62 protein-coding genes, 1 tRNA gene and 3 pseudogenes (2 of these 66 running past the window's edge) are annotated in these 57,671 nt (G+C 33.3%); 38 read left to right on the forward strand and 28 right to left on the reverse strand.

The window, feature by feature from the left end; translation table 11 throughout:
- The 10 genes and pseudogenes from DZ60_RS0104345 to DZ60_RS25550 form a co-directional block, all read left to right on the forward strand.
- On the forward strand, positions 1-892 hold the 3' portion of the coding sequence (locus tag DZ60_RS0104345) for a thymidine phosphorylase family protein (protein ID WP_025740782.1). Its footprint begins 611 nt before the window's first position; 892 of the gene's 1,503 nt are visible here — the last part of the coding sequence; its start codon lies off the left edge, out of view; its stop codon occupies positions 890-892.
- A gap of 6 nt (positions 893-898) precedes the next feature.
- Positions 899-1,792, forward strand: coding sequence for a ribose-phosphate pyrophosphokinase (locus DZ60_RS0104350; RefSeq protein ID WP_025740783.1), 894 nt, complete (start codon positions 899-901; stop codon positions 1,790-1,792).
- A gap of 44 nt (positions 1,793-1,836) precedes the next feature.
- Positions 1,837-2,433 (forward strand): hypothetical protein, encoded by a 597-nt coding sequence (locus tag DZ60_RS0104355; protein ID WP_241448713.1) that lies wholly within the window; start codon positions 1,837-1,839, stop codon positions 2,431-2,433.
- Positions 2,434-2,440: 7 nt separating this feature from the next.
- The gene (locus DZ60_RS0104360) at positions 2,441-2,734 is read left to right on the forward strand and encodes a hypothetical protein (protein WP_025740786.1); all 294 of its coding nucleotides are present in this window, start codon (positions 2,441-2,443) and stop codon (positions 2,732-2,734) included.
- An 18-nt stretch (positions 2,735-2,752) separates the two neighbouring features.
- Positions 2,753-4,855: a copper-translocating P-type ATPase gene (locus DZ60_RS0104365; protein ID WP_025740788.1), complete on the forward strand. Its 2,103-nt coding sequence runs from the start codon at positions 2,753-2,755 to the stop codon at positions 4,853-4,855.
- Positions 4,855-6,078, forward strand: a complete 1,224-nt coding sequence (locus DZ60_RS0104370) for an MFS transporter (RefSeq protein ID WP_025740790.1) — start codon at positions 4,855-4,857, stop codon at positions 6,076-6,078. Before DZ60_RS0104365 ends, DZ60_RS0104370 begins: the two co-directional genes overlap by 1 nt.
- A 56-nt stretch (positions 6,079-6,134) precedes the next feature.
- Positions 6,135-7,325 carry a cardiolipin synthase ClsB gene (gene clsB / locus DZ60_RS0104375; RefSeq protein ID WP_025740791.1) on the forward strand — a complete coding sequence of 397 codons (1,191 nt, stop codon included), beginning with the start codon at positions 6,135-6,137 and terminating at the stop codon, positions 7,323-7,325.
- A 188-nt stretch (positions 7,326-7,513) separates the two neighbouring features.
- Positions 7,514-7,999: pseudogene (locus DZ60_RS22475) on the forward strand (asparaginase domain-containing protein).
- A gap of 515 nt (positions 8,000-8,514) precedes the next feature.
- Positions 8,515-8,694 carry a hypothetical protein gene (locus DZ60_RS25545; RefSeq protein ID WP_241448714.1) on the forward strand — a complete coding sequence of 60 codons (180 nt, stop codon included), beginning with the start codon at positions 8,515-8,517 and terminating at the stop codon, positions 8,692-8,694.
- A gap of 95 nt (positions 8,695-8,789) precedes the next feature.
- Positions 8,790-8,945 (forward strand): response regulator transcription factor, encoded by a 156-nt coding sequence (locus DZ60_RS25550; RefSeq protein WP_241448715.1) that lies wholly within the window; start codon positions 8,790-8,792, stop codon positions 8,943-8,945.
- A 482-nt stretch (positions 8,946-9,427) separates the two neighbouring features.
- Here DZ60_RS25550 and DZ60_RS0104390 read toward each other — a convergent pair whose 3' ends face one another.
- The gene (locus tag DZ60_RS0104390; protein ID WP_025740795.1) at positions 9,428-10,270 is read right to left on the reverse strand and encodes a hypothetical protein; all 843 of its coding nucleotides are present in this window, start codon (positions 10,268-10,270) and stop codon (positions 9,428-9,430) included.
- Between the two features lie 250 nt (positions 10,271-10,520).
- Here DZ60_RS0104390 and DZ60_RS0104395 point away from each other — a divergent pair, with 250 nt between their 5' ends.
- The 3 genes from DZ60_RS0104395 to DZ60_RS0104405 all read left to right on the forward strand — a co-directional run bounded on the left by DZ60_RS0104395 (position 10,521) and on the right by DZ60_RS0104405 (position 13,799).
- On the forward strand, positions 10,521-10,802 hold the full coding sequence (locus DZ60_RS0104395; protein ID WP_025740796.1) for a hypothetical protein: 282 nt from the start codon (positions 10,521-10,523) through the stop codon (positions 10,800-10,802).
- A 248-nt stretch (positions 10,803-11,050) separates the two neighbouring features.
- The gene (locus DZ60_RS24010; RefSeq protein ID WP_051336292.1) at positions 11,051-12,001 is read left to right on the forward strand and encodes a BT4734/BF3469 family protein; all 951 of its coding nucleotides are present in this window, start codon (positions 11,051-11,053) and stop codon (positions 11,999-12,001) included.
- Complete coding sequence (locus DZ60_RS0104405) at positions 11,988-13,799, forward strand: DUF3987 domain-containing protein (RefSeq protein ID WP_025740799.1); 1,812 nt, start codon at positions 11,988-11,990, stop codon at positions 13,797-13,799. The genes DZ60_RS24010 and DZ60_RS0104405 overlap by 14 nt, the downstream gene beginning before the upstream one ends.
- Positions 13,800-15,906: 2,107 nt before the next feature.
- Here DZ60_RS0104405 and DZ60_RS25725 read toward each other — a convergent pair.
- From DZ60_RS25725 to DZ60_RS0104480, 15 genes are all read right to left on the reverse strand, one after another.
- The gene (locus DZ60_RS25725) at positions 15,907-16,119 is read right to left on the reverse strand and encodes a hypothetical protein (RefSeq protein WP_394332003.1); all 213 of its coding nucleotides are present in this window, start codon (positions 16,117-16,119) and stop codon (positions 15,907-15,909) included.
- Between the two features lie 12 nt (positions 16,120-16,131).
- Positions 16,132-16,446 carry a hypothetical protein gene (locus DZ60_RS22485; protein ID WP_025740801.1) on the reverse strand — a complete coding sequence of 105 codons (315 nt, stop codon included), beginning with the start codon at positions 16,444-16,446 and terminating at the stop codon, positions 16,132-16,134.
- A 51-nt stretch (positions 16,447-16,497) separates the two neighbouring features.
- On the reverse strand, positions 16,498-17,265 hold the full coding sequence (locus tag DZ60_RS0104420; RefSeq protein ID WP_025740802.1) for a hypothetical protein: 768 nt from the start codon (positions 17,263-17,265) through the stop codon (positions 16,498-16,500).
- A 48-nt stretch (positions 17,266-17,313) separates the two neighbouring features.
- Positions 17,314-17,943, reverse strand: a complete 630-nt coding sequence (locus tag DZ60_RS0104425) for a hypothetical protein (protein ID WP_152537362.1) — start codon at positions 17,941-17,943, stop codon at positions 17,314-17,316.
- 14 nt (positions 17,944-17,957) lie between these two features.
- Entirely contained in the window at positions 17,958-20,546 is a 2,589-nt protein-coding gene (locus DZ60_RS0104430) for a LysM peptidoglycan-binding domain-containing protein (RefSeq protein WP_025740805.1), read from the reverse strand.
- Positions 20,547-20,577: 31 nt separating this feature from the next.
- Positions 20,578-21,168, reverse strand: coding sequence for a CHAP domain-containing protein (locus DZ60_RS0104435; protein ID WP_025740806.1), 591 nt, complete (start codon positions 21,166-21,168; stop codon positions 20,578-20,580).
- Positions 21,165-21,695 (reverse strand): hypothetical protein, encoded by a 531-nt coding sequence (locus DZ60_RS0104440; RefSeq protein WP_025740808.1) that lies wholly within the window; start codon positions 21,693-21,695, stop codon positions 21,165-21,167. Before DZ60_RS0104440 ends, DZ60_RS0104435 begins: the two co-directional genes overlap by 4 nt.
- Positions 21,692-23,011, reverse strand: coding sequence for a hypothetical protein (locus DZ60_RS0104445; RefSeq protein WP_025740810.1), 1,320 nt, complete (start codon positions 23,009-23,011; stop codon positions 21,692-21,694). The genes DZ60_RS0104440 and DZ60_RS0104445 overlap by 4 nt, the downstream gene beginning before the upstream one ends.
- On the reverse strand, positions 23,008-23,448 hold the full coding sequence (locus tag DZ60_RS22490) for a DUF4280 domain-containing protein (protein ID WP_025740811.1): 441 nt from the start codon (positions 23,446-23,448) through the stop codon (positions 23,008-23,010). The genes DZ60_RS0104445 and DZ60_RS22490 overlap by 4 nt, the downstream gene beginning before the upstream one ends.
- Positions 23,449-23,450: 2 nt before the next feature.
- Entirely contained in the window at positions 23,451-24,239 is a 789-nt protein-coding gene (locus DZ60_RS0104455) for a hypothetical protein (RefSeq protein WP_025740813.1), read from the reverse strand.
- Between the two features lie 6 nt (positions 24,240-24,245).
- Positions 24,246-26,021, reverse strand: a complete 1,776-nt coding sequence (locus DZ60_RS0104460; protein WP_025740814.1) for a type VI secretion system Vgr family protein — start codon at positions 26,019-26,021, stop codon at positions 24,246-24,248.
- A gap of 213 nt (positions 26,022-26,234) precedes the next feature.
- Entirely contained in the window at positions 26,235-26,714 is a 480-nt protein-coding gene (locus DZ60_RS0104465) for a hypothetical protein (RefSeq protein WP_025740815.1), read from the reverse strand.
- 156 nt (positions 26,715-26,870) lie between these two features.
- The gene (locus tag DZ60_RS0104470) at positions 26,871-27,407 is read right to left on the reverse strand and encodes a hypothetical protein (protein WP_025740817.1); all 537 of its coding nucleotides are present in this window, start codon (positions 27,405-27,407) and stop codon (positions 26,871-26,873) included.
- Positions 27,404-27,691 (reverse strand): hypothetical protein, encoded by a 288-nt coding sequence (locus DZ60_RS0104475; RefSeq protein ID WP_025740819.1) that lies wholly within the window; start codon positions 27,689-27,691, stop codon positions 27,404-27,406. Before DZ60_RS0104475 ends, DZ60_RS0104470 begins: the two co-directional genes overlap by 4 nt.
- Before the next feature lie 65 nt (positions 27,692-27,756).
- Positions 27,757-27,951: a hypothetical protein gene (locus DZ60_RS0104480; protein ID WP_025740821.1), complete on the reverse strand. Its 195-nt coding sequence runs from the start codon at positions 27,949-27,951 to the stop codon at positions 27,757-27,759.
- Between the two features lie 109 nt (positions 27,952-28,060).
- Here DZ60_RS0104480 and DZ60_RS0104485 point away from each other — a divergent pair, with 109 nt between their 5' ends.
- Entirely contained in the window at positions 28,061-28,411 is a 351-nt protein-coding gene (locus tag DZ60_RS0104485; protein ID WP_025740822.1) for a hypothetical protein, read from the forward strand.
- On the opposite strand, the gene DZ60_RS0104490 is transcribed toward DZ60_RS0104485, so the two are convergent.
- Genes DZ60_RS0104490 through DZ60_RS0104500 form a run of 3 tightly spaced genes read right to left on the reverse strand, consistent with a single transcriptional unit; the run spans position 28,408 to position 29,406 of the window.
- Positions 28,408-28,635 carry a hypothetical protein gene (locus DZ60_RS0104490; protein WP_025740823.1) on the reverse strand — a complete coding sequence of 76 codons (228 nt, stop codon included), beginning with the start codon at positions 28,633-28,635 and terminating at the stop codon, positions 28,408-28,410. The two genes, DZ60_RS0104485 and DZ60_RS0104490, sit on opposite strands and share 4 nt — an antisense overlap.
- A complete protein-coding gene (locus tag DZ60_RS0104495; RefSeq protein ID WP_025740825.1) occupies positions 28,635-29,243 on the reverse strand; it encodes a hypothetical protein in 609 nt (202 codons plus the stop codon). Before DZ60_RS0104495 ends, DZ60_RS0104490 begins: the two co-directional genes overlap by 1 nt.
- Positions 29,227-29,406 (reverse strand): hypothetical protein, encoded by a 180-nt coding sequence (locus DZ60_RS0104500; protein WP_025740827.1) that lies wholly within the window; start codon positions 29,404-29,406, stop codon positions 29,227-29,229. The genes DZ60_RS0104495 and DZ60_RS0104500 overlap by 17 nt, the downstream gene beginning before the upstream one ends.
- 561 nt (positions 29,407-29,967) lie before the next feature.
- Between DZ60_RS0104500 and DZ60_RS25070 the strand changes: the two genes are divergently transcribed.
- The gene (locus DZ60_RS25070; protein WP_155839760.1) at positions 29,968-30,132 is read left to right on the forward strand and encodes a hypothetical protein; all 165 of its coding nucleotides are present in this window, start codon (positions 29,968-29,970) and stop codon (positions 30,130-30,132) included.
- A complete protein-coding gene (locus DZ60_RS0104510; protein WP_025740828.1) occupies positions 30,129-31,772 on the forward strand; it encodes a recombinase family protein in 1,644 nt (547 codons plus the stop codon). The genes DZ60_RS25070 and DZ60_RS0104510 overlap by 4 nt, the downstream gene beginning before the upstream one ends.
- A gap of 264 nt (positions 31,773-32,036) precedes the next feature.
- Here DZ60_RS0104510 and DZ60_RS0104515 read toward each other — a convergent pair whose 3' ends face one another.
- Positions 32,037-32,462: a tellurite resistance TerB family protein gene (locus DZ60_RS0104515; RefSeq protein ID WP_025740829.1), complete on the reverse strand. Its 426-nt coding sequence runs from the start codon at positions 32,460-32,462 to the stop codon at positions 32,037-32,039.
- A 93-nt stretch (positions 32,463-32,555) separates the two neighbouring features.
- On the opposite strand from DZ60_RS0104515, the gene DZ60_RS0104520 reads away from it, so the two are divergent.
- Positions 32,556-33,182, forward strand: coding sequence for an RNA polymerase sigma factor (locus DZ60_RS0104520; RefSeq protein ID WP_025740831.1), 627 nt, complete (start codon positions 32,556-32,558; stop codon positions 33,180-33,182).
- A gap of 111 nt (positions 33,183-33,293) precedes the next feature.
- Complete coding sequence (locus tag DZ60_RS0104525; protein ID WP_241448716.1) at positions 33,294-34,118, forward strand: bestrophin family protein; 825 nt, start codon at positions 33,294-33,296, stop codon at positions 34,116-34,118.
- Here DZ60_RS0104525 and DZ60_RS0104530 read toward each other — a convergent pair.
- Together DZ60_RS0104530 and DZ60_RS0104535 are read right to left on the reverse strand one after the other, a co-directional pair.
- On the reverse strand, positions 34,115-34,672 hold the full coding sequence (locus DZ60_RS0104530; protein ID WP_025740834.1) for a mechanosensitive ion channel domain-containing protein: 558 nt from the start codon (positions 34,670-34,672) through the stop codon (positions 34,115-34,117). The two genes, DZ60_RS0104525 and DZ60_RS0104530, sit on opposite strands and share 4 nt — an antisense overlap.
- Positions 34,673-34,704: 32 nt before the next feature.
- Positions 34,705-35,544: a universal stress protein gene (locus DZ60_RS0104535; protein ID WP_025740836.1), complete on the reverse strand. Its 840-nt coding sequence runs from the start codon at positions 35,542-35,544 to the stop codon at positions 34,705-34,707.
- A 271-nt stretch (positions 35,545-35,815) separates the two neighbouring features.
- Between DZ60_RS0104535 and DZ60_RS0104540 the strand changes: the two genes are divergently transcribed.
- From DZ60_RS0104540 to DZ60_RS0104610, 15 genes and pseudogenes are all read left to right on the forward strand, one after another.
- Positions 35,816-36,067: a hypothetical protein gene (locus DZ60_RS0104540; protein ID WP_152537363.1), complete on the forward strand. Its 252-nt coding sequence runs from the start codon at positions 35,816-35,818 to the stop codon at positions 36,065-36,067.
- Between the two features lie 108 nt (positions 36,068-36,175).
- Positions 36,176-37,339, forward strand: a complete 1,164-nt coding sequence (locus tag DZ60_RS0104545) for a cation:proton antiporter (RefSeq protein WP_051477570.1) — start codon at positions 36,176-36,178, stop codon at positions 37,337-37,339.
- Positions 37,340-37,920: 581 nt separating this feature from the next.
- A pseudogene (locus DZ60_RS24645) lies at positions 37,921-38,158 on the forward strand (deoxyhypusine synthase family protein); the annotation flags it as partial.
- Positions 38,159-38,163: 5 nt separating this feature from the next.
- Positions 38,164-38,469 carry a hypothetical protein gene (locus DZ60_RS0104555; RefSeq protein ID WP_025740841.1) on the forward strand — a complete coding sequence of 102 codons (306 nt, stop codon included), beginning with the start codon at positions 38,164-38,166 and terminating at the stop codon, positions 38,467-38,469.
- A 12-nt stretch (positions 38,470-38,481) separates the two neighbouring features.
- Positions 38,482-38,898 (forward strand): VOC family protein, encoded by a 417-nt coding sequence (locus tag DZ60_RS0104560; protein ID WP_025740842.1) that lies wholly within the window; start codon positions 38,482-38,484, stop codon positions 38,896-38,898.
- A 5-nt stretch (positions 38,899-38,903) separates the two neighbouring features.
- Positions 38,904-39,683, forward strand: a complete 780-nt coding sequence (locus DZ60_RS0104565; RefSeq protein ID WP_025740845.1) for an RMD1 family protein — start codon at positions 38,904-38,906, stop codon at positions 39,681-39,683.
- Positions 39,620-41,074, forward strand: coding sequence for a 30S ribosomal protein S6--L-glutamate ligase (gene rimK / locus DZ60_RS0104570; RefSeq protein WP_025740847.1), 1,455 nt, complete (start codon positions 39,620-39,622; stop codon positions 41,072-41,074). The genes DZ60_RS0104565 and rimK overlap by 64 nt, the downstream gene beginning before the upstream one ends.
- Entirely contained in the window at positions 41,071-41,658 is a 588-nt protein-coding gene (locus DZ60_RS0104575; protein ID WP_025740849.1) for an SET domain-containing protein, read from the forward strand. Before rimK ends, DZ60_RS0104575 begins: the two co-directional genes overlap by 4 nt.
- Before the next feature lie 49 nt (positions 41,659-41,707).
- Positions 41,708-42,124, forward strand: coding sequence for an NUDIX hydrolase (locus DZ60_RS0104580; RefSeq protein WP_025740851.1), 417 nt, complete (start codon positions 41,708-41,710; stop codon positions 42,122-42,124).
- A gap of 11 nt (positions 42,125-42,135) precedes the next feature.
- Positions 42,136-42,390, forward strand: a complete 255-nt coding sequence (locus DZ60_RS0104585; RefSeq protein WP_025740853.1) for a hypothetical protein — start codon at positions 42,136-42,138, stop codon at positions 42,388-42,390.
- A gap of 195 nt (positions 42,391-42,585) precedes the next feature.
- Entirely contained in the window at positions 42,586-42,939 is a 354-nt protein-coding gene (locus tag DZ60_RS0104590) for a hypothetical protein (protein ID WP_025740855.1), read from the forward strand.
- Between the two features lie 19 nt (positions 42,940-42,958).
- Entirely contained in the window at positions 42,959-43,204 is a 246-nt protein-coding gene (locus tag DZ60_RS0104595; protein WP_034228653.1) for a hypothetical protein, read from the forward strand.
- Positions 43,205-43,314: 110 nt separating this feature from the next.
- On the forward strand, positions 43,315-44,658 hold the full coding sequence (gene gdhA, locus DZ60_RS0104600; protein WP_025740859.1) for an NADP-specific glutamate dehydrogenase: 1,344 nt from the start codon (positions 43,315-43,317) through the stop codon (positions 44,656-44,658).
- Positions 44,659-44,781: 123 nt separating this feature from the next.
- On the forward strand, positions 44,782-45,174 hold the full coding sequence (locus DZ60_RS0104605) for a hypothetical protein (protein WP_025740861.1): 393 nt from the start codon (positions 44,782-44,784) through the stop codon (positions 45,172-45,174).
- Positions 45,175-45,200: 26 nt separating this feature from the next.
- Entirely contained in the window at positions 45,201-45,791 is a 591-nt protein-coding gene (locus DZ60_RS0104610; protein WP_152537364.1) for a DUF6134 family protein, read from the forward strand.
- An 18-nt stretch (positions 45,792-45,809) separates the two neighbouring features.
- Here DZ60_RS0104610 and corA read toward each other — a convergent pair.
- From corA to DZ60_RS0104625, 3 genes and pseudogenes are all read right to left on the reverse strand, one after another.
- A pseudogene (gene corA / locus DZ60_RS22495) lies at positions 45,810-46,869 on the reverse strand (magnesium/cobalt transporter CorA).
- 309 nt (positions 46,870-47,178) lie between these two features.
- Positions 47,179-47,451, reverse strand: coding sequence for a hypothetical protein (locus tag DZ60_RS0104620; RefSeq protein WP_025740866.1), 273 nt, complete (start codon positions 47,449-47,451; stop codon positions 47,179-47,181).
- 594 nt (positions 47,452-48,045) lie between these two features.
- Positions 48,046-48,118 (reverse strand) — tRNA-Met (locus DZ60_RS0104625).
- 387 nt (positions 48,119-48,505) lie between these two features.
- Here DZ60_RS0104625 and leuC point away from each other — a divergent pair.
- From leuC to leuB, 4 genes are all read left to right on the forward strand, one after another.
- Positions 48,506-49,903 carry a 3-isopropylmalate dehydratase large subunit gene (gene leuC, locus DZ60_RS0104630; protein WP_025740868.1) on the forward strand — a complete coding sequence of 466 codons (1,398 nt, stop codon included), beginning with the start codon at positions 48,506-48,508 and terminating at the stop codon, positions 49,901-49,903.
- A 39-nt stretch (positions 49,904-49,942) separates the two neighbouring features.
- Positions 49,943-50,539 (forward strand): 3-isopropylmalate dehydratase small subunit, encoded by a 597-nt coding sequence (leuD, locus tag DZ60_RS0104635; protein WP_025740870.1) that lies wholly within the window; start codon positions 49,943-49,945, stop codon positions 50,537-50,539.
- A gap of 166 nt (positions 50,540-50,705) precedes the next feature.
- The gene (locus tag DZ60_RS0104640) at positions 50,706-52,229 is read left to right on the forward strand and encodes an alpha-isopropylmalate synthase regulatory domain-containing protein (RefSeq protein ID WP_025740872.1); all 1,524 of its coding nucleotides are present in this window, start codon (positions 50,706-50,708) and stop codon (positions 52,227-52,229) included.
- A gap of 115 nt (positions 52,230-52,344) precedes the next feature.
- A complete protein-coding gene (leuB, locus tag DZ60_RS0104645; RefSeq protein ID WP_025740874.1) occupies positions 52,345-53,403 on the forward strand; it encodes a 3-isopropylmalate dehydrogenase in 1,059 nt (352 codons plus the stop codon).
- A gap of 898 nt (positions 53,404-54,301) precedes the next feature.
- Here the strand turns inward: leuB and DZ60_RS0104650 are convergent.
- From DZ60_RS0104650 to DZ60_RS0104660, 3 genes are all read right to left on the reverse strand, one after another.
- On the reverse strand, positions 54,302-55,450 hold the full coding sequence (locus DZ60_RS0104650; protein WP_025740876.1) for a site-specific integrase: 1,149 nt from the start codon (positions 55,448-55,450) through the stop codon (positions 54,302-54,304).
- Positions 55,451-55,657: 207 nt separating this feature from the next.
- Complete coding sequence (locus DZ60_RS0104655; RefSeq protein WP_025740878.1) at positions 55,658-55,882, reverse strand: hypothetical protein; 225 nt, start codon at positions 55,880-55,882, stop codon at positions 55,658-55,660.
- A gap of 215 nt (positions 55,883-56,097) precedes the next feature.
- Positions 56,098-56,490: a response regulator gene (locus DZ60_RS0104660; RefSeq protein WP_025740879.1), complete on the reverse strand. Its 393-nt coding sequence runs from the start codon at positions 56,488-56,490 to the stop codon at positions 56,098-56,100.
- Positions 56,491-56,957: 467 nt separating this feature from the next.
- Between DZ60_RS0104660 and DZ60_RS0104665 the strand changes: the two genes are divergently transcribed.
- Positions 56,958-57,671, forward strand: part of the annotated coding region (locus DZ60_RS0104665; protein ID WP_025740880.1) for a DUF11 domain-containing protein (this coding region is incomplete at its 3' end). The annotated region continues 4,485 nt past the right edge of the window; 714 of its 5,199 annotated nt are in view.

A 57,671-nucleotide genomic window follows, 5' to 3' on the forward strand; every position in this document is an offset into this window, starting at 1 on the left:
GCGTGCTATCACTTCCCCAGCAGGTACAGCAGATACAATGGAAGTACTGACCAATGTGACGCTCTCTTCCGAAGAAATAAAGACCGTAGTAGAAAAGGAAGGTGGATGTTTTGTTTGGGGTGGTACCGCGCAATTAAGTCCTGCGGATGATGTGCTCATCAAAATTGAAAAAGCCTTGGATATCGATAGTGAAGGCCAGCTCATCGCTTCAGTACTTTCAAAGAAAGCTGCGGCAGGTTCCACTCACGTGGTAATTGATATTCCCGTGGGCGAAACCGCGAAGGTTCGTAGTACCGAAATGGCAGAAAAACTAAAAAATCATATGGAAACCGTTGGAACTGCCGTTGGGTTGAATGTAAAAGTTGTAGTTACGGATGGCACGCAGCCTGTTGGAAGGGGTATTGGTCCAACTTTAGAAGCCATTGATATATTAAAAGTTTTGAAAAATGAGGAAGATGCACCCAAAGACTTAACAGAAAGAGCATTGTTTTTAGCTGCTGAACTAATAGAACTTTCTGGAAAAGTAGAAAAAGGAAAAGGATTGGAAACCGCACATAGAATTCTCAAATCTGGAAAAGCATATGAAAAATTCATAGCCATTTGTAAAGCACAAGGTCAGTTTTCAAAACCAGTTTTAGCACCTTATAAAATTGAAATTACGGCCGAAAAGTCAGGGGTTTTAAACAGAATTGATAACCGAAAAATTGCAAAACTTGCCAAGCTTTCGGGAGCACCTCAATCTAAATCAGCAGGGATTCTTTTAAATACCCATTTAGGAGAACAAATCAAAGAAAACCAACTGCTATATACTATATATGCTGAATCCAAAGGTGAACTTAACTATGCCTTGGAATATAAAAACAATCATAACGACATCATAACTATAATTTAAAAAACTATGAAAACAATATTATTCAGTCTTCCCGGAAATGAAGAACTCACAGAACTAATGGCTACAAAAATGGATGCTGAAGTGGGCAAAGCCACTTTGCGTAATTTTCCCGATGGGGAATCGTACACGCGCATATTATCTGATGTTAAAGATAAATGTGTGGTGCTGGTATGCACCTTGCACGAACCAGACGAGAAACTGTTGCCACTATATTTTTTAAGCCACACAGCCAAATCATTAGGAGCTATGTGTACCTGTTTGGTAGCACCCTATTTGGCATATATGCGACAGGACAAAGTTTTTAACGAAGGCGAAGGAGTAACTTCTGGTTTTTTCGGAAAATTGATTTCAGGTTTTGCCGATAGCATTACCACGGTTGACCCACACCTACATAGAATTAGTGCTTTAGGAGAAGTATATCAAATTCCAAATAAAGTGATTCACGCTGCCGATGCCATTTCAGAATGGATAAAAGAAAACATTGAAAACCCGGTACTTATTGGACCCGATTCGGAAAGTGAACAATGGGTTTCCGAAGTCGCCAAAAATGCCGGAGCACCTTTTACGGTATTACAAAAGGTACGTCACGGTGACCGTGATGTAGAAGTCTCTGTTCCCGATGTGGATAAATATAAAGATGCTACACCCATTTTGGTAGATGATATTATTTCCACAGCGCGGACAATGATTGAAACCGTACAACATTTGAATAAAGCAGGAATGAAACCACCTATCTGCGTAGGTATTCACGCCGTTTTTTCAGGAAACGCTTATCAAGATTTGTTGGATTCTGGGGCAGAAAAAATAGTGACTTGTAATACCATCCCGCACTCTTCAAACGGAATAGATTTAAGTGATATTATGGCAAAAGAGGTGAAAAAATTGATGCATCACATATGAGAAAACAAAGTTTCATAGTACTATTTATCTTATTCAGCATTATAATGAATGGACAAACTGAAATGCTCATTGGGCAGATTTCAGGTAGAGTTGTCATTCGAGAAAATTTTGACGAAAAAGGCTCTTTTCTAAACAAACAAACTTTTGAAGCCGGTGAAACAATAAAGAAGAATGAATATTATGAAATTAAGGTGGTTACAGAATTGTTTGATGAGGACAAAAAGTCTACGGATAAATATACAACAACATATCGCTGTAGGCCTAATGAAGCAAGTGTAATGGTAATGGCTTTTCCGTTTTCTAATCCAAAATCAAAAGAGACCGAAATTAATACCACCTCTGAAAAATTTAAAGAGCTCTATGATTTGAATAACCTTGAAGATATAGAATTGGAAATGACTTTTGACTCGGGCTTATTGAATTTTTTTGGTTCAAAAAGCGTCATAAAGATTTACGACCGAACATTAGATGGCAACAAAAATAATATTAATTCAAAAATCAATATTAAGGCCTATGCCTGGGGAATTCGCATTAAGCAACTCAACTATACTGTCAATGAAAAAATAAATGGTAAAGGCTTATTGACCTTTCAGAAATTTACAGAGGAAGATAATAGTTATTTTACAATGACTTATAAATAGAAAGAAAATGAACAACTACGACACACTTTCAGAAGCAATTAACGATTTGCAGGCAAATGGTTATACATACGATTTTAACCTAAAACCTGAATGTTTGGAGTGTGCCTCACTAAAAATTGAATTACACCCAGAAGACTTTGAAGTGGATAAAACCTATCGCTTTGAAGGCATGAGCAGTACCGACGATAACAGTGTGCTTTATGCTATTTCATCAAAAAATGGGATTAAAGGACTTTTGGTGGATGCCTATGGCGTCTATGCCGAAAACATTTCGGAAGCTATGAGAAAAAAATTACGATAACACTTAAACAAGACAATAATGGAAAATCACGAACATCACAATCACGAAGAAATGGACCATTCAAAAATGGACCATTCTAAGAAAAAACAAAAAAAAGAAGACCATTCTAAAATGAATCACGGAGGTGGAGACCATTCAGGTCATAATCCGGGACACGGTCAAATGGGTCACGACCATCATAAAATGATGATAGCAGACTTTAGAAAACGGTTTTGGGTAACACTTGTGCTTACCATTCCCATATTGTTTTTCTCGCCAATGATTCAGGAATTTTTTGGTTATGAATTTTTACTTCCAGGAAATCCATATATCCTTTTTGCACTTTCCACTGTTGTATATTTTTATGGTGGTTGGCCATTTTTAAAAGGGTTTTGGTCTGAAGTCAAAAAAGGTGCACCAGGAATGATGACCTTGATTTCTATGGCAATTTCTGTAGCTTATTTTTATAGTACTGCTACCGTTTTTGGCTTAAGAGGTGAAGACTTTTTCTGGGAACTATCAACACTTATAGCCATAATGTTGCTTGGCCATTGGATAGAAATGAAAAGTGTGCTAGGTGCTTCAAAAGCCTTACAGTTACTGGTAAGTATGATGCCTGCGGAAGCGCACAGGGTAAAAGGTGACACCATAGAGGACATCCCTCTCGAAGATTTACTGAAGGATGATGTGATATTGGTAAAACCTGGGGAGAAAGTTCCAGCAGATGGAATAATAGTAGACGGTTCCAGTTACCTGAATGAATCTATGCTTACAGGCGAATCCAAACCTGTAAAAAAGGATGAAAACGATAAGGTTATTGGTGGTTCGGTAAATGGCAATAGTACCTTAAAAGTAAAGGTTGAACATACTGGAAAAGATAGCTACCTCAACAAAGTCATCAAGATGGTAGAGGAAGCGCAAAAAACCAAATCCAAGATGCAAAATCTTTCAGATAGGGCTGCAAAATGGCTAACCTACATCGCTTTGGCAATTGGTTTTGGTACGTTGGCAGTTTGGTTGATTTTAGGCTTTCCATTTGTTTACGCTTTAGAAAGAATGGTTACCGTTATGGTAATTGCTTGTCCACACGCATTGGGTCTTGCCATTCCACTTGTGGTTGCTATTTCTACCGCTGTATCTGCCCAAAATGGATTGCTTATCCGAAATAGGACTGCGTTTGAAGAGTCGAGGAAAATTTCAGCTTTGCTTTTTGATAAAACAGGAACATTAACCAAAGGTGATTTTGGTGTTACTCGAATCGAGTCTGTTAACAAGGCTTATTCATCAAAAGAAATTTTAAGACTTTCAAGTGCATTGGAACAAAGTTCTGAACACCCAATAGCTGTTGGGATTATCAAAAAAGTAAAAGAAGATAATATTACTATCCCTAGCCCAGAAAACTTCAATGCAATTACTGGTAAAGGTGTAGAGGCCATTGTAGAAGGTAAGCAAGTTAAGGTAGTAAGTCCTGGTTTTTTAAGAGATGAGAAAATTACCATTCCTGAAGATGCATACAGCGATGCAGCGGAAACTGTAGTATTTGTTTTAATTGATGGTGAATTGGCAGGTTATATTGCGCTTGCTGACGAAATAAGACCAGAATCTGCTGAAGCCATCAAAATATTCAAAAAAAATAATATTAAAGTCTTAATGGCAACAGGTGACAATGAAAAAACAGCTAAAGCCGTAAGTGAGAAACTTGGTTTAGATGGTTACTACGCTGAAGTATTACCACACCAAAAAGTAGAAATAGTTGAAGAACTACAAATAAAAGGAGAGTTTGTAGCTATGACGGGTGATGGTGTAAATGATGCACCAGCCCTTGCAAAAGCTAATGTAGGAATTGCCGTAGGCTCTGGTACTGATGTAGCTGCTGAAACTGCCGATATTATTCTGGTAAACAGCAATCCACAGGACATTGCCAACTTAATTTTATTTGGAAAGGCTACCTACAATAAAATGATTCAGAATTTAATATGGGCTACAGGTTATAATGTCGTAGCCATTCCTTTAGCAGCTGGTGTACTATATTCCTCGGGCTTTGTTTTAGGACCTGCGGTAGGTGCGGTATTTATGAGTTTAAGTACGATTATAGTAGCCATTAATGCACAATTATTAAAACGAAAACTCGGTAAAAAATAATGAATAGGAAAGAAAAACTCAACAGGATATCTTTAATCCTGTTGAGTTTATTTGTAGTAATGTTGGGCTATGGTATTTTATTACCAACCCTTCCCTACTACACCGAAAGATTAGCACTAAAAGACAATCTCGACACCGACCTTATTAACTTTCACATTGGTCTGCTCACGAGCATTTATCCCTTTTTCCAACTGCTATTCGTAGTGATATGGGGAAAGTTATCTGACAAATATGGTCGTAAACCCATAATCATTATTGGTTTGATTGGATTTGTAATCATGCAATTACTAACAGGTCTTGCTACATCCTTGACCATGCTATATACTGCACGTATTTTTGGAGGAATATTTACTTCTTCTGTTATCCCAGTTAGCAATGCATATTTAAGTGATATTACATCCGAGAAACGAAGAACTAAAGTTATGGCATGGTCCGGAGTTGCGATAAGCACTGGTGTTATCTTTGGTCCCGTCATAGGAGGTTTACTATCTCAAACAGATATACATTTAGAATATTCCCTTGGACTACTGCATCTAGACCGATTTTCAGTACCATTCCTTTTTGCTTCGCTGTTAGGATTCATAGTTTTACTAATTACATCAAAATGGTTAAAAAATACAGCAAAAGTAATTAAGTTTAATACAGAGAAACGAAGCTTACGGTTTTCATTTAGTAAATACTTCATCATTATTTTAATGATTTCTTTTGTCATGCAGTTTGTCGTCACACTATTTGAAACTGTGTTTTCCATTTATGGTAAAGACGAATTGGCATTTAATAGTAACCAAGTTGGTATCGGCTTCATGATTTGTGGTTCAGTAATGGCAATTTTACAGCCTGTCTTTGCCAGTTATGGGGAAAAGGTCTTAGCTGCTAAAAAGCAAATCGTTTTAGGATTACTCATTTCAGGAATTTCATTAATTGCCTTTCCTTTTTTCAAAAACGAGTTTTTAGTGTACGGATTAATTGTTGTCTTCGCAGCAGGTGGTGCGATGGTAACACCAAACCTACTTTCAGCGGTCTCATTAATATCCCAAGAGAATACTGGTAGAAATATTTCCATACAAAGTTCTACCAATAGTATTGGCCAGATTTTGGGTCCAATTATAGGAACCTGGTTAGTTGCTGCTGGTTTTTATTATCCTTTTATTATTGCTGGGTCGGTTATTTTAATCTCAATAGGATTTGTTTTACCCTCAATGAAATTGAAAGATGAAATGTGATACATACCTTAACGTGAAATATAAATTTCAAAAAAATAAATCATAATAAACATTTGATGATTCATAAATCAACAACTGAAGAACAAAAAAAACAATTACACGATAGTAAAAGTGATAATGCGTATATTCAATTGCTGCATTCTGGCGAAGCGTATTTTATCCGACTAAAAAATATAATCCGAGATGCACAAAAAGAAATACATCTGCAAACCTATATTTATGAGAACGACGAAACGGGAAATGATATAGCCACCTGCCTCAAAGAAGCTGCTCAACGAGATGTAAAAGTTTATGTTTTACTGGATGCATATGGAAGTGTGGCTCTTCCTGATAGTTTTATACAGAATTTGATTCAGCACGGTGTTTTAATTCGTTTCTTTTCCCCTTTGTTTTCCGTGAATAATTTTTATCTAGGTAGGCGTATGCACCATAAAGTACTAGTTGCTGATGGAAAAATGGCACTGATAGGTGGTATCAATATTGCTAATAAGTACCATGGAACTTTGAAATCTGAACCTTGGCTTGATTATGCCGTACAACTAGATTGCCCTGCAGCCGAGGATTTGCAGAAACTGTGCAGAGATTATTTTTTTAGAAAAGGAAGCTCAAAAAAAATAAAGCCAGTCTTACATTCGGCCGGTAAAGCACTTGTTGGAATTACACAAAACGACTGGTTAAAAAGTAAAACAGAAGTATGTGACGCATATACAAATGCAATATTTAGGGCAAAAAAAGAAATAGTCATATTGGGTTCATATTTTTTACCTGGAAGAAAGATGTCTAAGGCATTGAAAAAAGCTAGTGAAAGAGGTGTGAAAATAACGGTAATTTTGGCGGGTATAAGTGATGTTCCATTGGTGCGTAGGGCGACCGAACATTTATATGCAAACTTTCTACATAATCAAATTCAAATATATGAATGGGAAAAGTCTGTACTACACGGCAAAGCTGCTCTTGTAGATAATCAGTGGTCAACAATAGGTTCTTTTAATCTAAACAGCCTTAGCTGCTATGGTAGTATAGAAATGAACGTGGAAATATATTCGTCTGCTTTTGCCGAAACATTACGTTCGGATTTTAACCGGGTTATAAGTGAGTGTAGGGAAGTCACCAAGACTAACTTTAAACAAAAAACGACTATCCTTAATAAGCTTGCAGATTGGTTATCTTATCACATGATAACATTTACGATGCATCTTTTGACCTTTTTGCCACACTTAAGGGCTTTGAAAAAATTTAGATTATGATAGATTATCAATAAGATTTAAATAGCATAATAAATATAAAATTGTCTATTTTATATTTAAAAATTCAATTACGGAGTGTCATTCGATGTGTAACCATGAAGTTAAATTTATAAACTAATAATCAAAAACTTCTGCTAACTTTATGGAGGGAAAATTCTAACTTTTGGAAATGCTTAAAAACCTTTTTAATGATTAAAATATTAACTACAGGTGGAACTATTGAAGGGTTAGATTATGTAGGTGATAAGGGAATCAAAAAAACGAATATATCTATAGGGGATTTTCTCGATAGGGCAAATGTAGATTTTGAATACGATATTGAGAGTATATTTAAAAAATATAGTCGGGCTATAGATGAAAATGACCTTAAACTACTAGTAAGTAAAGTTAGGGAAGCCAATGCGAAGAAAATATTAATAACACACGGGACTTTCACAATGTAAAACACCGCAAAATATATAGGAAAACTCAACCTTGGTAAAACCATTATTTTAGTTGGGTCATTTATTTTAGGGTCTTCTGAAAATACAGACGCCCCATTTAATTTAGGGTATGCAATCAGCTCATTGCAATTTCTAAAACCGGATGTTTATATTGCTATGAACGGACAAGTATTTCACTGGAACAATGTTTCCAAAAATTTTGAAACTAACAAATTTGAGCGTAATGAATAGTTATATATTAAATGTTTGGAACATCAATACATTGGACAACGTTTTTCTATCTATTAATAGATACATTCATTGTATTGTTTACGCTTTACTTTTCAAGAAAGAGAACACGCAGTAGTCTTAAACATTTTCTATTTCTTGGATTGTTATTTGTTACTTACAATGCCTCTGGTGGATTCCTTCCAACTGATAATTTCCCTGGGCCTTTAATACTTCAATACATTATAACTTACGGCGTAGCTATAACATTATGCGTTTTTACTGTCTATTACCTTTATAAAGAATATGATATCGTTGTTTTGAAATTTAATTCGTCCATACGTAATCTAGCTATATTTACAATAGCCAGCTACATCATTTTATTTTTAGTTCCTTAATTTATTAAAAAATCTTTGGAATCAGCTAGATTATTATTCACTGTACCAATATCGATGGCTGCCATTGTTTTTCTCTTCATATTTTATCGACGAATTTCCAATCCAACCAATCCAAACGCTTTTATATTAAGACTAAGTAAATTGTCAACCATAAGTGTAACAAGCATAGCATTACTACCTATTTGTACCGTAATTGGTGATTATCAATGGATTACTTTTACTGTAATGAATATGGCATTTTTTGCCATAACTGTAATAGAAACAGATAGATATTTATTTTTTCAGAAAACAATACTAGAATTTTTGAGGTATTCGCTCTGAAGAAAAAGCAAAGAGGCGAATCTATAGAACATAAAATTATTTATGAGGATTTATCCCGACGAGAGATTGAGATTTCCTTGTCAATTCTCAGTAATTTGAGTTATAAGAATATTGCCAAAGACTTGTTTATTGCTGAAAACACCGTGTCTAAACACGCTTCTAATATCTTTAAAAAAACAGGGGTAAAAAATAGGCTAGAATTTTTACAGCGATTTAGAAAAAAAGCCGATAGAAAAGGACATAGTCTCTAAAGCGTCATCTATACTAGATTACAGTATTTTCCGCATAAATATACGGGGTATTACGTAATTAAATACGGTGTGTTTTCTTTGTATTATTACTTTGTAAAATTATCTTCCCAAAAGTTCCCTAAAATGCAGTAATGAGCCACAAATTTTATGAAGTGAGGCAATGATTATCAACATTTTGCAGAACTATAAAAACATTAATTCAACCTTATCAGCTAAATCCCATTCTTATGATTTCCAACATTAAAGTACCTGCTTATGAATTAACAATTATTATCAAAGGATCTGCTGAAGGAATTGGATAAAATAAAAAATCATACTATTCAAGATGAAATAAAATTCTTTAAAGAGACCAGTTATAACAAATAATCCATACAGTTTATAAAGTAATGGCAATTACAGAAAATCATGGATTTTAGCACTTTCCATTATTTTTTTGCTTGTCATGATCAAAATTTCAAAAGATTAGTCAGCGATCAAAGCATTTAATATGGTGTTTCAAAATCATCATCGCAGTTAATTTTTATATCATATTCTTCTTTGCTAATGTGTCCTTTCACTTCCCATAATTGTTCAATAGTAAGATTTCCGTTCAAATCAAATTGTCGTTTATCAAGCTGCACAAGTCCTATAGAACCTCTGTACCATCGAATTTGTCCAATAAGAATATCCTTTCCATTGATAGGGTCATTAATAATGACTACATATAAGTTTTCTTTTCTAACTAAATCATAATGTTCTATCAAAGTATCAGTATATACAAAATCACCTTGATTCATACCTAAATGATCTAAATCTTCTCCAGATACTTCGAAACAAAAACCACTTTGAATCTCATCAATAGTAATTCTATGTAAAAATTGATCTAAATACAATTCATCAAAGTAATTGTCTATGTAACTTTCAAAATCTATCTTTGAAACCACAGTTGTGTTGCCACTTTTATCCTTTTGATGTTCATTACGTTGTTCTACCAGATAATCTCTAATGACTGCTCTAGCCTTTGTTTTTTCAAGCTCTTCCTTTAATTTTAAATTTTCCACTTTTATATTGGCATAGTCTCCCAACAACAGCCGGAACCTTTCCTCTGCAGAGATAGGTCTTGGGAAAAAGTCCTTTGGCAATTCTAAATAAGCTATTATTTTTTTTTGATGAGACAGTTTTATCACTTCTTGGCTATATAAAATGTAAACTCCTTGTCTTGTCAAATTTAATTCCTCAGCTAATTTATTTATACCTCCTTTTTTATTGATGCTATTCTTTTTTACGTATGCTTTTAGCAGCTTTCCGTGATGATTTGAGTATATCTGATATAATAATTCTTCCATAATATAAATCTACTATTGGACAAATTTGTCTCAACAAAGTTACAAAATGTAAATAAAAATACTTTACATTTGTTGAAGAAATTTTCTTGCAAGAAGAAAAATATGTTCTTAAAAAGACAAATTTTTGTTTGGAATACAGGTTTTATAATCAAATTGGGGATGGTTTTATAACAGAATTTCTGAATCCCTGTATTTTCTATAAATTATTTGTCAATATAATTGGTTTACATAAATATAAAAATTAAAACTTATGAAAGACTATAAGTATTGTATTAAGGAAAAATTGGCAGAGCTACCTGTAGCAAAATACAGGGCTACTAAAGAAAAGATCATCATGGGGTTAAAAAAAACAGCAAGGACTTTTAATCGCTATTGTAATTTACTGGCAGATGACCACGCAGATATCCCTGCTCAGGATCTAGATATGATTGCATCTCATTTGGAATGTACTGCGGATGAACTGAAAAACTATAAAGTAAACAAATCTACAGTTATGTATAAAATTAAGCGGAGATCGAGAAAAGTGGTATAATCTTTATACACTTCTATTTTTTGACATACAGCGTATGTATGCCTACCTATTGCGCTGTTATTGATCTACTATGCATACTACCATTTCTATTAAAGAAATTCTAGTAGTATTTCACATCACCATCACTATTAACTTACTAAAGCACTCTAATAGAGCGTATTCCTATTTCTTGTTAAACAAGTGCCGGGTATGTATTGTCTTTTTTGAATGTATTTTAAAAAGAGCTAAGATCACTTAAAAGGTTACTTATGATTACCAAACAACATATTTTAAAGAAAACCCATTACGGGCTAAAGATATTTGCCTATATCTTACAACAATATTATCCAAAAGAAACAGTACTTCGAGTAAGTGGAAACAAATGCAAACCAACCTACAATCCTTTTGCTGTTCATCATAGAAAAAGCTTACAAATAACAGTAATAAATAATACTGCTGTTTATCAGGGTTTGGAAAACAAAGATTTCAACGGCGATGTATTTGATTTTGCACAGCTATATTTTAAAGAAGACACTGAAACAGAACTGTTAATTAAGATCAATGACATTATGCACTTGAATTTAGAAACAAAACGATCCACCTATGAACTTAGACAAGAAGATATTCAGAATTTTCTGGATGGTATACCAGATACCGAATGGGAACCACGGTTTAGTTATTTTTCTAAAAACCTGTATAATCTTGCTCCCACAAAAACTATTGGTTTATTAGAGGTCTACCAGATGCTTACGAACACCTCCCGTAAGCATCATACTGCACATTTACGCAAACTCTCTTCAGAAAAAGAACAAAAAGACTACAAGAAAAAACATTTTGACTATGTAACTTTTTCTGGAGTGTTTACAAAACGAAACAACAATTGCCTTCGTACACATTCTAAACTGTTAACGATCGATATTGATGGAATCCCAAACAAACAGGAATTAACAGATATTAGAAAGACGCTACTAAAAGACCCTTGTCTTCCTTCTCAACTGTTATTTATATCCCCCAGGGGAAATGGTCTGAAATGGATTATTAAAATCTCATTGGATGAATTTTCACATACTGAATACTTTCGGTCAGTAATAAACTATCTAAAGGAAACCTATAACATCCAGGTGGATGCATCCGGAAGTGACATAAGCAGGGGATGTCTTTTACCATATGACCCTGATCCTTATATCCATCCAAAATACAAAGCTGATGCCAAAATTTGATCCACAAAAATATTTAAAAAAAACACCTGATCGTCAGGATGAAAAAACGAATACATCAAAAACACAAACAAACCCACTATCGCATGATGACTATAACAAAGTAAAAGAAGTAGTCTCTCAATTAGAAACTTTGGGAATTGATATTACTGCAAGTTATGACAACTGGATTAAAATTGGATTTGCCTTTGCAGATGCTTTTGGAAGTATGGGAGAAGCACTTTTTCATAGTGTGAGTAGTAATTATCCAGAGTATGATGCAGAAAGTTGCAGAAAACAATACCAAAAATGTTTAGATAGTACAAATTCAGGAGCTACCTTAGGTACATTTTTTCATTTGGCAAAAGAAGCTGGGGTAACTCCTTCATCACACAAACAAAAGGTGTATACATTAGCCACATCTCAAAGGGCTTCGGTAGCGCAGGAAGAACCGGAAGAAGAGCAAATAACACAAGAACAAGAACCTTCTTTACCCGTCATACCTTCGTCCGTTTACAAGCTATTGCCCAAATTTTTAGAAGAAGTAACCAAATGTGCAGCAAGGGATCAGGAACGGGATTTATTGTTGTTGGGAAGCCTAACAGTAATGAGCAGCTGCTTACCAAACGTATACGGGATGTATGATCAAAATATTGTATATCCTAATCTATTCCTATTTGTTACTGCCCCAGCTTCTTCTGGAAAAGGAAGAATCAATCTTTGCAGAAAATTAGTGTATCCCATTCATAAACAAAAAAGGGACGCTACAAATTCTCAAAAAGTGCAATACGAAGTAGAACTGTCCGAATACTACGATCTCAAGAAAACCCAAAAAGGAAGTACACCTCAAAAACCGGAAGAGCCCAGAGATCAAATGTTGTTTCTTCCGGCTAATAACAGTGCAACAGGAGCTTTTGAACTATTGGCAAATAACGATGGTAAAGGACTGATCTTTGAAACTGAAGGAGACACCCTTGCGCAAGCCTTTAAAAGCGAACACGGCAATTATAGTGATGGATTTAGAAAAGCCTTCCACCACGAAGAAATTAGTTACTATAGGCGTACAGCAAGTGAATATGTAGATATTAAAAGTCCTCAGTTATCCGCTGTACTTTCTGGCACACCAGATCAAGTATTGTCTTTAATGCCGGATTCAGAAAATGGACTATTCAGTAGGTTTATATTTTACAAAATGCAACGGCAAAAACAATGGAAAAATGTATTTGCCAATACCAGCAAGGAATCACTGGATAGCATCTTTGATGAGCTGGGCGATCAATATTTGAAATATTACCAAATACTGGAAGGTTTTGGCAGTGGAATAAAGATTAATTTACGAGAGCACCAAATTGAACAGTTCAATGCTTTCTTTAGCAAAGAATATGACAAATTCCTGTTTTTACAAAAAACAGGTTTAGAAGCTTCCTTGTTTCGATTAGGGCTTATCTGCTATCGTATGGCAATGATCTTTACTATTATTCGATCATTGGAAAACAACTCACTTACTAATATTTTACATTGCCAGGATATCGATATGGAAAACGCTATTACCATTGTGGAAAGTTTGCTTAACCACACTCAAATAGTATATCGATACTTACCAGAAAAGAAACAAACATTACCAAAAATCAAAAACCTGAAAGAAAGTTTTTTAGATGAATTAACTACCTCTTTTTCTACTCAGAAGTACAAGAGTATAGCTAATAAGCTTAAAATACCGGAAAAGACTTCAGAACGCTACATAAAGCAGTTTGTTGAAAAAGGATATCTACAGCGTATTGGTCACGGGCAGTATCTTCACGGACTGAAAAAAGAAGGTTAAACTTGTATAAAGAAATTTTAGAAAACCTTAAAAACCTCAAAATAGACTAGTGAGGTTTTTAAGGTTTTTGAGGTTTTGAGTGTAACGAAGCTTATTTCTTTCAAGTATTTAGCTGTAAGATCCTACAAAAGGAGTAAAACCTCAATAACCTCAAATCCCACAGTTCCTTTTTTTGAGGTTTTGATCTTTACGGACACACCAATCAAATTATCAAAACTTAAGTCAATTCAAATTAATATACGTGTAGCTACATTATCATACTTGTAATATGCGTTGTATGGGTATGTATTAATTTATGTTAGGTATAAAATCAAGTCGGATAAGGATCATTAAACAAACAGAAGTTTAAGGGTAAGAAGCTTTTATTTATCTCCTTACGCGTACCTATATTGAATTAAAAATAAACACCCCAATCGGGATGTGTATTTCTACAAAATATGCATCCCGATTACAATTTATTTTTCAGCGATGTTTTTTAACTCAGGATACACATCCCGATTGAGAATTTAGTCTAAAATTGGAAAAGTTAATAAAAATTGGATGTTTAACGGTTTTTGGGATCAGTATTTCTATAAAATACACATCCCGATCAAGCACAGAATACACATCCCGATCGAGGTTTGTATTTTGGATAAATACAGACCCCGATTTACGCTTAATTATTTTAAAGTTTTATGAGAATTATTTCGCTACACTTCGTACCCCTTTTTAATATTTCCAAATTGATTATAATTTATCTTTTTTCAAATGGTAATGACCAAGTATTTCCTATAAGGATGACACGCAACTTTTTACTATAGCAATGACCAAGTATTTCCTATAGGGATGACACGTAACTTTTTACTATAACAATGACCAAGTATTTCCTATAGGGATGACACGCAACTTTTTACTATAACAATGACTAAGTATTTCCTATAGGAATGACACGCAACTTTTTACTATAACAATGACTAAGTATTTCCTATAGGGATGGCACATAACTTTTTACTATAGCAATGACTAAGTATTTCCTACAGCAGTGAGTTACAACTTTTCCCTATAGGAGTGAGCTACAACTTTTCCCTATAGGAGTGAGCTACAACTTTTCCCTATAGGAGTGAGCTACAACTTTTCCCTATAGGAGTGAGCTACAACTTTTCCCTATAGGAGTGAGCTACAACTTTTCCCTATAGGAGTGAGCTACAACTTTTCCCTATAGGAGTGAGCTACAACTTTTCCCTATAGGAGTGAGCTACAACTTTTCCCTATAGGAGTGAGCTACAACTTTTCCCTATAGGGAAAAGTTTCATTACGGTAATATCATAAACTAGAAAATTACTTGCAATATCCCACAAACTAAAAGCGAGCAAAAGCGACTTTTTATGTATAAAAACAACACCTAAGAAATCTAACTTTTTGCAAAATTCAATAGATCTGATTTACAATAAATCTCAAACAAGAATTTAAAGCAATTAGACGCTTTAAATAAGCTCGATTACACAAACCTTCGCTTTAGCGACTAAACCCCTTAAAAACTCTTAAAAACAGGTTTAGGCGTAAACTAGGTTACATTTACCAACCATTGTTTTATGTTAACTTACTTTCTATAAATCAAGTGAATAATTACCTAGAATTTATCTGAAAATTATTTTACGTCCCTTTTTTACTACAGTTTTAGTGCAGTTAATTTATAGGGGGTATAAATTGGTAAGTTCTTCTAATAAAGGGAAGCGAAGGAATTTGTGTTTTTTAAAGAATACGTTTACACAACGATACGTTCCGTTTACAAACGTTTAGATATTCTTTTGATTTAGAGGAAAAATGTTTTAAAGGATTTTTGCAGCAGGTTATGTTGCTCCATTAAATGAAAGCATAATTGGATTACAATCTAAATAGATGAAAGTTCAATTTACTATCTTCATTTTTTTACTATTTTGTAATATAGAAACCGAAAAAGAATCCAGAATTTCGGTAATATACTCCTTATGATTGACAGTATCTGCATATTTTGATCTTAACATATATAATTTGCTTGGAGATTCATCATCTCTATCTTTGATATCCAAAAAACCTCCTGAAATATTATTTTCAAAAACACAATTATCAAAAATTAAGGTATCATTAGCTACCTTAAGAGTTGTTCCTTTTTTAAGTTATTATCCCTAAAGAAACAATTTTCAAAAACAATGTTACCACTTCGTTCAGAGCTAATGATATTTCCATTATACTCGGTGTTATTTTCAACCACTTTACAATCATAGAAATAACAATTGTTTGAATTTTTAAGAAAAATACCTTCTCTAGAGCAATTAGTCATTATAGTGTTTTCCACTATTATATTTTTTGAATTTTACAGTTCAATACCTGTCTGTCCACTTCCATTTAGAAGGCAAGAATTTACTTTAGAACCCTTACTTTCAGCAAAAGAAATTACAGGTGCACTGCAAGTATATTCTTCTGCATTATGATAAGATTCTATATTTTCTAATAGAATATTATAACAATTTTTAAATTCAATAACGCTAGAATGATCTTGATCTGTAGTAACTTTCACTTTGCCCAAGCCCATGATTGATAAGCTATTGACATCATATATAAAAAGTTGACTATTACTGTTCCTATTTTCATCGTTGGGCTCTTCAATAGATCTGATTTGATTATCCACAATTCCTTCTTCAGCTGTGCGTCTTCTGTAATCATTTACTGTAGATAAATTTTATTCTCCGGGTCTTAAATAAATTGTGGTATGATCATCAATACTATCTAGTAACTCCTGAACAGAAGAAATCACTATTACATTACGATCTTCGTTTTCAAGATCAAATCGTATTCCTAATTCTTCTGGGAGATTTTCCTTTGGATTAAAGTTTTCTAATTCTATTTCTTCTTTTGGAAGAAAGGTGAAATCTTTGTTTTCGTTATTGGTAAATATATCTTTATCCAGATACCATTTCTTATCTCTACGTTTGAATAATGCAGAACGTTTCCATTGATGCACAAGATTATGAGTGGTTTTAATTGAAAACCCTTCTTTAATAAATTCAACATCAATGGAATCACTTTGGATAGCAATATACGTGTTTCCCGTCTCTTTGATAAAGCCTGCGTCTTTGTATTTTATAAAAACATAACACTTTACATTAGAATCATCATTACCAACCAATATAACGGCATCTTCAGCTATTCCATTATTATCTAAATCTCCGTATTTAAGGAGTAAGATATTATTATAATTAAAATATGATTGTTGTTTGTACCAATCATTAAGTTCTGATTTACCAGAAGCAAGGGTTAAAATAGTTTGTAAATTTCCTGTGAGAGAATCATATAACTTGGCTTCAATTACTTGACTTTTATTTAAGACCTCGAGAGTTCTTAATTTACCGTTTTTGTAAAAGGATTTTTTTTCTAACCTTTTTGTGTCTTTTTCAACTGGTTCTGGATTAGTTGATGTTTTATCAGTTTTACAGCTTATAAAAAACAATAGACAACTTAGAAAAATAGTAAAAAGAATCCTTTCATTTAGAGATTTTTAAAAATCTTCATTGATTACTGTAATATTCGATAAATCATTAATTTCTTCAAACTTGCCTGTCTTACGATTGACTCGCCATACCTTATAAACTTTGGTCATTATTCCTGCCTCTTCATACTCAGCTAAAGCTAGTAACTCTGGTGCTCTCTCATTATTCACTAAAACATCTGAAAAAATATCAATATCTTTATTAGGAAACTTCTTAAATATATCAGTTTCTTTATCTACTTCTAATACATCAACAATTTTACAAGGAGAACTTTTATCTTCATATGACTGTTTTAATATTAGGTATGTACTGTAGTTTTTTTCTTCTCCTTTTTTCCCACTAATTCTAGTAATACCAAACGTTTTTCCATCTACAATATGTTCATTATTAAAAGTACTTCCAATTAAAAAACCACCAGGTATATAATAACCCTCAGACCTAGCTAAATTATGTGCATCATCACACCTTTGACCAACAAGCTTTTCTCTTAGAGTTTTAGCTTTTTGTTGCCCTAGTGTCTGCGGGATAATCGAATCTATTGCTTCAGAATCAGCTAAATTATTTATTGTTTGCTTATTGTCCGTTTTACAACTACTTGTAAGAAAAATAAATACTATATATGTTAAATAATATTTCATAATATCAAGAATTATTACCATTTACTACTAGGTGTTACACCATCTTGTTTTTTACTAGTTTCAGTACCACTTATATCGAGATTAATATAATCTTTAAATTTTTCATAGGGTTGCACTCCTTTCCATTTGATATACGTATTATAATGCAAATGATTCCTCTTTTTACCTTGATAGGAGTTTCCTGTAGAACCTGTATACCCAATGATTTGACCTTTCTTTACCTTTACGTAATTATCAGCTTCAAATTGATTAGTTATAGAAGATATTAAACCCACATCAATTTCGTTATTATCAATCTTTAAGATACCATTGCTATAATGTATCTTAAACACCTCTTGTTTACCTGTTATTGGGTCTATTATAATTGTATCTGGGTCTTTCCATTCTTTTGAGGATAGAAAATCTTTATAATTTAACCAACCGTGATTAGGTAGAATAGTCTTTTTCTTTTTGTTATAAAAACGAAAACGAGTTTTTTCAAACTGCATTAGGTGTATATAATTAAAGCGGATGTGTTCTTCCTTATACTGTCCTTCTAATTTTATTTTAAACCCAGAAGAAGATTTTGTGATTTGATGCATAGTAATTTTACCTTCTACAGATGCATATACTGGTGTGCCCACAGGTGCATAAATGTCTAATCCATTATGTTCACCGCTACCACGCTGTGGTTTTCCGTATTTTTTAGCTTCATCACTTAATAAGTGGTCTACATCTTTATGTAATTTCATAGATGCATAAGGATTCCACCCCAATATTTTAGAGTCTTTATTGGTTTCAGATTGGCTATTATACCATCCACGTACTTGTGGATTAAGAATAGGTTCGTGCCAATCTCCATGATCTCCTGTATTTACAGATACTTCTAAAGCACCAGTCTTTTTTAAGAAAGGTTGATCAAAATCTAATTGATCACCTTCGCAGGTTACTTGTAGCCATAGATACGTACTTTTAGCTGGGATTTTTTCTATAACTTGTTCGTATCGCTCTGGATTAGTAATTAATCTATAATCAAAAGATGTCATATGTACACTTTGATCTAGTTCGCAATCATGATAAGCGTTTTCAACTTCTTTTTCCTGTGGACTTAGTTTTTCTTTCCAATCATCTTTGGCTTTATCTTCTTTTCTATGTAAAACTACTTCTACTTGAGCTTTTCCATCATTTACCGTAGCTTCTATCTCTGTTTTTTCTGATTCTTTAACTAGTAGCGAAATAGGGGTATCTTTTTCAGAGATCAATAAAGGTTTTTTCTCAAAAACTTTAAAAGTCACAGTTTTACCTTCTAAATTTTGAGCTTCTGCTGTTAGATAAACTTTACTGCCTAAATACGCAGCATCAATTTTTTGGTAATAGATGATGGTTTTTGTGTCTTTTTCTTTTCCCTTTGGTTTCTCCTCTTCTTTTTTTACTGGTATAGTAAGTATTGTTTTTTTAGGAATAAGCTTTGTCCATACAGTATCCGGATTGGCTTTCATAATTTGAGTATAGGGTACTCTCGTTTTTTTAGCAATTTTAGCTAAATCATCTCCTTTTACTACGGTATATTCCGTTGGTTCTTTAGGTGTTTCTTTTTTAGGTTTTGGTTTAGGCTTTTCCTCTCCCTTTTGCACTTCCTTCTTCCGTTCTTCAGCAAAGTATGCAGTAATGATCTTTTCATCTGGATTAAGATCAAGATAGGTAGCGTATTTGTCTTTACAGTTTTCTATGGGTTCACCACTATTAACCACCACATATAAATCCAATCCGGGTTTATTTTCATCTTTTTGTTGTAGTCCATACTCCGTTTTCTTTTTTACAGGAAACTGTTTTAACGTCTTACGACCAGTAATTTTGATACTATTAGCTCCCCAATCCAGTTTATCATCTTCGCCTCCTTTATCATAGTCTAAAACATCAAGATTAAGGTCTTTACCATCTAACCCTAACGTCTCAACTTGTAAAAAGACATCTTGATCGTAGCCCGTGTACTTTATCTTTTGTTCTTTGGCATTTACCCAATTGATGGATAATACTTCTGGTTTGGCAATGACAGCAGTATCTACCTGACAAGGTTTATGAAATGAATTCATTCCAATATGTGCTTCAACTTTGACTTTTTTACCGTCTAACCATTTAGAAAATTTAATTTCAAGCTTATCCTCTGTGGGAGTAATCTTAGAGTATAAAATAAATTCTTTATTTTTCTTGTTGCCGTTATAGATATCAATAGTTCTTTCTTCTTTATCAGTTTTATCTATACCAAGTATCCGGATGCGGTTTTCTTTTTTACCATCAATATAAACACTCCATCGAATTTTCTTTTTATAGGCTTCATCGGGAGTCCCTCCATCATATGTTGCTATGGAATAGGTGGCAATTTCTCCTGCTTTAATTTCTTTTGGTCCTGTAACGCTAGCAACTACTATTTTTTCTTTTGATTTTAATCCAGGCTTATCAACAGCATTGGTAACAAACGTATTAAAGTTAGGAGCTACGCCACGATCATTTTTTCTGTCTTGCATACGTTGATATCGCTCCGCAAATTTAGATTTCATCACAGCCTTATTTTTCTGGACGGCTTCACTTTCGTAATTGCTTATTTTTTCCGCTTCTTGACTCATTCCTTTGTTACATTTTTTAACATTCTATTTGCTATCTATCTAACGTCAACCATCCTAAAACACGATCATTATCAATATAGTATTTTTTTTCTTCATATTTTAATCCTAATCGCTCTCTGCTTTCTCCAAAAGGTCCCGGATTTTGTTGGATTATGGTAACGCTATCTTTAGTTACTTCTGCAATGATCGTTACATGTCCATATGAATTCCAGAAACTTCTACTAAAAACAACAATGTCATTAACCTTTGGTTCTACAGAAGCTCCATTATGATATTGCAATAAATCCCTTTGCTTGTTTAAAGCACCGTTTTTTAATGCAGTATTAAAAAAGTCTTTTGCATTACCATAGGTATCTGGCATTTTATGATCTAAGTGTTCATAATAATATCTTTTCACAAACTCAACACATTGGTAGTTAATCCCTAAGTTATATCCATCTGGAGCAAGGTTTCTTCCTTCAGTATGTGATACTCCTCCATTATAATACACCTTTACATGATTGAGACTATCGATCACTTGTCCCACTTGATACTTGGTGTTAAAGTTCACTTTTTTGACCATCTTAATACCTAGAAATATCAAAACTAAAACCCCAAATACTATTAGTATTTTATACTTCATTCTAAGGGTATTATTTGATATGGCTTACTTTCGGCTATAGAAAACCAATCGATTTTTATAGTTACCTTATCTTGCTTTAGAAAGGGGTATCCTTTTTTACCTGTATCAGCATAAAACCAATATGCTGCATCTTCATCACTAAACCTAAACTCTAGATTCTTATACAAACTAGCTTGATCCTTATCGGTATAACATAGGTTTTTAAGAATAATCTTGTTTTTATACTTGCCAGAAAACAAAAGCTTTCCCTCTGGGTTGCTTATCGTATCTTTTTTGTCAATGATTTCTAATTTACCACTAAAGTTAACAAGAGGGTATGTATAGGAGAACTTAATAGTAAGATCCTTACTTTGCTGCTGTGTAGCATTGCAATCAGAAGCTTGTACATTTTGATATGCTAAGTGTTCATCTTTATGAATCTCAAATTCCGGATTAAAAGTCATCTCTGTAAAAAGTGAAGACAAAAGCCAAAGTACAACAGCGAAAATTCCGGTTATTAGCCCTATTATTTTTATCTTTTTTTTCATTGTGCTACAGGTTCTGCATCTTTAGTAAACAAATATAAATTTCTTGGTAAACCATCAGGAGTGTATCCTGCCTTTACCGGGCCATAAGCTCCTTGGGGATTCCATATCACTTCATCCCAGCCTCCTGATGATCTATAAGCCCTAACCCAATCTTTTGGATTTAGTGGATTATGAGCATCTTCGTCTTCATAATATTCATATTGAGCTTTATAAATTTCATCGCCATTATCTTTCCAGGTATCTGCATAATTTGATCGTACAAGGTAGGTATATACTTTAATATCCAAATGATTCGCAATGTCTTGTGCAAGACTTTCTTGAGGTTTTGCTTGTTCAAAAGGTGTAGGTACTTCTTCAATTCTTATGGCTTTGGCAATGAGACCAGAGTTCTTATCATCGTAGAAACGTTGCGCTTCAGCTCTTGTTTCAAAAAACTTGGTTGTAGTAATTAAGGATCTTGGATTTATAGGATAGTACTCCACATTATAGCCAGGACCAACAAACGATCTTGCTGTACTATTATTTCCAGATCGACAAGCAAAAGAATATAACTCCGCATCAGCAGCAAAAGCTTCTTTTTGTAATAGAGGAACATGGGTTTTGTTAAACTCTTGGTCTACATTATTTATTTCCACGGGTACTATTGGCCAACCTAATCCAAAAGTAAAGCGACTTGGCATACCATGAGAGAAAATTTTAAGTGTCCCTATCTGTACAATATCATTATCGTCATTAGGAAGTTCCCTATCATTTATACTCGCATCAATAGTTTTGGTATTGATATAATCAATCATTTTCTGACGGGTGTCAATTTCTATAATATCAGTCTTATCATTAAAATTTAAAATTGCTTCTTTAAATGCACCAATTTGTTCACTAGAGTAATCGTCAGGATAATACAAAACGGTAAGGTATTTTTGATCTGGATAATTTACCTTTACTTCTCTAACGGTTTGCGCCATAAACATTAGTTTGTTACCAAATGTTTCGGATTCTTTTTCTGTTCCTGTAATGAGAAGAATTTCTTTTGCTAAAACCGGTGTAAGTACTTGAATTATGACACTAACTGATGGATCAGGCTCTTCTAAAAAAGGCATGACATACACCTTTTCTCCAGCTAGGTTCTTGTCAAATGATATTTTTTTTGAAACATTACCCTGATCATCTATATATCCTTGCTTTTCGAAGTACTGTATTTCTCCTCCTTCTTTTTTCCAAGCCCATTCTACTTTTTCTTTATCTGCATTACTTAAGTCTTTATTAAACTCAGCAACACTAAAAACGTACTCTTTACCAATTATCACTTCTTTACTCATTCTCCTTCTTTATTTTCTTCAACAATAAAAGGACCATGTACTCCAACGACTAATTTTGCTTCTTCTAGAGGAGCGAGTGGTGGAATATTTGTTGGTGTATCTTTTTGCGCAGGATCTTCTATGGTAATAGGTATCCCACCTGTAGCGCACATTATTGTAGAACTTTCCAGTAATGCTTTTTTTCCATCAATGGTAATTCCTATAGCAGTATTTTGCCATTGAACCGGTGCGATTACTCCTGCACAAGGAGGAGGATTGTTACTGAATTTTGTGCAGTTACCTTGGAACATTAGGTTTGGTTTTCCCTTATCCGCTTCAGTAGCCCATAGCTTATCCTGTAACTTAATTTGATTAGAGGTAACCACTAGTTTTCCCTCTGGTTTGGTACACAATGAGCATTTAATCTTAGCTCCGTCAATTACATATTTTTCTGCCATAATTATACCTTTTGCTGTAAATGAAATTCATTCCGAATTTCTACTCCATCATAACTGTCTTTAGTTTCTACTGATGCTTTTTCTATCCATTGATTAGTACTATTTATCTGATAGCTTCCTGAGTATGCTATATGTTCAGAAGATTGCGTATCAATTTCTATGGAAAGAACAACATTGGTATCGTTTAATGCTGACACCTTGATACTTTCCCGAATCGGATACACCTTTTTCATTCCCATATGCCGAAATTCTTTAACGACAGGAGACAAACTATCATATTTTCCATAAATAGAATGAAATAATAATCCAAAGTTTTCAAAACTAGAAATGTCAGAAATTATTTTTTGTTCAGTTTCTAATCTACTATCGATAGATCGCGTAAACATTCTAATATGACTACCTTTATAATCTTGTTCAATATGCTGCTTTATTTTTTTCCAGTCGCTTTGGATTTGCAAATAATTAGTTACCCCTATAACAGTACCATCATATTTTACCTGTAAAGTACAAGTATTGTATAGAGAGGATAATTGATTTAATAATTCATTGACAGCCGAAGATCCTGAATTCAATTTAATCTCAGAAGAAATTGTTTTTATCTTAACTGTGCGGGAGAATCCATTATCATCATTAGGCTCGCAAAAAACGGTGAATTCTCGTTTCATATTTTTACCTGAACCTGAACTACCTTCTCTATCAATAGCAGCTGAAAAGATAAAACGAGAATTACCTTCTTCTGGAAATGAACCTTCCCATTCTTTTATGTTGAAATCAAACAACCTGCGAGACATATGGGTTTATCCTTTGCTTATTTTAACATCGCTTCCTCCATTAAACGAAGCCGTTCCTCCACCAGATATTTTAAGATCGCCATCGCTTTGTATTTCAGTTTCCGCTGATAATTGAGTTAAGGATCCACCAATCTGAATATGTTTTTCACTTTCTATAATTTCATTGGCGTTTTTAGATGAAACATCAAGATTCTCACCCGTGTGTATCTCCGTGTTTTTGCCAATATTAAAGATTGCATTCTCCTTAACATTCAATTCAAAATTAGTAGCATTGAAAGTCATTTTTTCTAAGGCGGTTACTGTTATATTATTGTTTACTGTATCTATATGAACGATGTTATCGTTTTTATCCGTAATCTTAATGCTTTCTGATCCTTCAGTATCATTTAATTCGATTAAATGACCTGTTCTGGTTTTAATGGCTTTAATATCATTGTTGTCTGATTGCCAACTATCGGGTTTGGCTGTACCGTGATATAAAGCACCCAATACAAAAGGTCGTTCTGCATTTCCTCCTTCAAAATTCACAATTACTTCTTCATCAATTTCTGGTATAAAATGAAATCCTTTATCTGATCCTGCGTGGGGTGTCATCATACGCAACCAAGGCGTTGTTGCTCCCAATGGTTTTTGCCAAGGGAACTGTACTTTAATTCTACTTAATCCCTCTGGATCATTGTTTTCCATAACCGTGGCAATCTGTACGTCACTTTTTGGATATCTGTTGATATCCATTTTAGGATACGCAATAAAATTGGCATCTACAGCTTCAAAAGTGTTTTTATAAGAGCCTCCTTCAATATTGGTGTGGGTAATTTTTATAATTCTAAAGGTACCGTGTCCTTTGATTTTGATTACTTCCCCAAGATTAACCCCTGGATTATCAGAAGAACCTTTGGCAATGACCTGCTGCATAGCGCGTGCCTTTGTGTATTGCTCCACTTGGGTATCTAATCTTGGTTTTATAGATGCATCATTATAGAGATTATGATATACTTGTGTTTGTTTGCTAAATAATTCTTTTGATATTTTATCTGTAAAACCGTGATATCCTTCTGATGGAATCGCTACTTGTGTACTACTTTTTTGATGAACTTCATCCATAAGGTAATCGTTTGTGAAATAATCAAAGGAATTGGCAATAGAACTCAACTCCAAAGAGAATTTTTGTAAATCTACACCATACGAAAGCTCTGTTTCCTCATCGCTTGGACTACCAAAAATAAGTTTTTTCCCATCATAATAAAACCACTCATTATGATAGGCTGCCAATCTACTTGCATAACTAAAGGCACTTTGATTATGTTGTACTGAATAGTGGATAGTATCAGAAGATACTGGAGAAAAATTTGTTTCTAATTTTCCTTTATCATATTCCTGAAAGGTTTGCTCTAAAATTTCCGAAAGACTTATATCATTAAATGATGCATAATGTCCTCCATCATCAGACAAGATAGAAGTACTTTTAGCCTCTAAGGTTACCAGATCACCACTAGATTGATGAAAGCCTTTTGTTCCAACAACTTTGGTTACCACCCCTTTAAATTCTAGTTCTTTGTAGATCCCGAAATCAGAAGTAGAGCTTATCTTCATGGTAATAACTCCTCCCAGATACTCTTTACTGTCCCCAATTAATTCTTCGGATAGTTTTTCAACCACATCGGTTCTACATACTAATTCTAAATCATGATGTGCATCAATTTCTTGTACTAGTTTTAGGCTTACATAGGACTGAATAGGTGTTCCGGATATGAATATTTGAGTAGTAGTTTGTAGGGCCATATGCTGTATTTATTTTGGGTTCTATTTATTAGTGTATTGATTTGGTTATTTGTTACCTATAACTGGGGATATTTATAATGCAAACTTACTGTTATTATTGTGTTTAACTATAGCAAAAAGGGGTATTCCCCCTGCTAAAACTTAACCTTTTCGATGAGTAACTTGTATATTCGTTCAATAACATATTCATTTCAGATCAATTTATTTTAAAAGTTATCTTTTTGGATCTACTTGGTCTAATAACTCCAGTAATAAGAGTCGGTTTGTCTTTGAGTTTTTCTTTTGCACCTGATTATCTTTTAGAAAGTGATGGATTACATATCTAAGATGAGTGTTTTCAAAGGTTTCTATGATGTTTTTATTTGTTAACCGCTTCATTTTATAATCGTGATACAGTGTATAATACAAGTTATTTCTTGTTGTAAAGGGAAAAAATGCAGATCTAAATTCATAAACCTTGATGAAGTGGCAGTAATCCATTAAGTAACAATAGCCACTTTTTCCAATAGTAATCATCTCATTTTTAAAGAATTGTTTATCCAATTCTTTTATAACACAACGGTATTCAATAGGGGATTTTTGCCCTTGCAACAGTATTTCGACTTTTTGTAAGAGATCATAAGCATCAATTTTTGCCAATCCATCAAATTGTTTAAGCACTTTTTGTAATATTTCATCCTGGTAGGTTAGCATATATTCGCTAGGTTTTATTGTGATTGTATTTTTAAAAGATATTCGGGCACTTTTAGTGAATGGGGGTTTGTTTTTAACTATAAAAAATAATCATACAAAAGCACCCGATATCTCCGGTTGGGGTTATCAACACAAACTATCATCCTTGTTTTACTATTATTTCTTTGATCTATTTTGCCAATACTCTGTAAGGTTCCATTTTCTGATAGCATTCATTATTCTATTAGCTGTCACCTTGATAAACAATACTTGGTTCTTCGCTTTATCAACAGATACGTTAGGATTTATCTTCTCAAGTACTTGCTCTATTGCTTCGATTCTAGCATTATGATTAAACATTTCCATTATTTTCTTTTGAACAATATGTTTTGTCTCAGAATCCAATTTATTATAATTAGGGTGTTCATTTAACATGGTAAGAATTTTATCTAAAGCTACATCAGTAGTTGGCTCATAATGGTTATCTGTTTTGTTGATTAACACAAACCTTCTAGCTCTATGGATTACACTAATAGCATAATCAGTCGTTGTTCCTTTTTCGAATAAGCGAGTAGCCCATTTATAGATTAATGACTCATAACAATCTTTATTAGCAACACCTGCCATAAAATCATCCATTTCTATTTGAATAGATTTGATAATAGCAAGAAGAAATTTATTACGTCTATTGTCTAGTTCTAAGTTGCTCATCATAGGCTTTTGGGTTTTTCTTTCATTTCACTAAATGATCGTAAGCAGATACGCTCGATAAAACTGAAAAGTTTTATGATACGTTTGTTATTAAGCTTGCGGTCATACTTCAGAAATTTCTGCAATGTACCGCTTGGAAAACCTAGACGTTTATCAAGTCCAGCTGCGTTAATTACAGCTTGATTATCTATTAGCCACTTTTCTACCATGTCTCGTTTTGTTGTATTCATATTCATATCATTTCCCAGACTATAAATTGATATAGGCTGATTGTGATAGAGAAACATAAGTGGGGTATATTCTCTCTAACGTTAAACCAATTATGACGATGTGTTTACGTTAAATATGTTTATTAATTTGAATTGGGTTTAAGTATGTTCAGTATGGTTTTCAGATCATTCAGAATGTTCTTGGCAACATCAGTATTAGCTTCTCTCTTACCTTGGGCTATTAAGGATACATACTTACCGGACTTACTATATTTTCTACCAAGAACAGTATGTATTCCTCTTAATATTTTCAATTCCTCATTAGTAAAATTTTGCATACATTTGTCTTTGTTCTGAAATCGGAACAAAAAATCATACTTTTAATACTTTTTTCAAACTAATTTCGAACAAAGTACGAAAAAAGTTTTTTAATATGCAAATAATTTAATGGAGATTAAGACTCTTTTCGAACATATTTCAAAAAACAAAGGTATTTCCATTGATGAAGTAGCTAAAGAATTAGAAGTTGCTAAGTCCACCATTTACTATAGCATTAATAAGGATAGTCTATCTCTGAAACTTAAAAAAGCACTTAAAAAGATTTATCCTGAGTATTTAGATATGATCGAAAATGATGCGCTTGGGATAGAAGAATACGACCCTGTAAAAGTAGCAGATTATATAGTAGCGAATGAAGATGAAATGTTAGAAGTTGATAAATTTCGGTTATGGCTTCAGACAAAAGTTCAGGATGGGGTTATTGAAGTCTTATCTATTAAAAAACCTAATAATGATTAAGTATATATCATAGAAACCTTCTCTTTAATATAAGTTTCAGAGAAATTTATAGTGAGCCCTAAATCCAGACGTTTTTTGATCATCTCTTGAATACGTTTTTCGTTCGTTTTCGATTTTTTCTCAAGATATTGTTCAATATCATTGTTAATCTCATCAAGAAGATCTTCAGGAATCAATCCTTTACGAAATTTACTTTTTACGATCTTTTTCCTATCCTTTGCCATTATCGTAGTTTTTCAATTTGATCAGTATAATCCCGTACAAACTGCTCTTTATCTTCTGCAGAAATATATTTCTGCTTGATATCTCTAACCACAAAATACAACCAAGAATGAAGGTTTTTTTGGCGCTTGATATTGTACCTGTTAATCAGAACGGAAATAATGGTTCCTATTAAGGCAACCAATCCAATAGCCCAATAGTAAAGGTGCTTAGGAAAATCCTGTCTATGCCAAAGGGTCCACGTAATAAAATAAATGGATATAAATAAAAACAATGATGCTGAGATGCCGACAATCCATCGGATATACTTATCTACAATAATGAAAGGATAGATGTATACTAGTAAAATAGCAAAATATAGCATAGCTATGGGTTTGCCAGCCGCATACCAAAACTTCCTGATATTGCTGAAACCAATGAATTTCTCGCTGGTTTTGAGCGTTTCTACTTTGAGGATATATGATTCTTCACTGAGCTTATTTTGTTCAAGCTGCTTCTCGTATACCACAAAATCAGGGTGTTTCTTTGGATAAAATATATGTATAAAAGGTGCAGTACAGGCAAATACTGCACCTATAATCAATATAGAAATTCTAACTGTCCCTATCATCTGGTTCTTCTACTTCTTCTTTGTCGATCATCTTAAGATCAACATCATCATCTGATTTTACATTTTCAACACTATTATCTTCAATATTGTCTGCTTCACATCCGACAAATGTAAATGCCAAAATAAAAAAAAGAATGTTCAATAAAAATGATTTTGCTTTCATAATAAAAATTTTAAAGGATTAATGATTTCAAATGTGTATTACTTTTTTTTCAAGTAATTGGTTTACAATTATTAACGAGTATTAAGGTGTTGCTAATAATTGGATATTGATTAACAATTTCACTACATAATCCCCGCTTTTTTTACCAAAAATGGGGTTTTTCTCCCACTTTTTGCTTTAAAAATAGAGTTAAAAAAGCAGATTGTAGGAAAAAGGGACAAGGAAGTAATATAAGGTATTGACAAGCAATAAATTAATAGCGTAAAATAAACGTGGTTTAACCGTAAATTCTACTTTGTATTTAATCGGTTTAATTAAATAATGTGGTAGTTTCTTTGTTTTCCTACAAATTTTATCCAAATTAGACAAGGTCAAAAATTTTCTTGGTTTTGACTTTAATTTCATAATTAAGACACATTTGGCTTAAAAACTGAGATTTTAACAATGATGTTTTTGTCTTTACGGAGACTGTATCTTCTTGATTGAAGACAATATTTTCAAGCATTGTATTCTCAGGAATTTACGATTCTATATTCGTTTTGGAAACGAATATAGAAGTGGATGGAAAAGCAAGAACAATACAATGAATTAGAAGTTTTGACGGTTGATGAACTACGTTCTTATGAAGGGTTAGAAGATTTAACTGAAGAAGCAGCAGTAGAAATTAGTAAATCACTATACAAATTAGCTGTAATAGGTATAGACATAATGAAAAGTAAAAAATGAGTTTAGATTATTTTGAAAAATTTATTGTAAAAGCGGAAAAAGAAACATCTGTAAATAACAATGTTTGGGTATATACCAGAGTTTCCAGTAAAGATCAAGAAGTAAATAAAAGCCTGAAATATCAAAAGAAGTTTGCAGAAGAATATGCCCATGAAAATGGTTTAATGATAACAAAATATTTTGGGGCTACTTACGAAAGTGCAAAAGGAGATTTTACAAGAAAAGAGTTTAAAAAGCTAATTACAGAAGTTTCCAAAACAAAAGACAAGCCATTTGCCATACTCATATACAAAATGAATAGGTTTTCACGAAGTGGGGCAAATGCGATAGCACTTACTAATGAGTTGGTACACCAAAACAATGTACATCTCATAGAGGTTAATTCTGGAATTTCTACCGAAACACAAGACGGCGAATACCAGATACTAAAAAAACTGTTAAGGGCAAGAAAAGAGAACTTGGAGCGCATGGAACATACTTTGCCCGGTATGAAAACATTTTTGGAAGATGGAAATTATTTAGGCAGAGCCCCTCTAGGATATACACTAAAAGGTACAAGGGTTACAGAGTTTAGTAGAAGAAGTGAACGCCAGCAAATCGAAATCAGCGAAGATGGTAAACTATTAAAAAAAGCATGGCTTATGAAAGCTGATGGCGAACAGGATCACATCATTCAGCAGGAAATGGCGAAATATGGTCTTAATATATCCAAACAGAAATTAAGTGCGATGTGGCGTAAAGCTACCTATTGCGGTATCTCTACAAATAAGTTGCTGGATAAGCCCGTAAAAGGAAACTGGAAGCCCATTGTATCAATAGTAAACTTTAAAAGAGTACAAGCAATTCTAGACACTCCTAGAAATAAAGGTTATCAAATAAGCAAACAAAATTTTGACAGACCCCTAACAGGGTTTTTAAAATGTATGTCTTGTAATAACAAATTAACTAGCTACGAGGTAAAGAAAAAAAAGTTACACTATTACACTTGTCAAAAATGCAAGGGGGTCACTTTAAACGCAAATTCTAGCAAAAGATCATTAAAAAAAGGTGTACACGATACGTTTATAGAGTTGTTGGAATCGTTTAAACTAGATAAGCATCTTATAGAGCCATTTAAGGCGCAAATAAAGCTGTTATTGAAAAATCATAATAATGATAAATACGAACTAAAAGAAACGATAGAAAAGCGTATAAAGGCTTTAAATACTAAGTCCCAAAAATTGGTTGACAAGCTTATGAATGACATAATTGATGATTATACATACAAGTCATATAAAGAGCAAATAGATAAAGAGTTATTGCAATTAAATGTAAATCTCAAAAGTCAAAGCAAAAAAATATCTAACCTTGACGATTTTGTAAACTCAATTATTGTTTTTTCGCAAAATATCAGTAAATACTGGGCTTTAGGAAGTTTTGAAATAAAAACCAAACTGCAAGAATTGATTTTTCCTAATGGTCTAATGATTAATCCAAAAAACAGGCAATATCTAACCAATGAAATCAATTTCTTATTTGCTCTAAACGCAACAATAACAAGGGATTTGAGGGTTTCTAAAAATGAAAAAGCCAGTATAAATACTGGCTTGTCCTGTTTAGTAGCGGGAACAGGACTCGAACCTGTGACCTTCGGGTTATGAGGGCGAATATCATTAATTTAAAATACTGATTATCAGTTTATTAATTTTTTAAAAAGTGTAAAAACGTGAAAAAACGGTTAAAAAACCCCCTCCAGAACCCCCCACCTGAATTATGTAATTTTACGATGACTTTTACCATATTTTTAAACGTATCATAGAAGCTAAAAGTAGATATTCTTCTCGATCAAATTTTTTCTCTGCAAAAGGTAAGTTCCAAAAACCAGCAATATCTAGCACATTTTTTATGCCTTTAAATAAACAGAGTTAATTTTTCTCTATTAAATATCTATATTCCTCAAAATCAAATTTTCCTTGAAAAATTCTAATCGATTTCTTAATCAATTCCAAAGCTCTTTCTTCAGAACATCCTAATCCAATTGCGTATTTGTGAATTAATTTTATTTCTTGTGGATCTACAAAATGGTCTGCAAAAATCATTTTAAAAAGATCAAATAGATGTTGTAACCGTTCCTCTTTCGAACTTACTGCTACTAGAGCATATTGTTTTGGGTTTTTAATTACTTCAGAATATTGTTCTTCACTAATATTGAGTTTATCAGCAAATTTAGAAAGTAGTTCCTTCTCTTCATCATTAAGTTCTCCGTCTATAAATGCCATGTTCGCTATGCTTGCAAAGTGAGCCAAATTACTTTTTTTAATACCTGATTCATAAATCTCTGAGATTGACATAACTAATATATTTTAAGTGTACTTTTTAGACACAATATCATGATCGGGGTCACATTTTTAACTATATTTAGTTTATCATTAATCATATTTATTATGCATTCTTTTGAAGACCTATTTTCAATACCGGAAGAGAAAAAATCAAGTATTGTGCTGAAAGAAGCTAAAGGCTTAACCGATGAAGAATTGGTTGTAAGAATTAAAGAATCAAAAAATCAACTCCTATTCGGAGTTTTATACGAACGGTTTAGTAAAAAAGTCTATGTTAAATGTTATGACTTTGTAAAGAATGAAGATGAAGCAGAAGATCTTTCTCAGGATATTTTTATGAAATTGTATACAAAACTTGAAGGATTTCAAGGTAGATCCAAATTTTCTACCTGGCTATACGCTTTTACCTATAATTTCTGTATAAATTTTTTGAACAGAGATAAAAACAAGAAACTAACCAGCTTTTCAGAAAAATTGAAAAATAAGGATTATCAAATAACATCTGAGGAATTAGAACTCGATGAAGATTTTTTTGAAATCAAATTATCTAAACTGGAAAAAGCTTTGGAAATGATCGCACCAGAAGACAAAGCGCTTCTTATGCTTAAATATCACGATAATACACCAGTAAAAGAACTTCAAAACTTGTTTAATATTAATGAAAGTGCTTTAAAAATGAGATTGAAACGTGCCCGAATAAAGGCCGTTAAAGCACATGACAAATTAACTTAGAATCAACTCTATTTAAAATCATATTCTAATTTTCTTATAGCAAATATTTTTATGATTCTTAACAAACGAATCCCTCTCTCCTACCCATTTAAAATGGTAAAATGGGACATATTGATAACATCAATATTTTCAACCATTATCCATTTTCTTTCTATATATGTATACACTCTTAATCTTCCTATAACCCTAGGTGCATTTTTAGGTACATCAATTGCACTTTTATTATCTTTCAAACTGAGCCAATCTTATGATCGTTGGTGGGAATCTAGAAAAATATGGGGTAGTATAGTAAACGATTCCAGAACTTTAATGATACAAGTACTTAACCTATCTAAGGAAGATTCTGAAATTCATAAGGAAGTTGGTTATCGTCAAATTGCATGGTGCTATAGTCTGGGGCAAAGTTTAAGAAAACAGGATCCGTTCAAGAATTTAGACTCATTTTTATCTGAAGAAGAATTAAAAAGAATACAGCATCATAAAAATATACCATTAATATTACTAAACAATCAGGCAGAAGACATCAAAAAATTATTTAATAAAAACAGTATCAACGAGTATCAACAAATACAAATAGATAATACCATAGTGAGGTTAACTGCATCAATGGGTATGGCAGAAAGAATTAAGAATACTGTGTTTCCAAAATCCTATCGTTTGACCTTACAGTTTTTTATCTACTTATTCCTTGTTTTGCTCTCCTTTGCCTTAACAGAATTACCGGGCTTTATAGAAATACCATTGTTAGTTATAATTGCTTTACCTTTCTTTTTGCTAGAAAAGATAGCCTTTAATATGCAAGATCCTTTTGAAAATAAACCTACTGACACTGCCATGACCGCTATTTCAAGAACCATTGAAATTAATATAAAACAATTATTGGGACAAGATAAGATACCGGACGCTTTAGATTCCAACAAATTTTATATTCTCTAAGCCGGTGTTTCCTTTTCATTAGTGTCGGGAGGTATGAAACTTAAATCCCCAGGCTCTTCGTCTTCTTTCAAAATTTGAATTCCTTTTTGGAGCACATAAGAGTTGGGTAAGGTGATATCTTGACCATTATCAGTAATCATGAAAAAATAGAATCCAGTAATGTCCTTTACCCTTCCTGTTAAGTTAAAATCTTTTTCTAGAATACGTATTCTGTGCCCAATACGAACCGGATGGCTAAAAAATAAGATAACACTTGCTGTAAGATTAGATAAAATAGACCATTGCGCAAAAAAACCAACACCTAAAACTGCGAGTACAGAAGAAATAAAAACTGCAAACTGTTTGTGATCTACACCCCAAATAATTGCAAGTATAGATATCACAATGATGTAAGTTAATAGATAAATCAAGTTAAGAATTATTTTTCTACGGTTTACCTCTATAGATTTTATAAAACTAAATCTGCGAATAGCTCTTTTGGTTAACAAAAGCACTATTAACATAATACTTAATAATACGACTGTGTAGAGAATTTCTGATTGATATGTCAACATAAAAAATAGTTGTAAAAAGTTTTTCTTCAAAATTACTTTAATTCTGGAAGAATTAAGAGAGGCACCGGGCTATTAAAACTAATTTTATCTACAACATCTTCTTCAACTAATTTTTGAAAGAAATTTTGTTTATGATGAACTAATGCAATCAAATCACTTTCGGTTTGCATGGCAAAATCTCTTAAAGCTTCGGTTTCTGAATTTTCAACATCTATCTTACAAAAGATGTAGTCAAGATGTTGAAGCAAACCCTTTAAAATTTCTTTGTTAGCATTTTGTTTATCCGTAAGATATTCTTCTTCCATTATTCTGGCAATATTAATTTTTGCTCCCCTTGATGATGTGATTTCAATTAGAGGCGCCAATTCGTTTTGATGGAAAGCTCTCTTAAAATTAGTCGAAAATGCAACTATTGAAGGTGTTTTAGGAACATAGTTTTGAGGCACCACGATTACCGGACATTTATTTATTCCATTGATTACTTTTACCGTATTGCTCCCTAAAAATATTTCTTTGGCTCCTTTAGCCCCTTTGGTTCCCATGACGATATAATCTATTTTTTTTGAAACGGAAACACTGTTAATTGCCTTCAAAAGGGTGTCAGGAACAGAAATAGTTCTAAATTCGTGCTTCAACTGATCATTATTTTTGATAATTTTCTTCAAAAAAATATCTAATTCTTCTTCAGATTCGTCTGACATTTCTCCTAAAATCGTATCATTATATTCTTCGCTTAACATAACCGAACGATTACTAACATAAACATTCAACAAAAAGAAAGCACATTCTTCATTATTGAAAAGTACACGGGCATATTCTAATGCATTTAAAGCATTATCCGAGAAGTCAATTGGAACTAATATTCTTTTCATTTTCAAACATTAATTTAGCCTATTAAAGATACAAAATTCAATTCTTGAAATAATGGTAAAAAACATATAATCCTTATGACACAAAGAAATGTGTAAGGTCACCTTTATATACAAACCTTAAAAAGCATTCTTGCGTAAAATCGCCTTATATCATAATGAATTTCAATAAGTTACGTAAGTTTTTATTCAAAAAATGTGACCTAAGAAATATTAATGTGTCAAATAATAAAAGTTGAAATAAGTTGAACCCAGTTAATAACCCCAAATGCTTATGAAAAAAACAAAAGATGATGTAAAAGGCGTGAAAGGAAAAAGTACGAACTCCTTTAAACCACACTCACAGTTAACTCCGTTTAATGAGGTAAAAAAACAATTTGATCTTTTTGATGAAATTATATATAGGACTGATTTATTTTATCTTAACATCATGTGTAAATTAAAAAAGTATTCTGAGTCAATTTGGTCTATTATTATCTTATTGTTTGTTGGTTATCTTATCATTTGGTTACTCAAAAACTTTTAAAAACACCTATGCCGAGCTATCAAAAAGCTCGGTTTTTTTATTTCTAAATTTCATTATTGTTACTCAAAAAAAGCTACATTTAATGGTCTTAAAACAAACCATTTTTTGATGCTGGCAATTTCCTCTTTAGACCCTATTATAACACTTGTAGCCATACTTGCTGTATTAGTAATTGCAGTTAGTATGATTCTTAGAAAATTTAACCAAACTTATATTATAGGCTATATTTTGGTCGGTGTAATTCTTGGTGAACACGGCTTAAATGCCATACAGGATGCGACTTCAATTCATCTCCTTGGAGAGTTAGGCGTTATTCTATTGTTGTTTTTTATTGGCATGGAAATCAACCTTATTGATTTCTTGAAAAGATGGAAACTTGCTGTTATAGGTACCCTTTCACAAATAGCTATTAGTGTTGTTTTGGTATTATGTATAGGTTATTATTATGATTGGAACTTTGCTCGTTCCGTAGTTATTGGTTTTGTTATTGCCTTAAGTAGCTCAGCTGTGGTAATTAAACTTCTTCAGGATAAGAACCTTATAGATACCAAAGTTGGCAAAAACGTTCTAAGTATTTTATTGGCTCAAGATGTTGCCTTAGTACCACTTCTAATCATTATTTCTCAATTAGGAGGAAAATCAGAATCAACAGAAAATATTATACTAATGATCGTTGGAGCGGTTTTAATTGTAGTCATCCTAGGATATATCTATATAAAAGGCGCTATCGTGTTACCCTTTTCTAAAAAAATATACCGCGATCACGAGTTACAGGTATTTATGGCTGTATTTTTATGCTTTGGATGTGCTTTAGCCACATCTCTTTTTGGAATATCTGCTGCTTTAGGAGCTTTTGTTGGAGGCATGATCATTAATGCAGCTCGGGCAACACACTGGATTCACGATACCTTGCATTCTTTTAGGATATTGTTTGTTTCCTTCTTTTTTATTAGTGTAGGCTTACAAATTGACCTGACATTTATCTATCAAAATTTACTCACAATTTCTATTACAATTGTTGTGGTTTACATTACCAATCATTTATTAAACTCTTTGATTCTTCGGGTATTTTCGTGCAATTGGAAAGAAGCCATTTTAGGAGGTGCACTGCTAGCACAAATTGGTGAATTGAGTTTTCTGCTAAGCTCTACCGCTTTTAACTTGGGAATTATCGAAAATTTTGGATATAACTTTACAATTAGTTTGATCTCATTGACCCTGGTGGTTAGTCCTTTTTGGATAGGGATTACAGAAAAAATTATCAAAAAATAGGCAAAGTTCAAATTGAAGATTTCTTAAGGCTAATTAACTTCATTTAGTGACCATAAAAAATTCTTGAATTAATACGACGCACTGTAAAATTTGATGTCTCAAGTTATGGTTTTATAGGCCTGATTTTTTTAACATTTAAAAATTAACAAAAAAAGTTTTTGATATCACTTTTTTATTACATTTGAATATAATTAATAATGAGTCCGTTAAGGACGCATTGCCTACATAAATGAAAACGTTTTTCAGATTCGGGCTTAGGAGCATAAAGAAGTCTACTCCAAAAGCTGCCTCAGGGATGGGGAACCGAATTCTCAGGCTGACTTCCAAAAAGCATGCAATTGCACTTCAATTTTTTGAACGGATAAAATTCGTTCCCTACACCATTTCTATTATTCGAGTATGAGATAATTGATATAAATGGCAAAGTCATTTTTCGTATCATTTTTTATTTTTTTAATCTCGTATAATGAAATGATCCATAGGTTTTTAGGCTATTTTGGTCTGTGTTTCTAATGGTGAATTTCATCTGCAATTCAAAAACAAAACAGATGAAAACAAAATATATCGATCAAACCTTTCATTTCACTATTTGTGTAGTACCCCTGTTATATCAGTTTACGGAACGTACAGATACTCCTTTTTGGAATTATTTCTGCCAAATAAGTGACTCAACAACAAGTTATGGGTCTTATAGTGGAGCTGTGCCTAATGAAAAGATTACCTGGGGTAAATTGGATTATAGACACTTCAAAGTTCATTATTGAATCAGATGCTACCATTGTAACACCATTAATACTTGCCTATTTACTAGATATGTAGACAAAATGAGAACAGAACGAAACGCACATTTAAAAAAGGTAATTGTTGATTACAAAAAACTCAACAATAACATCCTGGATCTATTAGTGACCACATATCCGGATGGATATGATGATGAAGATGTCATCATTTTTAGAAATGCTCAAAACGAAATAGTCGAGTGTGTAGAGGTAAAAACCGAAGATACACTATACCTGGTAAAAGTTAGTAAACGCCTTGTGACTGCTATGGAAGACTATAGTGAGACCGATGACAGTGATGATGAAAAAGAACTGGACATACCTGAAGAACAAGAAATAGAAGAAGATTAAAATAATAAAACAATGAAAAAGGCAGAATTTCATTTGGCTCTTCCCTGTGAAGATCTAGAAAAAACAAAAAACTTCTATGTATATAAACTAGGGGGGCAATTAGGAAGATATTCAGATACTTGGATTGATATCAATTTTTATGGAAATCAAATAACCTTTACAAAAGCAGGAAACTTTAATTTTAATTTTAAAAATTATCGTTTAGGTGAACAGGTACTGCCTTCTTTTCATTTTGGAGTGATCATTGATTCTGAAAGATGGGATACGTTGTATTTACGACTTTGTTCAATGAATCTTGAAGTAACAACCGAAGTAACATTTTTCGAAAATAAAGTGGGAGAACACCTCTCCTTCTTTATTAAAGATCCAAATGGTTATTCGGTAGAGTTTAAAAGTTTTAAAAACCACGGAGAGATATTCACCGTGTAACAAAAATGAAGACACAAGCATATGCGGTACAAATTGCGGATGTAATTTCGATAAAGAATTGCAGAAAAAATTTCGAGGCTGAATTATTATTCTTTGATACAGATGAACTGTTTTACGAATATTATCAAGGGCAATATATCTATATTTTCAAGTATGGAGTGATTTGTTTTTATAATATCAGTAAAGATAATGCTGAAGAGATTTGTAATGATATATTGATGTATGGTAAAAATTTCATTGGAGAAGAAGTTTCTGAAAACATCAACATAACTATTGGAGGAAAATCCAATACAGTATCTTTTGGAACTGTTACCCTGAAGAAGTTTAACGTAGAATCATTACGCCTTATCATGCTTAATGTTTCTCAATCTGTTGCACTTGATAATTATTCAAACATCTCAGAACAGATCTTAGAAGACACCAAGGTACACACCACCTATCTTGAAGAAAAAGGCAAGTTGGATATCAGTGGTAAAAACCTAAAGAAATATATTGGGCGCGTATTAAACATCAAAAATAAAATTTCAGAAAATCTCTACATATTTGACTCTCACGATGTGACTTGGGATGATGAAACCCTCAACAAACTCGATGAGGATCTTAAACGTGTTTTTGACTTAAAAGACAGATGTCGAAGTATTCATGATCAGATCGAAATTATAAAAGAAAACCTTGAGCTATTTAAGGACATTATGTTTCATAAAGAAAGTAGTAAGCTAGAATGGATCATTATCATTTTAATTCTGGTGGAAGTCATAGATATGTTCATTATAAAATTAATATAAATACAAAAAAGACATTGGAAGTAAAAGACCTAAAAATAATTGGAAGTGAAGAATGGTGCGTATTCAACGAATTTGGCATTCCGGCTATCAAAGCACGTGTAGATTCTGGAGCAAAAACCTCTTCAATACAAGCAAATAATATTAAACTCATTCATAAAGGAACTGAAGAATGGGTACGCTTTGAGGTCAACCCTATTCAGGATAATAGAAGCATCATAATACCTTGTGAAACGAAACTTCACGATAAGCGTGTAGTAAAAAGTTCGTCTGGAATTTCAGAACAACGTTTTGTTATCAAAACACCTGTATCCTTGAATGGAACTACCTTTGACATCGAGCTTACCTTAGCTAATCGAGACGCTATGGAATTCAGAATGTTGTTAGGACGTGAGGCATTGATTGATAGATACATTGTAAACCCATCTGTAAGTTTTGCACAGCAAAATTTTACAAATGATGAGATTCAAACAAAGTATAGACCTTTTATTAAGGAAAAATCAGGATTAAAGATAGCCTTACTTGCCAGTAATCCTGAACTGTATAGCAATAAACGCATTATAGAGGCAGGCATTGCCAGAGGTCACGAAATGGTATTTCTAAACGTAGAGCAGGCTTATATGAAATTAGATGCTACAGAACCTGAAATACGCTACCGCGGAGGAAACATCATTGATGAATTTGATGCTATTATCCCAAGGATACGACCATCAATGACTTTCTATGCGTGTGCATTAATCCGACAATTTGATTCTATGGGAGCCTTTTGCTTGAATACAGCAGAAGCGATTACCCAATCCAGAGATAAGCTATTGGCGACCCAACTTTTTGCCAAACACGATATTCATATCCCGATTACGGGATTTGCAAAGTCTCCTCTAGACACCAAAGACTTGATCAAAATGGTAAATGGAGCCCCGCTGATTATTAAACTCCTAGAAAGTACTCAAGGAAAAGGCGTTGTGCTAGCAGAAACCAATAAAGCAGCAGAAAGTGTGATCAACGCTTTTAAAAGTGTACAAACCAATATATTAGTACAGGAATTTATAAAAGAAGCTAATGGCCAGGATATTCGATGTTTTGTAGTCAATGGCAAAGTAGTAGCATCCATGCAAAGACAAGCTGCAAAAGGAGAATTTAGAGCTAATATTCATCAAGGAGGTGCTGCTTCTAAAATTAAAATTACAGCAGAAGAACGAAAACTAGCGATTAAAGCAGCTAAAATATTGAATTTACCAGTTGCAGGGGTTGACATTATTCGATCCAATAAAGGTCCTCTTTTATTAGAAGTGAATTCATCACCAGGACTAGAAGGGATAGAAAATGCTACCGGATTAGATATTGCCAATATTATGATTGAAGCCATTGAAAAGAAGTTAAAATTTAAACGATGATACATCCCGATACAGAAATACGGTTTATAAGCAATGAAGTTGGCTATGGTGTGGTAGCAAAAGAATTAATTCCTATAGGAACGATTACATGGATATTGGATAAGTTTGATCGTGAGTTCACTCCAGATCAGTATGAAATATTAGAGCCTATTTATAAGAACATTTTGGAAACCTACGCTTATAAAAACAATTTGGGTAATCAAGTATTATGTTGGGATAACGCAAGGTTTGTAAACCATAGTTTTAATGCAAACTGCCTTACAACTGCTTATAACTTCGAACTGGCGGTTAGAGATATTTATCCAGGAGAGCAATTAACCGATGACTATGGCTATCTGAACATTGATAGTCCTTTTAGAGGAATTGATGAAGGAACCAGGAGAAAAATTGTGTATCCAGACGATTTGCTGAAATATCACAAATCTTGGGACAAAAAATTAATCAAAGCTTTCAAATATGTGTCCAAAGTGAAGCAGCCCTTAATTGGATTGTTGGATGAAAAGCTATGGCAATTAGCTGTACAGATCGAAAAAGGAGAAAAAGAAATGGAGTCCATATTAAAAAATTATCACTACAAGGTATAAGAGTGAAAAAACAAAGCAATACAGTCATTTAATTCAACATTAACTGCCTATGAGAATCAAAAAACATAAAGAAAAGTCTCGTCTAATTGTTTATCAGGGAGATGAACTTTTAGTGCTTCAAAAACATACCGCCGAGCTTGAGTATGGACTTATAGGAGGCTTTCTAGAGCAAGGAGAATCTCCGGAAACTGCATTGATGAGGGAAGCTTACGAAGAAGTAGCAATTCAACTCTCAGAACAAGACTTGGAGTACCAATGTTCTATTACTATCGAGCTAAAAAATAAACACAAGCTTTCTAAACACTATTTTGTTTGTAAAGATGCAAACAAATCATTTTCACTCAATGAGCCTGATAAGTTTAGAAAAATTGAGTGGGTCTATTGGAAAGATGCCATAAAATTTCTGGGGAAATCAGATAGAAAAGTAGTGAAATCCTTATTTAAACCTTGTAAACTGAATTATTAAAATCAATAGATATGAATGGCGCTATTATTAATCAAAATGTAGAGTATGGGGTATTTAAGAAATACTACGATGGGTATTATCAATTCAAGATGGAAAACAACGAGATTATTGTATTTGAAGAAGTGTCTCCTGTAGTAATTAGAAAATTTGACCTTAAATCAGATAGATTCAAAGGCAAAAGTTTTGAAATCACCTATTCAGAATATATTGAAGATGATGATGAAGATTTTGTGTTCTTCAAAATTGAGAAATTGGAATTAGCTTAGAATTATTAATGATAAAAAATTAAATCAATTTAAATGTGACCTCTTGATTAAAAATGTGTCACAATCTTAAAAATAAAATTGCAATCAACCCATCACGTGTAAGTATCTAAGAGATGATTTACTAAAAGCACCAGACTTGAGGTGATAATAATCTGGATTTTTTAAAAACATAATAAAACTTAAATCTTACATATCATGAAAAATTCAAAAAACGTAGTATTCGTTCTAATTACATTCTTTTTTTGCAGCGTAACTGCTAATACGCAAGCTTTAGATAAAGATACAGAAACCATCACAGGTGTATTTGATAGTTTTGATGGAGAGCACTTTATCTTCAGCTATACTAATGAAGAAGATGAAGAGGATGTCATAGTTTTTGCAAAGGCCAACTCAGAAATTCTTAAGAAGTTTAACCTTAGTAGTGAGAAATTTATGAGTAAAACTTTTAATATCACTTTCATTACAGAAACCGAAACAGAAATTGATGAAGATGGTGACGAGCAAGAATACAGTTTTAGAACAATTGTTGACTTAGAATTGTTAGACTAAACCTAAAATATTCTAAGTGATGAAAATAGCTAACAAAATATCAATGCTACTAGTGATCTTTTCACTAATCTTGTTTTCCTGCAGAGAAACCAAAAAGGAAGAACCATTAGTAGAAATCCAAACTGAAAAAGTCGCTCCAGAGACTAGCGAAGAGGATGGTGAGGAAGAAAATATAGAATCAGAAAAAGAGTATGATTCAAACGAAGGAGAGAGTGAAATCGAAGAGTCTGAAGAAGAAACCGATACACTTTCAATAGAGGAATAATTCAAGCTCAACTAGTGATTAAAAGCACTCATAGGGCTAAAAACCGTGAGTGCTTTTTTATTCATCTCATTAGAGCAAACAGTTCAACACTTTTCTTAAATAATACGAACGTGAAAGACAAAATAGAAACTTTTATGGAAGAAGTAAGAGCTCGAAATATGCACGAACCGGAGTTCTTACAGGCAGTACAAGAAGTTGCAGAAACAGTCATCCCTTTTATTGCATCTCAGGAAATTTATGACGGTAAAAATATCTTACTTAGAATGGTTGAACCCGAAAGAGCCATTACTTTTAGGGTGCCATGGGTAGATGATAAAGGTGAAATTCAGGTAAACCGCGGTTATCGCATTCAAATGAACTCTGCCATTGGTCCTTATAAAGGTGGGCTACGTTTCCATCCCACCGTAAATATGAGTGTTCTTAAGTTTTTAGCTTTTGAGCAAGTATTTAAAAATAGCCTTACTACTCTACCAATGGGTGGTGGAAAAGGAGGTTCTGATTTTAACCCAAAAGGAAAATCGGATAACGAAATTATGCGCTTTTGCCATAGTTTTATGAGCGAACTTTTTAGACATATCGGTCCGAATACCGATGTTCCTGCAGGTGACATTGGCGTGAGTAGTCGTGAGATAGGATATTTATTTGGGATGTACCGCAAAATCAAAAATGAGTTTACAGGAGTTCTTACAGGTAAAGGCTTAAGCTGGGGAGGGTCACTAATACGTCCTGAAGCTACTGGCTATGGTACTGTGTATTTTGCTGAAAGTATGCTGGCAACCAGAAAAGATACAATAAAAGGGAAAACAGTTTCTATTTCCGGATCGGGTAACGTAGCACAATATGCCGCAGAAAAAGTAATTCAGTTGGGAGGAAAAGTGGTTACACTATCTGATTCTTCGGGATATATTTATGATAAAGATGGTATTGATCAAGAAAAATTAAAATATATAATGCACCTCAAAAATGTAGTTAGAGGAAGGATTAACGAGTATACTAAAAAATATTCTTCAGCTACATTTTTTGAAGGAGAAACACCCTGGAATACCACTTGCGATATTGCCTTACCTTGTGCAACCCAAAATGAACTTAATGGTGAAGATGCCAAAGCTCTCATCAAAAATGGTTGTATTTGTGTGAGTGAAGGTGTTAATATGCCAAGTACCCCAGAGGCGATATCTGAATTTCATAAAGCAAGAATTCTATTTGCTCCTGGTAAGGCATCCAATGCTGGTGGTGTGGCAACCTCTGGACTAGAAATGACTCAAAATTCGTTGCGCTACAATTGGACACGCGACGAGGTAGACCAAAAACTGCAACAGATTATGGCTAATATCCATAAATCGTGCCTAGAGTATGGTACTGAAGACAGTGGTTATGTGGATTATGTAAAAGGAGCTAATATAGCAGGTTTTGTAAAAGTTGCTGATGCAATGTTGGCACAAGGAGTGGTATAAATATAAATGAGCCCCAATTCTAATTAACATATTGATTCACAACCGATTTATTTGTTAAACCAAACGAAACCGCTTTTATGGCGGTTTCGTATTTTTATAGATGTTTCATCAAAATAAGAATTAATGATACCAGAACAATTACAGAATAAGGAGTTTTATAAAAAACTTGCTCATCTTTTTTATGCAGTCTCAATGGCCGACAAAAAAATGGTGATCGAAGAAAAACGTAAGATAGTATCCTATGTAGAAAAATACTGGTCACATTCTTTTGATAAAAATGATAGTAAAGAGATAATTTATGAGACAATCCGCGAATTGATTAAAAAACAAATGACCTCTGAAGAAGCTTATCAAGTTTTTAAATCTTATTATCAAAGCAAATCTGACGGGTTTTTAAAAGACCTTTGTCAAAAAATAATGGAAGCTTCAGATGGTATTGCAACTTCTTTTTCAAGGAGAAATAAATCAGAACTGATATTACTTACCAAACTTCATAAATTATTATTCGAAAGTTAAGATTTGTATATTTAATTTATTCCAAAATGAGTCACAGATTTTACATACTACTATTCGTTTCAATCATTAGTTTGTCGGTTTCAGCCCAAACCAACGTTTATGATATTATTTCTAAAAAAGACACTTTGGGAGTTCTGAAAGTTTCAAAATTGAAAGAGGGAGAAAATGTATTATATATCATCTATCATATAGAGATGAAAGTAAAATTGGTTGTTAATATACAGATGAAATATACTATTAAGGCAAGGTATGATCAAAATCAATTAATACAAGCCAGTGTTAACAATTTTATAAATGGTAAATCACATCATTCATCCGATATCACATGGTTAGACTCTATTTACGTACTCACTACAAAAGGTAAAAAGCAACGAAAACTTACTGAAAAGATTCGTTACAGTGGTATTCGCCTTTTCTTTGATGAGCCTACTAATATTAAAAAAGTTTTTTCAGAATATACAGGACATAATGGAAGCATCAACAAAATTAGTGCTGGTATTTACGAACTTACTTTGCATAGCGGTAAGAAAAACAAATATTTCTATAACAATAGTGAATTAGTAAAAGCTAATATCAACAACTCGCTTATTCATTTTGATTTGGTTTTAAGAAGATAATAGATAATGAACGTAAATTTATAACCATTTACGCCGCCTGAAATAAACAATCAAGCCTATAAATATGATTAAAAGAACAGCCCAAAATATATAATATCCATACTTATATTTAAGTTCAGGGATATTTTCAAAATTCATTCCGTATATCCCGGCAAGGAATGTTAAAGGGATAAAGATAGTGGCGATAATGGTAAGCATCTTCATTCATCTTATTGCTAATAGTGGTCATATACATGTCCATAAGACCCCAAATCATATCGCGATAAATCTCCACATTTTCAGATACCTGAATAATATGATCATATAAATCTCTAAGGTAGAATTGTGTTTTTTTAGCTACCAACTTATGCTCACTTTTTTCTAATCGATTCACCACTTCACGCAATGGAAATACCGCTCTTCTTATTTTTAGGATTTCCCTTTTCAAACTTTGTATATCATAGGTAATGTCGTCATTGGGTTTTTCTTCAAAAAGTTCATCTTCTAACTCTTCGATCTTATCTCCCATTGCTTCAATCAAGTTAAAATAATTATCTACAACAGCATCCATTAAGGCATACAGTAAATAATCCGATCCCATAGATCGAATCCTTCCCTTATTATTTCTTATGCGATTTCTAATTGAATCAAAAACATCACCATCGGATTCTTGAAACGATATGACAAAACCATCACCTAAAACAAAACTGATATGTTCAATAGCTAGTTTTTCATCCTGATCAAAATATAGCATCTTTAATACCACAAAGAGGTAGTTTTCATACTCGTCAATTTTAGGGCGCTGTTGTGTATTTGCTATGTCCTCTAGGATCAATGGATGTAAATTGCAATATCCCCCGATTTTCTCAATAGCCTCAGTATGGTTAAGCCCATTTATATTGATCCAAGTAATAGGTTTTGAATCAATAAAAGAATAGGCATCTTCAATATGATCTAATTCCTTTTCCTCAAAGAAAGTTTTATCATAATCAAAGACTTCAATGTATAAATCACTTGAAGTTTTTTTACCTACATAAACAACCGAACCGGGAGCTAATCCAAGAGTCTTTTTAACGGATGATTGTGTCGTTTCTTCCATAAATATCGCTGTTATTCATCCCTACAATGTAATATATTAACAGTACCTTTACAAGAGATGCTAGTATGAATTAATTATGGAAAAAATTAAACCACTTTTTGATAAAGTCCTGTAGGCTATCGATGAATTTAAAGGAAAAATTGAAGTTGCTTCTGTCGCGATAGAAGTTACTGCTTTTCCAAAATAAAAAGAGGCTGAAAAGGGGGATTCCAGCCTCAAACAATCCGCTAGTTTAGGGGGATTGTGTCATCACATCAATCAAAAAACTTCTATTTATTCTAAATCAAATTTTAAGTTTTAGTTCTAAAACTATTCACAAAACTCGGCATCACAGGCTTCATCTTGCCTTTGTAGAGATGAAAAATAATTATCATCGAATAACTCTGTAGCATCATCAATAGCGGATTTCTTTATCAAAAATAACGTGTCATCGATTTTCAATTTTATCATCTCAATGTCTTCATTCGCAGCACGAGCAAAAGTCATTACATCACTATTTGCAAATCCATTAGGATAAGCCGCAACTATTTTGGATATTAACTCTGGTGTTAGATATGTATAATCTACTTTTACTTTTTTCATGTCGAATTATTTAATGTTTTATTATTTGACACCTTTTCGAACTAAAAGTCACATGTCTCCGATTAATTTTAGACTTTCAATTTTGAAAAGTATCAAAGACTAAATTTTCCATACGGATAGTCTAATATTATTTTTCATAATCATAAATCTTGTCCCTAATATCATCGATAAAACTTTGCTCAAATTAGATTACCTGCAAAAGGTATACTAACTAGTAAAATATATTCCCAAAGTCAAAACAGAAATTTGTGGTACACGATTTTACCCACAAAAAACGAATCAAGCCTAATAGTAGATCAACCTAATTTTTCGTATAAACACATCTTTTTCATCATATTTTACAAAAATCCCCCCACCAAAACCCTCCACCTATATCAAATATATGAACCATATCTTTTCTTTAAACAGAAATCAAAAACCTTACTATCAATTACTTACATTTAAAAATGTAGAAATATATCGAGTATGAGTCCTTCGGGTGGAAAAGGCGACGTACACTCCTTATTCTATGGTTAAAAATGAGTTTTTCGAGCTAAATTGGATGTAAAATAAAAAAGCTAAAACAATGATTATCAAAGTTTTAGCTTCTAAAAGTAGCGGGAACAGGACTCGAACCTGTGACCTTCGGGTTATGAGCCCGACGAGCTGCCTACTGCTCTATCCCGCGATGTATAATTTATAATTTACTTGTCTCTTAAACTTCGAGTTATGAGCTCGACAAATTATGTATTACTCCTTGCGGACGGCAAAGATACAAACTTTTTTAGTTTAAAAAAGGATTATTAGAAAAAACTAACAATCTTTTTAAAACCTCTTCGTTAACCATTGATTTTAAAACATATACTAACAAAAAAACAATATTAATTCGCAAAACACTCATTTTTTTTATCAAATCACTTAAAATATGCCATATTATTGAAAAATACTCAAAACTAATACAGACATTATAATTTTATTAGCAGGTATCTTCAGTATCTCGTAAATTTGTATCCTTTTTAACGTTTTAATAACAAGATGCAAAAAGCGTCGTCACTATAGAGTAAAGATCATAAAAATGAGTAAGACATTATTTGACAAAGTGTGGGATTCGCACGTAGTACGTAAGATAGAAAATGGACCCGATGTATTTTTTATTGATCGACATTTTATCCATGAAGTAACAAGTCCGGTTGCATTCCTTGGCCTAAAAAGCAGAGGCAATACCGTATTATATCCAAACCGCACCTTTGCAACAGCAGATCATAATACACCGACAATCAATCAACATCTTCCTGTAGAAGATCCATTATCTGCCAATCAGCTAAAAGCATTAGAAGAAAACGCAACAGAATGGGGAATTTCTCACTGGGGATTAGGACACCAAAAAAATGGAATCGTTCACGTAGTAGGACCAGAAAACGGAATTACACTTCCGGGTGCTACAATTGTATGTGGTGATTCGCACACCTCTACTCATGGAGCCTTTGGGGCTATTGCATTTGGGATCGGTACCTCAGAAGTAGAGATGGTACTTTCTACACAATGTATCATGCAGCCTAAACCTAAGAAAATGCGTATTAACGTAAATGGTGAACTTGGTTTTGGTGTAACACCAAAAGATGTTGCTCTATATATTATCTCTCAATTAACTACTTCTGGAGCAACAGGATACTTTGTAGAGTATGCTGGTGATGTATTTAGAAATATGACTATGGAAGGTCGTATGACTGTGTGTAACCTAAGTATAGAAATGGGTGCACGTGGAGGAATGATCGCTCCCGATGAAAAGACATTCGAATACATAAAAGACAAACCATTAACTCCAAAAGGAGAAGCGTGGGATAAGGCCATGACCTATTGGAAAACATTATCTACAGACGAAGATGCTGTTTTTGACAAAGAACTTACTTTTAATGGTTCAGATATCGAACCTATGATTACCTATGGTACCAATCCAGGAATGGGTATTGGTATCACCAACAACATCCCTACTGCAGAAGCCGTAGAAGGAGGAGCCGCTACCTACAAGAAATCCTTAAGTTATATGAACTTCTTAGAAGGAGATTCTATGATAGGTAAACCGGTAGATTTTGTTTTCTTAGGAAGTTGTACTAACGGAAGAATCGAGGATTTTAGAGCCTTTGCTTCTATCGTAAAAGGAAAAAAGAAAGCCGATAATATTACCGCTTGGTTGGTTCCTGGATCTCACGAAGTAGAAGCCCTAATCAAAGAAGAAGGAATTCTAGATATTATTACAGATGCTGGGTTTACCCTAAGAGAACCAGGATGTTCTGCATGTTTGGCCATGAATGATGACAAAATACCCGCAGGAAAATTAGCAGTAAGTACATCTAACAGAAACTTCGAAGGAAGACAAGGACCTGGATCAAGAACATTGTTAGCAAGTCCGCTTGTAGCTGCAGCGACTGCCGTTACAGGAGTAGTAACAGATCCAAGAACGCTTTTAGTGTAACACAAAAAAGCAAAACAGTAATTATTAAAAAGAAAAAAAATGGCTTACGATAAATTCGATATATTAACTAGTTCAGCAGTTCCGTTACCCATAGAAAATGTAGATACGGATCAAATCATACCCGCTCGTTTCCTAAAAGCCACAGAACGTAAAGGATTCGGAGACAACCTATTTAGAGATTGGAGATATAATGATGATGATTCTCCTAAAGAGGATTTTGTATTCAACAACCCAAAATACAAAGGAAAAATTCTTGTAGGAGGAAAAAACTTTGGCTCAGGATCATCTAGAGAACATGCTGCTTGGGCAGTATATGATTACGGTTTTAGATGTGTTGTATCAAGTTTTTTTGCTGATATTTTTAGAGGAAACTGCCTTAATATTGGGGTATTACCAGTACAAGTGAGTCCAGAATTCTTAGAAAAAATATTCAAAGCTATCGATGCAGACCCTACTACAGAAATCGAAGTAGACCTCAACAAGCAAACGATTACTTTATTAGTATCAGGTGAATCAGAATCATTTGATATCAATGGATACAAAAAAGAAAATATGCTTAATGGGTATGACGATATCGATTACCTTACAAAAATGAAAGCCGAAATTCAGGAATTCGCAGAAGCACGTCCATTCTAAAGATATATTGGGCGTTCGGGCGGGCTATTCGTTATATCTTTTCTGCCTTTACAGGACAGAAAAGGATACCACTGCTATCCCTAACGCATTTTGACAACGATTGACAATGTAAAAAGACCTGTCTGGTTTCCATAACCAGACAGGTCTTAGAAAGAAAAAAAGACTCATGAGCCAACGATCAATAGAAATCATGGATACTACCCTCAGGGATGGTGAACAAACCTCGGGAATATCCTTTTCTGCTTCAGAAAAACTTACGATTGCCCAACTTCTTATAGAAGAATTAAAAGTTGATCGTATCGAAGTAGCATCGGCTAGAGTATCAGAAGGAGAATTCGATGCCGTAAAAAATATCATTGATTGGGCGACAGAAAATGGATATGCTGATCGAGTAGAAATATTAACATTTGTTGATCAAGGCAAATCCATACAATGGATGAAAGATACAGGTGCTAAAGTGCAAAACCTCCTTACCAAAGGATCGCTAAACCATCTCACGTATCAACTAAAAAAGACTCCCGAACAACATTTCGAAGATATTCGAGATACTTTTACTCAAGCACAAGAACAAGGAATAACCAACAACATTTATCTAGAAGACTGGAGTAATGGTATGCGCAACTCTCCTGAGTATGTATATCAATTTTTAGACTTTTTGACCACCCAACCAGTCAAGCGTGTATTACTTCCGGATACATTAGGCGTATTAATTCCGTCAGAGACCTATCAGCATTTGACAGCTTTGCGCAAGAAGTACCCTAATTTGCACTTTGATTTTCATGCACATAATGACTATGATCTTGGGGTTGCCAATGTAATCGAAAGCATAAAAGCGGGTGTTAATGGGTTGCATTTGACCATGAACGGCATGGGTGAACGAGCAGGAAATGCACCATTAGCAAGTGTTGTCGCAGTAATCAACGACTATTTACCCGATGTAAGCATCAATGTAAAAGAATCTGCTTTATACAAAGTAAGTAAGCTTGTAGAAACATTTTCTGGGTTCAAAATCCCAGCAAATAAACCTGTTGTTGGCGACAATGTGTTTACACAAACAGCAGGAATTCATGCCGATGGCGATAACAAGCATAATCTATATTTTAATGACCTAATGCCAGAGCGTTTTGGAAGAAAACGCAAATATGCATTGGGAAAAACATCTGGCAAAGCGAATATCGAAAAAAACCTTCAGGAGTTAGGACTTAAACTAAGTGCAGAAGATATCAAAAAGGTAACACAAAGAATTATTAAACTAGGGGATAAAAAAGAAGTAGTTACCCAACATGATCTCCCCTATATTATCTCTGACGTTTTAGACAGTAAGTCCTATAAAGAAGCTGTAAAAATTAAGTCTTATGCACTTAACCATGCCAAAGGGCTAAAACCCTCTGCTACCGTAGCAATACAGATAGAAGATGAAGTAATTGAACAACATGCACAAGGCGATGGGCAGTACGATGCTTTTATGAATGCACTAAGCAAAGTATACACTCAAAAAAACAAAACCTTACCTCAACTTATTGATTATGCCGTACGCATACCGCCAGGAAGTAATTCTGATGCCCTATGCGAAACGATCATCACCTGGAAAATAGAAGAAAAAGAATTTGTAACACGAGGATTGCATTCTGATCAAACTGTATCGGCTATAAAAGCCACTGAAAAAATGTTGAATATTATAGAATTATAAAAATAGTAGCCTCAAATTGTCTGTCTGAGCATGTCGAAGACAATTTGATCCTAACACACCAAATAATTTCGGCAAGCTCATTAAATAAACAAATAAACATTTTAGAAATATATCAATGGAATTAAATATAGCACTACTACCAGGAGATGGTATCGGACCAGAAGTTATTGATCAGGCTGTAAAAGTTTGCGATGCAATTGCTAAAAAACACAATCACAACATCAATTGGACCTCTGCACTTACTGGTGCTGCTGCTATAGATGCAGTAGGAGAGCCATATCCAGATGAAACTCATGAGATTTGTGCCAATGCAGATGCTGTTTTATTCGGAGCTATTGGTCACCCTAGATTTGATAATGACCCTTCTGCAAAAGTGCGTCCGGAGCAAGGATTACTTAAAATGCGTCAAAAACTAGGATTATTTGCTAACGTAAGACCTACATTTACCTTTCCTTCATTAATTGACAAGTCTCCACTAAAAAGAGAACGAATAGAAGGAACAGACCTTGTTTTTCTTCGTGAACTTACAAGCGGTATTTATTTTGGAAAAAGAGGAAGAGAAGACAATGGTAATACTGCATATGATACCTGTACCTATACCAAAGAAGAAATTACTCGTCTTGCCAAAAAAGGATTCGAAGCGGCTATGGCACGCAGTAAAAAACTATGTTGCGTAGATAAAGCTAATGTACTAGAATCCTCTCGTTTATGGAGAGAAACCGTACAAGGCATGGAAAAAGATTACCCAGAAGTAGAAGTAAGCTACGAATTTGTAGATGCAGTAGCAATGCGCTTAGTACAATGGCCAAATTCTTATGATGTATTAATCACCGAAAACTTATTCGGAGACATCCTTACTGATGAGGCTTCGGTAATCTCAGGATCTATGGGATTAATGCCATCTGCGTCTCTAGGAGAAAAAACATCCTTATTTGAGCCTATTCACGGTTCGTATCCACAGGCTGCAGGAAAAGATATTGCTAATCCATTAGCAACTGTACTTTCTGCTGCAATGATGTTCGAAACTGCTTTTGGACTTACAGACGAAGCAAAAGCTATACGTGCAGTAGTCGATAAATCCCTTAATGAAGGTATCGTAACCGAAGATCTTGCAGGTGATGATAAAGCATATAAAACAAGTGAAGTAGGAGATTGGTTAGTTGCCAATATCTAATACTAAGATATTAAGATATAAACATATCACTCACAATCACGTTAAGCCCCGTTTGATACCCGTTATCAAGCGGGGCTTATTTTTTTATTGTTTTGTCCTCAAAAACGTTACTTGTTTCTCCAAAAATCGATTCAAATACCAATTCTGTTTTTATTTTAGGTCAACCCCTATTTATGTAATAGACAATCTATTGTATTAGTGCATATCTTAGATTACCTCACTACTTAATTGAGCTATTTTGATTTCGGACAAAAAGTAAAATTACCCGCATTATAAAAGTGACCAATACCCAAACCAAAATTGCTTTGATCTGGATATTAGTTTTTTGTTTCTCTGCAAATAGCAAATAATATGAAGTTATACCTATTATACTTTGAATTTACTGTAAAAGAAAAATATTAATACTATTAATCAAGTGATTATAGCATAAAAGCACAAATAAAGAACAAAAAATCTGTTTTCAATAACAGATTTTTTTAGTTGTATCAAAATAAGAATAAACAAGTTCTACAAAACATAATAAAGATCTAAAGAGCAAATCTATTAACGAACCCAAAAAGCTCAAAGTATTGTTAGAAATTTTTACCTCTACTTATCTGGAGAAAAAACTTCTTTCAAATAGACAAAAAGTATCTTTTTAAACGTAAATATTTTTTAAATGTTTGTGTGGTATTTTCTGAGCTTGATATTTCAAAAGGATGATAAAGTTATCCTAGATAATAGGACTAGCGGTGCTTATAAAACTACTGGTTTTTCAAGCCTGTGAGTTTTTCTTTTTAAATATATGAAAACTCCATTTAAATAACTTAATTTCAGTAACTTGTGAAGTATTTCAGTTTTTGAATTGCACTTTAAAACCTGTAAAGTACAGTTCCAAAGTACGGTATTGTAATAGAATTTAATAGAAAATCTGAAACTCTTTAATTGCTTTATCTATTATTCTATGATCTACATAGTGTGTATCTAAAACTTCATCTGTGGAATGAGAAGACAATAACCTTGCATCCCCTTTCATCGCTTTTTTCAGATAGGTAAGGAGTGTTTTTCTAAGGCATTTAAAGTCCAATTCTTTGCCTGTATTGAGTTGTTTGTAGAAATGAGAAAAACCGCCGGATAATCGTTCTTTCATCCAAGTTGAAATAGGTTTTTTCCTATCTTGGAAAATAAGGTTCTGGTCCGATCCTTTATACTCTTGATATCCCAATTGATCAATCAGATCCTTGAAACCTTTGGTTATCGGTATGATTTTAGGAGGAACCACTTTGTTTTTAAATTTCGGGTTTCGCATAACTTTTAAGTTTGGAATTTCAATAAATATCGGTTTCCCATTACTTTCTTTAATCATATTCCATTTTAAGGCATAAATCTCTTCGCGTCTGCCTCCAGTGTGTATAGCGAGTCTAAATGCATCTTTAAGATACGGGGTATACCAGTTTAATTTTTGGATTCTACTTTTTGTGATCTTTTCTGCCTTTCCGTTTTCAGGAGTAATTTGTTTAAGTAAGCCCTCAAATTCTTCTTCGGTGATCGTTTCTTTGTTATGTACGGTAACTTTTTTCTCAAAAGATTCAAAAGGATTTATACTATTGAGGCGGTATGTTTGTAATGCCCACTTATAAAAACCACCTAAAGCGTACATCATTCTATTATAGGTATTGGCTGCATAGTCATCTAAATACTTATGAAAATACCCCACATACATATCGTTTAAGCGATCTACCCTAAGCAATCCCTTCTTATCAATATTATTTACTTCCAAAGCCTCATTGAATAGTTTTAACACTCTTGCTACTGCTTGCTGTCGACCTTTAGAGATATTCTTTTTTTTATGTTCTGGAACACCGATATCTGCATAAAAATCTAAGTAATCTAACTGCGCATCAAACAAATACATGCTTCGTTTTTCATTGGTCGTAACTTTATTAATCTTTTTGATTTCACTACTGAAATTAGCAGAAAACTCTCTAGCTTCGATCACTGTATTTTCATATTCGTCTGCCTCCAGGGTTTTACTGGTGGTTGCCTTGCCACTGAATGGGTTATGCATCCGTACCTGTATTTTTGTTTTTCAGGGGACTTGCAGGTCGAATATCGCTTTCCACTAGCACCGCATATAGGCTCTACGGGTTTGCCGTCTACTTTTTTTGTGTGTAAGAAAAATATTTACAACACTTGCTACAATAAATAAACATTCCCTTGTGTTTGTTTTGGGGAAGTTTTTTTCTTCTCATATTTCTTCGTTTTAAGTTAAACATTATAAACCTTTAGCAAAATTTTTTGCCAAGTCTGACTTTGGTCTTCGATACGAAGTCATTTTAACAGGTTCTTCTTTCGCGCACTCTGTTGCTAAAACGTATCCATATCGATCATTGGTCATATAGTATTTATACAGTTCTCCCCAATGCGTTGGGTCTTGTTCATTTAGGGTACTGATCATTTTACGATCTACCACTGCATTCACAAAAAATGAATACGTCATTAATTTGTTGCTAATTAGTATGGTTGGGATTTTGTGTTTAGTGATTCGTTATGAGTGTTCGTGTTTTTAATTGAAGTATGTTTTTTTTGTAACCTCTAGGCAAGAGTGCAGATGGGTACTGCCAACTACTCTATAATAAAATGTGATTGTAGTGCTAAACATAATTTCTGAACTAAACTAAGAAAAAGATCATTTTCAATTTATTAATCTTTAATTCAACTATAATATTTATAAAATAAAGCTTCAATGATTTTTAGATTTAAAGGTTTTATTAAATATTCTGAAACTAAATTTTTAGGAGAAAAACCTTGTAAATATTCTTTATTAATTGCTGACGATAAGATGAATGTTTTTGTATTTATTCTATTAGCATATAATTCCTCAAATGCGTCCAGAAATTCCCAACCGCTAATATCGGGCATATCAATATCCAAAAAAATTACATCTGGTTGGAATGTTGGATCAACGGCAAAACGCTCCAATACGGATATACCACTTACGAAAGCTTCAATTTTTTTAAAACGCTTTGATTTAAGCATTAAATAGCGATTTAAAAAATTAGTTGTTTTATTATCATCAATAAGTATGGTATGGTTGATTTTGTGCATAACATTACTTCTTTTTAGAAAAAATGAAAGTTACCTCAGATATAAAGGGTTAAGGAATATAGTAGCCAAATTATTTAGTGATTATCGGTGAAATCTAAGATATTTCGATATCAGGCAACTCTATAAATAAATAAGTAATTAATTGGCTGTTAATTTATTATGAGAATAAAAGGTGAAACCGTATTTATTTTGAGGGATATTTCCCTTACAATTACTTTGTTTTCTACTAACTTAGAAGTAGTGATTTTACAATTGCACTTAATCGACAAAAAGTGTTTTTTGTCCGCTTTGTCTGATTTTTTTCATTAATAAAATATAGAGGAAATACAAGATTTAAAGCATATTTATAATGAATTTTTGAATTCATAACGCTAACTAACTATTTCGACATGATAAAAAACTACTCGTGTTTCCCTGTTTCTTTTTTATATTATTATCATAACAAAAGCTTTAAAAAAAAAAGTTTTTTGTTTTCGGTATTTAGCCTAGTTTTTTTCTCTAATATTTATTCGCAAAACTGTTCGCCCAATGCAGGAGCTGATCAATTAATTTGTGAGACGGATGTACTAACACTTACAGGTTCTATATCAGGGCCAAGTTCCGGTTCTTCTTGGATACAAACAGGAGGTCCATCTGTAATTATAGACAACCCAACTTCTACAACAACAACTATCACAGGTTATTCAGGTGGAAACATTTATCGATTTACCTTAGTTGGAAATTGTGGAGATGGGGTAGATAACCAAGATGAAATGGAGGTTACGGTACAACCTATAACCGAAGCTTCTATAAGTGGCGGTAACTTAGAATCTTGCCCCGGAGGTGGAATTATCATTTTGAATGGTAGCCCTCCACAAAATGGAGAAACTATAGAATGGACTATAGAAGGTGGTAATTCAGCCGGAATAATTTTTAGTGTTACTAATCAAGCAACCACGTCTCTTACCTTGCCAGAAACTAGTTGCGGAACATCAATCATACGATATACACTAACCAACGAAGATGCATTGGGAACGAATCTAGATTGTGTCTCGTTTGACGAAATTACAGTTACCAATTATGGTGGAGTAACCAGTGTTGATGCAGGCGCCGATCAAACCTTAGATCAATGTTATACCTCTACACAGAATACAAATTTATCAGCTTCGTTTGGAGGTTGTGGTCTAGGGGGACAAAATGGA

The sequence above is a fragment of the Aquimarina pacifica genome, assembly GCF_000520955.1.
GTDB classification, from domain to species: domain Bacteria; phylum Bacteroidota; class Bacteroidia; order Flavobacteriales; family Flavobacteriaceae; genus Aquimarina; species Aquimarina pacifica.

What these genes read in the sequence shown, in the direction of transcription:
- DZ60_RS0104350 (WP_025740783.1), top strand. Translation starts at nt 899, where the DNA reads ATGAAAACAATATTATTCAGTCTTCCCGGAAATGAAGAACTCACAGAA.
- DZ60_RS0104355 (WP_241448713.1), top strand. Translation starts at nt 1,837, where the DNA reads ATGAATGGACAAACTGAAATGCTCATTGGGCAGATTTCAGGTAGAGTT.
- DZ60_RS0104360 (WP_025740786.1), top strand. Translation starts at nt 2,441, where the DNA reads ATGAACAACTACGACACACTTTCAGAAGCAATTAACGATTTGCAGGCA.
- DZ60_RS0104365 (WP_025740788.1), top strand. Translation starts at nt 2,753, where the DNA reads ATGGAAAATCACGAACATCACAATCACGAAGAAATGGACCATTCAAAA.
- DZ60_RS0104370 (WP_025740790.1), top strand. Translation starts at nt 4,855, where the DNA reads ATGAATAGGAAAGAAAAACTCAACAGGATATCTTTAATCCTGTTGAGT.
- clsB (WP_025740791.1), top strand. Translation starts at nt 6,135, where the DNA reads ATGATTCATAAATCAACAACTGAAGAACAAAAAAAACAATTACACGAT.
- DZ60_RS0104390 (WP_025740795.1), bottom strand. Translation starts at nt 10,270, where the DNA reads ATGGAAGAATTATTATATCAGATATACTCAAATCATCACGGAAAGCTG.
- DZ60_RS0104395 (WP_025740796.1), top strand. Translation starts at nt 10,521, where the DNA reads ATGAAAGACTATAAGTATTGTATTAAGGAAAAATTGGCAGAGCTACCT.
- DZ60_RS24010 (WP_051336292.1), top strand. Translation starts at nt 11,051, where the DNA reads ATGATTACCAAACAACATATTTTAAAGAAAACCCATTACGGGCTAAAG.
- DZ60_RS0104405 (WP_025740799.1), top strand. Translation starts at nt 11,988, where the DNA reads ATGCCAAAATTTGATCCACAAAAATATTTAAAAAAAACACCTGATCGT.
- DZ60_RS0104425 (WP_152537362.1), bottom strand. Translation starts at nt 17,943, where the DNA reads ATGAAATATTATTTAACATATATAGTATTTATTTTTCTTACAAGTAGT.
- DZ60_RS0104430 (WP_025740805.1), bottom strand. Translation starts at nt 20,546, where the DNA reads ATGAGTCAAGAAGCGGAAAAAATAAGCAATTACGAAAGTGAAGCCGTC.
- DZ60_RS0104435 (WP_025740806.1), bottom strand. Translation starts at nt 21,168, where the DNA reads ATGAAGTATAAAATACTAATAGTATTTGGGGTTTTAGTTTTGATATTT.
- DZ60_RS0104440 (WP_025740808.1), bottom strand. Translation starts at nt 21,695, where the DNA reads ATGAAAAAAAAGATAAAAATAATAGGGCTAATAACCGGAATTTTCGCT.
- DZ60_RS0104445 (WP_025740810.1), bottom strand. Translation starts at nt 23,011, where the DNA reads ATGAGTAAAGAAGTGATAATTGGTAAAGAGTACGTTTTTAGTGTTGCT.
- DZ60_RS22490 (WP_025740811.1), bottom strand. Translation starts at nt 23,448, where the DNA reads ATGGCAGAAAAATATGTAATTGACGGAGCTAAGATTAAATGCTCATTG.
- DZ60_RS0104455 (WP_025740813.1), bottom strand. Translation starts at nt 24,239, where the DNA reads ATGTCTCGCAGGTTGTTTGATTTCAACATAAAAGAATGGGAAGGTTCA.
- DZ60_RS0104460 (WP_025740814.1), bottom strand. Translation starts at nt 26,021, where the DNA reads ATGGCCCTACAAACTACTACTCAAATATTCATATCCGGAACACCTATT.
- DZ60_RS0104465 (WP_025740815.1), bottom strand. Translation starts at nt 26,714, where the DNA reads ATGCTAACCTACCAGGATGAAATATTACAAAAAGTGCTTAAACAATTT.
- DZ60_RS0104470 (WP_025740817.1), bottom strand. Translation starts at nt 27,407, where the DNA reads ATGATGAGCAACTTAGAACTAGACAATAGACGTAATAAATTTCTTCTT.
- DZ60_RS0104475 (WP_025740819.1), bottom strand. Translation starts at nt 27,691, where the DNA reads ATGTTTCTCTATCACAATCAGCCTATATCAATTTATAGTCTGGGAAAT.
- DZ60_RS0104480 (WP_025740821.1), bottom strand. Translation starts at nt 27,951, where the DNA reads ATGCAAAATTTTACTAATGAGGAATTGAAAATATTAAGAGGAATACAT.
- DZ60_RS0104485 (WP_025740822.1), top strand. Translation starts at nt 28,061, where the DNA reads ATGGAGATTAAGACTCTTTTCGAACATATTTCAAAAAACAAAGGTATT.
- DZ60_RS0104490 (WP_025740823.1), bottom strand. Translation starts at nt 28,635, where the DNA reads ATGGCAAAGGATAGGAAAAAGATCGTAAAAAGTAAATTTCGTAAAGGA.
- DZ60_RS0104495 (WP_025740825.1), bottom strand. Translation starts at nt 29,243, where the DNA reads ATGATAGGGACAGTTAGAATTTCTATATTGATTATAGGTGCAGTATTT.
- DZ60_RS0104500 (WP_025740827.1), bottom strand. Translation starts at nt 29,406, where the DNA reads ATGAAAGCAAAATCATTTTTATTGAACATTCTTTTTTTTATTTTGGCA.
- DZ60_RS25070 (WP_155839760.1), top strand. Translation starts at nt 29,968, where the DNA reads ATGGAAAAGCAAGAACAATACAATGAATTAGAAGTTTTGACGGTTGAT.
- DZ60_RS0104510 (WP_025740828.1), top strand. Translation starts at nt 30,129, where the DNA reads ATGAGTTTAGATTATTTTGAAAAATTTATTGTAAAAGCGGAAAAAGAA.
- DZ60_RS0104515 (WP_025740829.1), bottom strand. Translation starts at nt 32,462, where the DNA reads ATGTCAATCTCAGAGATTTATGAATCAGGTATTAAAAAAAGTAATTTG.
- DZ60_RS0104520 (WP_025740831.1), top strand. Translation starts at nt 32,556, where the DNA reads ATGCATTCTTTTGAAGACCTATTTTCAATACCGGAAGAGAAAAAATCA.
- DZ60_RS0104530 (WP_025740834.1), bottom strand. Translation starts at nt 34,672, where the DNA reads ATGTTGACATATCAATCAGAAATTCTCTACACAGTCGTATTATTAAGT.
- DZ60_RS0104535 (WP_025740836.1), bottom strand. Translation starts at nt 35,544, where the DNA reads ATGAAAAGAATATTAGTTCCAATTGACTTCTCGGATAATGCTTTAAAT.
- DZ60_RS0104540 (WP_152537363.1), top strand. Translation starts at nt 35,816, where the DNA reads ATGAAAAAAACAAAAGATGATGTAAAAGGCGTGAAAGGAAAAAGTACG.
- DZ60_RS0104545 (WP_051477570.1), top strand. Translation starts at nt 36,176, where the DNA reads ATGCTGGCAATTTCCTCTTTAGACCCTATTATAACACTTGTAGCCATA.
- DZ60_RS0104555 (WP_025740841.1), top strand. Translation starts at nt 38,164, where the DNA reads ATGAGAACAGAACGAAACGCACATTTAAAAAAGGTAATTGTTGATTAC.
- DZ60_RS0104560 (WP_025740842.1), top strand. Translation starts at nt 38,482, where the DNA reads ATGAAAAAGGCAGAATTTCATTTGGCTCTTCCCTGTGAAGATCTAGAA.
- DZ60_RS0104565 (WP_025740845.1), top strand. Translation starts at nt 38,904, where the DNA reads ATGAAGACACAAGCATATGCGGTACAAATTGCGGATGTAATTTCGATA.
- rimK (WP_025740847.1), top strand. Translation starts at nt 39,620, where the DNA reads ATGGATCATTATCATTTTAATTCTGGTGGAAGTCATAGATATGTTCAT.
- DZ60_RS0104575 (WP_025740849.1), top strand. Translation starts at nt 41,071, where the DNA reads ATGATACATCCCGATACAGAAATACGGTTTATAAGCAATGAAGTTGGC.
- DZ60_RS0104580 (WP_025740851.1), top strand. Translation starts at nt 41,708, where the DNA reads ATGAGAATCAAAAAACATAAAGAAAAGTCTCGTCTAATTGTTTATCAG.
- DZ60_RS0104585 (WP_025740853.1), top strand. Translation starts at nt 42,136, where the DNA reads ATGAATGGCGCTATTATTAATCAAAATGTAGAGTATGGGGTATTTAAG.
- DZ60_RS0104590 (WP_025740855.1), top strand. Translation starts at nt 42,586, where the DNA reads ATGAAAAATTCAAAAAACGTAGTATTCGTTCTAATTACATTCTTTTTT.
- DZ60_RS0104595 (WP_034228653.1), top strand. Translation starts at nt 42,959, where the DNA reads ATGAAAATAGCTAACAAAATATCAATGCTACTAGTGATCTTTTCACTA.
- DZ60_RS0104605 (WP_025740861.1), top strand. Translation starts at nt 44,782, where the DNA reads ATGATACCAGAACAATTACAGAATAAGGAGTTTTATAAAAAACTTGCT.
- DZ60_RS0104610 (WP_152537364.1), top strand. Translation starts at nt 45,201, where the DNA reads ATGAGTCACAGATTTTACATACTACTATTCGTTTCAATCATTAGTTTG.
- DZ60_RS0104620 (WP_025740866.1), bottom strand. Translation starts at nt 47,451, where the DNA reads ATGAAAAAAGTAAAAGTAGATTATACATATCTAACACCAGAGTTAATA.
- leuC (WP_025740868.1), top strand. Translation starts at nt 48,506, where the DNA reads ATGAGTAAGACATTATTTGACAAAGTGTGGGATTCGCACGTAGTACGT.
- leuD (WP_025740870.1), top strand. Translation starts at nt 49,943, where the DNA reads ATGGCTTACGATAAATTCGATATATTAACTAGTTCAGCAGTTCCGTTA.
- DZ60_RS0104640 (WP_025740872.1), top strand. Translation starts at nt 50,706, where the DNA reads ATGAGCCAACGATCAATAGAAATCATGGATACTACCCTCAGGGATGGT.
- leuB (WP_025740874.1), top strand. Translation starts at nt 52,345, where the DNA reads ATGGAATTAAATATAGCACTACTACCAGGAGATGGTATCGGACCAGAA.
- DZ60_RS0104650 (WP_025740876.1), bottom strand. Translation starts at nt 55,450, where the DNA reads ATGCATAACCCATTCAGTGGCAAGGCAACCACCAGTAAAACCCTGGAG.
- DZ60_RS0104655 (WP_025740878.1), bottom strand. Translation starts at nt 55,882, where the DNA reads ATGACGTATTCATTTTTTGTGAATGCAGTGGTAGATCGTAAAATGATC.
- DZ60_RS0104660 (WP_025740879.1), bottom strand. Translation starts at nt 56,490, where the DNA reads ATGCACAAAATCAACCATACCATACTTATTGATGATAATAAAACAACT.